The organism is Pelagimonas sp. (genome assembly GCF_050633425.1).
Classification (GTDB): Bacteria; Pseudomonadota; Alphaproteobacteria; order Rhodobacterales; family Rhodobacteraceae; genus Pelagimonas.
The window spans coordinates 1-56,885 of the sequence record NZ_JBOEGM010000022.1; the positions used below are offsets into that span (position 1 = coordinate 1).

The 56,885-nt window shown below is 55.9% G+C and carries 51 protein-coding genes (1 of these 51 running past the window's edge); 30 read left to right on the top strand and 21 right to left on the bottom strand.

Annotated elements, in window-relative coordinates; translation table 11 throughout:
• Window positions 1-406 precede the first annotated feature (406 nt).
• Genes ACRBB0_RS18560 through ACRBB0_RS18575 form a run of 4 tightly spaced genes read left to right on the top strand, consistent with a single transcriptional unit; the run spans window position 407 to window position 5,105 of the window.
• Complete coding sequence (locus ACRBB0_RS18560) at window positions 407-1,930, top strand: ABC transporter substrate-binding protein (RefSeq protein ID WP_431375954.1); 1,524 nt, start codon at window positions 407-409, stop codon at window positions 1,928-1,930.
• Between the two features lie 3 nt (window positions 1,931-1,933).
• Window positions 1,934-2,890, top strand: coding sequence for an ABC transporter permease (locus ACRBB0_RS18565; protein WP_431375955.1), 957 nt, complete (start codon window positions 1,934-1,936; stop codon window positions 2,888-2,890).
• Window positions 2,890-3,717, top strand: a complete 828-nt coding sequence (locus ACRBB0_RS18570; protein ID WP_431375956.1) for an ABC transporter permease — start codon at window positions 2,890-2,892, stop codon at window positions 3,715-3,717. Before ACRBB0_RS18565 ends, ACRBB0_RS18570 begins: the two co-directional genes overlap by 1 nt.
• On the top strand, window positions 3,714-5,105 hold the full coding sequence (locus tag ACRBB0_RS18575; RefSeq protein ID WP_431375957.1) for an ABC transporter ATP-binding protein: 1,392 nt from the start codon (window positions 3,714-3,716) through the stop codon (window positions 5,103-5,105). The genes ACRBB0_RS18570 and ACRBB0_RS18575 overlap by 4 nt, the downstream gene beginning before the upstream one ends.
• A gap of 125 nt (window positions 5,106-5,230) precedes the next feature.
• Here the strand turns inward: ACRBB0_RS18575 and ACRBB0_RS18580 are convergent, their stop codons facing one another.
• Together ACRBB0_RS18580 and ACRBB0_RS18585 are read right to left on the bottom strand one after the other, a co-directional pair.
• On the bottom strand, window positions 5,231-7,339 hold the full coding sequence (locus ACRBB0_RS18580) for a caspase family protein (RefSeq protein WP_431375958.1): 2,109 nt from the start codon (window positions 7,337-7,339) through the stop codon (window positions 5,231-5,233).
• A 12-nt stretch (window positions 7,340-7,351) separates the two neighbouring features.
• Window positions 7,352-7,978 carry a hypothetical protein gene (locus tag ACRBB0_RS18585; RefSeq protein ID WP_431375959.1) on the bottom strand — a complete coding sequence of 209 codons (627 nt, stop codon included), beginning with the start codon at window positions 7,976-7,978 and terminating at the stop codon, window positions 7,352-7,354.
• Between the two features lie 161 nt (window positions 7,979-8,139).
• Here ACRBB0_RS18585 and ACRBB0_RS18590 point away from each other — a divergent pair, with 161 nt between their 5' ends.
• The 5 genes from ACRBB0_RS18590 (at window position 8,140) to ACRBB0_RS18610 (ending at window position 14,684) form a co-directional block, all read left to right on the top strand.
• A complete protein-coding gene (locus tag ACRBB0_RS18590) occupies window positions 8,140-8,859 on the top strand; it encodes a response regulator transcription factor (protein ID WP_431375960.1) in 720 nt (239 codons plus the stop codon).
• Between the two features lie 2 nt (window positions 8,860-8,861).
• Window positions 8,862-10,199, top strand: a complete 1,338-nt coding sequence (locus tag ACRBB0_RS18595) for an ATP-binding protein (RefSeq protein ID WP_431375961.1) — start codon at window positions 8,862-8,864, stop codon at window positions 10,197-10,199.
• Between the two features lie 84 nt (window positions 10,200-10,283).
• Entirely contained in the window at window positions 10,284-11,690 is a 1,407-nt protein-coding gene (locus ACRBB0_RS18600) for a patatin-like phospholipase family protein (protein ID WP_431375962.1), read from the top strand.
• 139 nt (window positions 11,691-11,829) lie between these two features.
• Window positions 11,830-12,114 (top strand): hypothetical protein, encoded by a 285-nt coding sequence (locus tag ACRBB0_RS18605; RefSeq protein ID WP_431375963.1) that lies wholly within the window; start codon window positions 11,830-11,832, stop codon window positions 12,112-12,114.
• A complete protein-coding gene (locus ACRBB0_RS18610) occupies window positions 12,111-14,684 on the top strand; it encodes a hypothetical protein (RefSeq protein ID WP_431375964.1) in 2,574 nt (857 codons plus the stop codon). Before ACRBB0_RS18605 ends, ACRBB0_RS18610 begins: the two co-directional genes overlap by 4 nt.
• Before the next feature lie 7 nt (window positions 14,685-14,691).
• Here ACRBB0_RS18610 and ACRBB0_RS18615 read toward each other — a convergent pair whose 3' ends face one another.
• Together ACRBB0_RS18615 and ACRBB0_RS18620 are read right to left on the bottom strand one after the other, a co-directional pair.
• Window positions 14,692-16,320 carry a CHAT domain-containing protein gene (locus tag ACRBB0_RS18615; protein ID WP_431375965.1) on the bottom strand — a complete coding sequence of 543 codons (1,629 nt, stop codon included), beginning with the start codon at window positions 16,318-16,320 and terminating at the stop codon, window positions 14,692-14,694.
• A 63-nt stretch (window positions 16,321-16,383) separates the two neighbouring features.
• On the bottom strand, window positions 16,384-16,740 hold the full coding sequence (locus tag ACRBB0_RS18620; protein WP_431375966.1) for a hypothetical protein: 357 nt from the start codon (window positions 16,738-16,740) through the stop codon (window positions 16,384-16,386).
• A 396-nt stretch (window positions 16,741-17,136) separates the two neighbouring features.
• Between ACRBB0_RS18620 and ACRBB0_RS18625 the strand changes: the two genes are divergently transcribed.
• The 6 genes from ACRBB0_RS18625 to ACRBB0_RS18650 all read left to right on the top strand — a co-directional run bounded on the left by ACRBB0_RS18625 (window position 17,137) and on the right by ACRBB0_RS18650 (window position 23,240).
• A complete protein-coding gene (locus ACRBB0_RS18625; RefSeq protein ID WP_431375967.1) occupies window positions 17,137-18,066 on the top strand; it encodes a carbohydrate kinase family protein in 930 nt (309 codons plus the stop codon).
• Window positions 18,067-18,188: 122 nt separating this feature from the next.
• The gene (gpmI, locus tag ACRBB0_RS18630) at window positions 18,189-19,697 is read left to right on the top strand and encodes a 2,3-bisphosphoglycerate-independent phosphoglycerate mutase (protein WP_431375968.1); all 1,509 of its coding nucleotides are present in this window, start codon (window positions 18,189-18,191) and stop codon (window positions 19,695-19,697) included.
• On the top strand, window positions 19,694-20,812 hold the full coding sequence (locus ACRBB0_RS18635; RefSeq protein ID WP_431375969.1) for a murein hydrolase activator EnvC family protein: 1,119 nt from the start codon (window positions 19,694-19,696) through the stop codon (window positions 20,810-20,812). Before gpmI ends, ACRBB0_RS18635 begins: the two co-directional genes overlap by 4 nt.
• A 6-nt stretch (window positions 20,813-20,818) precedes the next feature.
• Window positions 20,819-22,156, top strand: a complete 1,338-nt coding sequence (locus ACRBB0_RS18640; protein WP_431375970.1) for a S41 family peptidase — start codon at window positions 20,819-20,821, stop codon at window positions 22,154-22,156.
• A 116-nt stretch (window positions 22,157-22,272) separates the two neighbouring features.
• Window positions 22,273-22,755, top strand: a complete 483-nt coding sequence (locus ACRBB0_RS18645) for an RNA pyrophosphohydrolase (RefSeq protein ID WP_431375971.1) — start codon at window positions 22,273-22,275, stop codon at window positions 22,753-22,755.
• On the top strand, window positions 22,755-23,240 hold the full coding sequence (locus tag ACRBB0_RS18650) for a hypothetical protein (RefSeq protein WP_431375972.1): 486 nt from the start codon (window positions 22,755-22,757) through the stop codon (window positions 23,238-23,240). Before ACRBB0_RS18645 ends, ACRBB0_RS18650 begins: the two co-directional genes overlap by 1 nt.
• A 3-nt stretch (window positions 23,241-23,243) precedes the next feature.
• Here ACRBB0_RS18650 and ACRBB0_RS18655 read toward each other — a convergent pair whose 3' ends face one another.
• The 5 genes from ACRBB0_RS18655 to dapE form a co-directional block, all read right to left on the bottom strand.
• Window positions 23,244-23,942, bottom strand: coding sequence for a helix-turn-helix transcriptional regulator (locus ACRBB0_RS18655; protein ID WP_431375973.1), 699 nt, complete (start codon window positions 23,940-23,942; stop codon window positions 23,244-23,246).
• A gap of 79 nt (window positions 23,943-24,021) precedes the next feature.
• Window positions 24,022-26,310, bottom strand: a complete 2,289-nt coding sequence (gene rnr, locus ACRBB0_RS18660) for a ribonuclease R (protein ID WP_431375974.1) — start codon at window positions 26,308-26,310, stop codon at window positions 24,022-24,024.
• A gap of 83 nt (window positions 26,311-26,393) precedes the next feature.
• Window positions 26,394-26,969 carry a TIGR04282 family arsenosugar biosynthesis glycosyltransferase gene (locus ACRBB0_RS18665; protein ID WP_431375975.1) on the bottom strand — a complete coding sequence of 192 codons (576 nt, stop codon included), beginning with the start codon at window positions 26,967-26,969 and terminating at the stop codon, window positions 26,394-26,396.
• The gene (locus ACRBB0_RS18670; RefSeq protein WP_431375976.1) at window positions 26,969-27,394 is read right to left on the bottom strand and encodes a GNAT family N-acetyltransferase; all 426 of its coding nucleotides are present in this window, start codon (window positions 27,392-27,394) and stop codon (window positions 26,969-26,971) included. The genes ACRBB0_RS18665 and ACRBB0_RS18670 overlap by 1 nt, the downstream gene beginning before the upstream one ends.
• Complete coding sequence (gene dapE / locus ACRBB0_RS18675) at window positions 27,391-28,536, bottom strand: succinyl-diaminopimelate desuccinylase (protein ID WP_431375977.1); 1,146 nt, start codon at window positions 28,534-28,536, stop codon at window positions 27,391-27,393. The genes ACRBB0_RS18670 and dapE overlap by 4 nt, the downstream gene beginning before the upstream one ends.
• A gap of 221 nt (window positions 28,537-28,757) precedes the next feature.
• Between dapE and ACRBB0_RS18680 the strand changes: the two genes are divergently transcribed.
• A complete protein-coding gene (locus tag ACRBB0_RS18680) occupies window positions 28,758-29,831 on the top strand; it encodes a Hint domain-containing protein (protein ID WP_431375978.1) in 1,074 nt (357 codons plus the stop codon).
• On the opposite strand, the gene ACRBB0_RS18685 is transcribed toward ACRBB0_RS18680, so the two are convergent.
• Genes ACRBB0_RS18685 through dapD form a run of 3 tightly spaced genes read right to left on the bottom strand, consistent with a single transcriptional unit; the run spans window position 29,828 to window position 31,370 of the window.
• Window positions 29,828-30,175, bottom strand: coding sequence for a hypothetical protein (locus tag ACRBB0_RS18685; protein ID WP_431375979.1), 348 nt, complete (start codon window positions 30,173-30,175; stop codon window positions 29,828-29,830). The two genes, ACRBB0_RS18680 and ACRBB0_RS18685, sit on opposite strands and share 4 nt — an antisense overlap.
• Complete coding sequence (locus tag ACRBB0_RS18690; RefSeq protein ID WP_431375980.1) at window positions 30,172-30,543, bottom strand: hypothetical protein; 372 nt, start codon at window positions 30,541-30,543, stop codon at window positions 30,172-30,174. Before ACRBB0_RS18690 ends, ACRBB0_RS18685 begins: the two co-directional genes overlap by 4 nt.
• Window positions 30,543-31,370 (bottom strand): 2,3,4,5-tetrahydropyridine-2,6-dicarboxylate N-succinyltransferase, encoded by an 828-nt coding sequence (dapD, locus tag ACRBB0_RS18695; RefSeq protein ID WP_431375981.1) that lies wholly within the window; start codon window positions 31,368-31,370, stop codon window positions 30,543-30,545. Before dapD ends, ACRBB0_RS18690 begins: the two co-directional genes overlap by 1 nt.
• 435 nt (window positions 31,371-31,805) lie before the next feature.
• On the opposite strand from dapD, the gene ACRBB0_RS18700 reads away from it, so the two are divergent.
• The gene (locus ACRBB0_RS18700; RefSeq protein WP_431375982.1) at window positions 31,806-32,648 is read left to right on the top strand and encodes a TIGR00730 family Rossman fold protein; all 843 of its coding nucleotides are present in this window, start codon (window positions 31,806-31,808) and stop codon (window positions 32,646-32,648) included.
• Between the two features lie 34 nt (window positions 32,649-32,682).
• On the opposite strand, the gene ACRBB0_RS18705 is transcribed toward ACRBB0_RS18700, so the two are convergent.
• On the bottom strand, window positions 32,683-34,557 hold the full coding sequence (locus ACRBB0_RS18705; protein WP_431375983.1) for a polysaccharide biosynthesis protein: 1,875 nt from the start codon (window positions 34,555-34,557) through the stop codon (window positions 32,683-32,685).
• A gap of 335 nt (window positions 34,558-34,892) precedes the next feature.
• Here ACRBB0_RS18705 and ACRBB0_RS18710 point away from each other — a divergent pair, with 335 nt between their 5' ends.
• The gene (locus ACRBB0_RS18710; protein WP_431375984.1) at window positions 34,893-35,915 is read left to right on the top strand and encodes an aspartate-semialdehyde dehydrogenase; all 1,023 of its coding nucleotides are present in this window, start codon (window positions 34,893-34,895) and stop codon (window positions 35,913-35,915) included.
• 595 nt (window positions 35,916-36,510) lie between these two features.
• Here the strand turns inward: ACRBB0_RS18710 and ACRBB0_RS18715 are convergent.
• On the bottom strand, window positions 36,511-37,038 hold the full coding sequence (locus ACRBB0_RS18715; RefSeq protein ID WP_431375985.1) for a hypothetical protein: 528 nt from the start codon (window positions 37,036-37,038) through the stop codon (window positions 36,511-36,513).
• Between the two features lie 65 nt (window positions 37,039-37,103).
• Here ACRBB0_RS18715 and ACRBB0_RS18720 point away from each other — a divergent pair, with 65 nt between their 5' ends.
• Entirely contained in the window at window positions 37,104-37,418 is a 315-nt protein-coding gene (locus ACRBB0_RS18720; RefSeq protein WP_431375986.1) for a hypothetical protein, read from the top strand.
• Window positions 37,419-37,429: 11 nt separating this feature from the next.
• Here the strand turns inward: ACRBB0_RS18720 and ACRBB0_RS18725 are convergent, their stop codons facing one another.
• Window positions 37,430-37,960 carry a hypothetical protein gene (locus ACRBB0_RS18725; RefSeq protein ID WP_431375987.1) on the bottom strand — a complete coding sequence of 177 codons (531 nt, stop codon included), beginning with the start codon at window positions 37,958-37,960 and terminating at the stop codon, window positions 37,430-37,432.
• A 327-nt stretch (window positions 37,961-38,287) separates the two neighbouring features.
• Window positions 38,288-38,935, bottom strand: a complete 648-nt coding sequence (locus tag ACRBB0_RS18730) for a carbonic anhydrase (protein ID WP_431375988.1) — start codon at window positions 38,933-38,935, stop codon at window positions 38,288-38,290.
• A gap of 158 nt (window positions 38,936-39,093) precedes the next feature.
• Between ACRBB0_RS18730 and ACRBB0_RS18735 the strand changes: the two genes are divergently transcribed.
• From ACRBB0_RS18735 to speB, 4 genes are all read left to right on the top strand, one after another.
• Entirely contained in the window at window positions 39,094-39,474 is a 381-nt protein-coding gene (locus ACRBB0_RS18735) for a hypothetical protein (RefSeq protein ID WP_431375989.1), read from the top strand.
• 85 nt (window positions 39,475-39,559) lie between these two features.
• Complete coding sequence (locus ACRBB0_RS18740) at window positions 39,560-40,945, top strand: leucyl aminopeptidase family protein (RefSeq protein ID WP_431375990.1); 1,386 nt, start codon at window positions 39,560-39,562, stop codon at window positions 40,943-40,945.
• The gene (locus ACRBB0_RS18745) at window positions 40,945-41,799 is read left to right on the top strand and encodes an NlpC/P60 family protein (protein WP_431375991.1); all 855 of its coding nucleotides are present in this window, start codon (window positions 40,945-40,947) and stop codon (window positions 41,797-41,799) included. The genes ACRBB0_RS18740 and ACRBB0_RS18745 overlap by 1 nt, the downstream gene beginning before the upstream one ends.
• A gap of 105 nt (window positions 41,800-41,904) precedes the next feature.
• Window positions 41,905-42,858 (top strand): agmatinase, encoded by a 954-nt coding sequence (gene speB / locus ACRBB0_RS18750; protein ID WP_431375992.1) that lies wholly within the window; start codon window positions 41,905-41,907, stop codon window positions 42,856-42,858.
• Between the two features lie 12 nt (window positions 42,859-42,870).
• Here speB and ACRBB0_RS18755 read toward each other — a convergent pair whose 3' ends face one another.
• The 3 genes from ACRBB0_RS18755 to paaZ are packed head-to-tail and all read right to left on the bottom strand — an operon-like array spanning window position 42,871 to window position 46,094.
• Window positions 42,871-43,212, bottom strand: coding sequence for a DUF2794 domain-containing protein (locus ACRBB0_RS18755; RefSeq protein WP_431375993.1), 342 nt, complete (start codon window positions 43,210-43,212; stop codon window positions 42,871-42,873).
• Window positions 43,213-43,252: 40 nt separating this feature from the next.
• Window positions 43,253-44,041, bottom strand: coding sequence for a PaaX family transcriptional regulator C-terminal domain-containing protein (locus tag ACRBB0_RS18760; RefSeq protein ID WP_431375994.1), 789 nt, complete (start codon window positions 44,039-44,041; stop codon window positions 43,253-43,255).
• Window positions 44,042-44,081: 40 nt separating this feature from the next.
• On the bottom strand, window positions 44,082-46,094 hold the full coding sequence (paaZ, locus tag ACRBB0_RS18765; protein ID WP_431375995.1) for a phenylacetic acid degradation bifunctional protein PaaZ: 2,013 nt from the start codon (window positions 46,092-46,094) through the stop codon (window positions 44,082-44,084).
• A gap of 129 nt (window positions 46,095-46,223) precedes the next feature.
• Here paaZ and paaI point away from each other — a divergent pair, with 129 nt between their 5' ends.
• From paaI to ACRBB0_RS18800, 7 genes are all read left to right on the top strand, one after another.
• Window positions 46,224-46,697, top strand: coding sequence for a hydroxyphenylacetyl-CoA thioesterase PaaI (paaI, locus tag ACRBB0_RS18770; RefSeq protein ID WP_431375996.1), 474 nt, complete (start codon window positions 46,224-46,226; stop codon window positions 46,695-46,697).
• Complete coding sequence (gene pcaF, locus ACRBB0_RS18775) at window positions 46,690-47,880, top strand: 3-oxoadipyl-CoA thiolase (protein WP_431375997.1); 1,191 nt, start codon at window positions 46,690-46,692, stop codon at window positions 47,878-47,880. Before paaI ends, pcaF begins: the two co-directional genes overlap by 8 nt.
• Window positions 47,881-47,912: 32 nt before the next feature.
• Window positions 47,913-49,217 carry a phenylacetate--CoA ligase PaaK gene (paaK, locus tag ACRBB0_RS18780; protein WP_431375998.1) on the top strand — a complete coding sequence of 435 codons (1,305 nt, stop codon included), beginning with the start codon at window positions 47,913-47,915 and terminating at the stop codon, window positions 49,215-49,217.
• A gap of 115 nt (window positions 49,218-49,332) precedes the next feature.
• Complete coding sequence (locus ACRBB0_RS18785) at window positions 49,333-49,902, top strand: TetR/AcrR family transcriptional regulator (protein ID WP_431375999.1); 570 nt, start codon at window positions 49,333-49,335, stop codon at window positions 49,900-49,902.
• A gap of 173 nt (window positions 49,903-50,075) precedes the next feature.
• Entirely contained in the window at window positions 50,076-51,221 is a 1,146-nt protein-coding gene (locus tag ACRBB0_RS18790; RefSeq protein WP_431376000.1) for a phosphoserine transaminase, read from the top strand.
• Between the two features lie 69 nt (window positions 51,222-51,290).
• Complete coding sequence (gene serA, locus ACRBB0_RS18795) at window positions 51,291-52,889, top strand: phosphoglycerate dehydrogenase (protein ID WP_431376001.1); 1,599 nt, start codon at window positions 51,291-51,293, stop codon at window positions 52,887-52,889.
• Between the two features lie 392 nt (window positions 52,890-53,281).
• Window positions 53,282-54,013 (top strand): metallophosphoesterase family protein, encoded by a 732-nt coding sequence (locus ACRBB0_RS18800; RefSeq protein ID WP_431376002.1) that lies wholly within the window; start codon window positions 53,282-53,284, stop codon window positions 54,011-54,013.
• Here the strand turns inward: ACRBB0_RS18800 and ACRBB0_RS18805 are convergent.
• Both ACRBB0_RS18805 and ACRBB0_RS18810 read right to left on the bottom strand, forming a co-directional pair.
• Window positions 53,948-55,711, bottom strand: coding sequence for a SulP family inorganic anion transporter (locus tag ACRBB0_RS18805; RefSeq protein WP_431376003.1), 1,764 nt, complete (start codon window positions 55,709-55,711; stop codon window positions 53,948-53,950). The two genes, ACRBB0_RS18800 and ACRBB0_RS18805, sit on opposite strands and share 66 nt — an antisense overlap.
• Window positions 55,712-55,837: 126 nt before the next feature.
• A protein-coding gene (locus tag ACRBB0_RS18810; RefSeq protein WP_431376004.1) for an aminotransferase class III-fold pyridoxal phosphate-dependent enzyme crosses the window boundary here: on the bottom strand, window positions 55,838-56,885 show its 3' portion. It continues 302 nt past the right edge of the window; only the last 1,048 of its 1,350 coding nucleotides appear in the window; the start codon falls outside the window, past its right edge — the gene reads right to left on this strand; it ends in the stop codon at window positions 55,838-55,840.

Here is a 56,885-nt window from a genome sequence, read left to right on the forward strand (position 1 = left end):
AATTTGCAGGATTGGGATTGCACATCAATTCTTGGCCGCCAAAGGCTGACCTATGACATCAGTACTCCACAATGCTCCGCTATGTCGTCAGAGCGGGAGCCAGTCAGATACTCAACAAGTAAGTAAAACCCGTATTATGGGCTGTTCATTGGATTGAGCGGAAACGATTTTCCAGCGTCACGAATATTTCCATTTTTGTAGGTTTCATAAGAAAGTCAAAGGGTTAGTAAAAATTGGCCATGAGAGAAATATGGCTTCTGTGGCGGTTCCGTAGGCCACAACTTTTCGCAGAACCGAAGCTGACATCCTTAGAGACTTCTTCATTTTCGCCACTATTTGGTATGTTATAACCTAACATCACATGTTACTTCGTCACCGAATCTTTCTAAGTTTTCGGAGATATCGAATGTTAAAATCCTTGAGCGCGGCAGTATCTATAGCTTTCCTCGTTTCCGCAGGGCACGCCGGGGCAGAAACCAAAACTAGCGTGACGCTCGCCTCTCCTTGGGAGGTGGCGAGCTATGATCCGGCGGTTGCTGGCTTTGCGATCCAGAAGCTCCAGATCATCGAAAATCTGGTTGATGCTGATGTTACAGGGACACTTCGTCCGGGTCTTGCCACATCATGGAACGCGTCTGAGGACGGGCTGATTTGGGAGTTTTCGTTGCGTGAAGGTGTCCTGTTTCATGATGGCACCTCATTTGACGCGAATGCGGCAGTTTTTGCGCTTAGCCGCGCGTGGGACCAACCCGGTGTTCTTAAAAAGGCTCCGATCTCAGACATCTCGGCGCACAATGGCAAGGTTGTAATAACGCTAGAAACGCCGTTTGCAGCTTTGCCTGCGTTTTTGGCTCATGCCACGACAATCATTCCGGCCGCTGCGGCCTTTGATGACGAGGGCATGCCTTCGGCGTTGATCGGCACTGGGCCCTTTAAAGTGAGCGCGTTCACGCCGCCGCAAAGTATTACGCTGGTCCGCAATGAAGCCTATTGGGGCGAAAAAGCGAAACTTGAGACAGCAACCTATTTGGCTGCAGGACGGGCTGAAACGCGCGCGCTGCTTGCAGAAAGTGGAGATGCAGACATTGTCTTTACGCTCGATGCTGCCGGGTATTCCCATCTGGAACATGTTGATACAATTGAAACGTCTGCTGTGCCAATCCCACGTGTTGTTGCGTTAAAGGTAAACGCGGGTCACCCGTTCTTTAATGACCCCAAAGCCCGCCAGGCCCTCAGCCTTGCTATTCCACGCGATGGCATTGCACGGGCAATTACGCGGTTCCCCGAAGCCGCAGCAAATCAGCTGTTCCCACCAGCATTGAGTGGCTGGCATTCTGCTGAGGTTGAACCGCTTCGGACAGATCTAGACGCCGCAAAAACCTTACTGGCTGATCTCGGTTGGGTTGCGGGTGACGATGGTATTCTGACACGCGACGGTGAACGGTTTTCCATCACTCTGAGGACGTTCCCAGATCGCCCTGAGTTGCCGCTTATCGCGACTGCCTTGCAAGACCAATGGCGTGACATCGGCATTGAGTTGGAGGTGAGTGTTGCCAGCTACTCTGAAATCCCTGCGGGGCATCAGGATGGCTCTTTGCATGTCGCCCTTTATGCGCGGAACTATGGCCTGACGCCTGATCCCATTGGCTCAGTTCTTCAGGACTTTGGCCAAGGCGGCGGAGATTGGGGCGCTATGGGGTGGGAAAACCAAGACGTTGCCGAGGCATTGCGCGTTATTGCGTCAACGTCTGATCAGGACCAGCGCCAAGCCAGCATCGCAACGGTGGCAAGCGTTTTGCAGCAAGAGCTGCCGGTTATCCCTGTTGTCTGGTATCAGCACACCGTTTCTATTGCGAAAGACCTTCAAGGTGTCGTGATTGATCCGCTACAGCGCAGCTATGGCCTCAGCAACATGTACTGGGCCGATTAATCTATGACCGATTTCTTTAAGTCGGTCTTTGCAGTCCTCGCCGCGCGGGGGCTGCAAGCCGTAATTGTCGCTATTATTGTTGGCATTGTCAGCTTTGCCATGATGCAGGCTTTGCCAGGTGACGCAGCCTATCGCATTGCGGCTGGTCGCTATGGTTATGATATGATGGATGCCGCCGCGGCTGAGGCTGTCCGTGTCGAGCTTGGGTTAAACAACCCGTGGTTTGTTCAGCTGGGGGATTGGCTTGGTCAATTGGTTCAGTTCGATCTGGGGAATTCGTTGGTTTACGGCACGCCTGTTGTCGACGAAATCGCAACGCAACTTGGTTACTCGTTGCTGTTGGCCGGAGGGGCAATTGTCACGTCGCTCGCGATTGCATTGCCGGTTGGGATTGTCACAGGGCTAAACCCAAATGGTGTATTGGATCGCGTGACCATGGGGCTTTCGGTTTTCCTGCGCGCAGTTCCAGCATTTGCGCTCGGGATTGTCTTGGTTCTGATTTTCGCTGTGAAACTCAAGCTGTTTCCCGTTGCTGGTTTTCGTGGGTTTGAAAATCTGATTTTGCCATCGTTTACCCTTGGCATCGGCTTGGCGGCTGTCTCTAATCGGGTTGTACGTGATGCAGTTGTTGATGCCATGACGTCAGATTGGCACATGTTCGCCCGCACAAAAGGACTGTCCGCCCGTTTTGCTCTCATTCGGCATGTGCTGCGCAACGCCTCGTTGCCAGTGGTGACCTATGTTGGCGTGCAGCTGGCTTATCTGATCGAGGGGGTTGTCATTGTTGAAACCGTCTTCGCCTGGCCCGGAATTGGCCATGCGCTTGTTCACGCAATCTTTGGGCGTGACATCGCGATGGTTCAGGGCACCGCTCTGACGCTTGGGCTGCTTTATGTTGCGCTCAATCTTTGCGTCGACCTCGCCTGTCGCGGCATCGATCCACGGGAAAGGGCCTTGTAATGGAGCAAGTCAACACACTCTCTGCCCCCATCACACCGATAAAACGACAATCAGCTCAGTTGCTGGGATATGCTTTGATGACATGTTTGGTCGTCGCAGCGATTGGAGGGCCTGATTTAATTGGTATTGACCCGGCCAAGCAATCGTTGTTGGCGACGCTGGAACGCCCAAGCTTTGCGCATCCACTTGGGACCGACCATTTGGGGCGGGATATGACAGCCCGCCTCTTGGCAGGGGCGCAACTTTCCCTCTCTTTGGCCTGTCTTTCTGTGATCACCGCCGGTCTTCCCGGCACTATCTTGGGCGTCCTTGCCGCATGGTTTGGCGGATGGACCGACCGAATTTTGGGCGCTTTTGCTGATGCCGTTCTAGCGCTGCCCGGACTGTTGCTTGTTCTGATGCTTGCAGCGATTTCCCCAGGATCTTGGTGGGCGCTTTATGCCGGTATTTCTTTGACACTGTGGGTTGAGTACTTTCGCTACACACGTCAGCGGGCGCGGATCGTTCTGGCGGAACCTTCGGTCGAAGCGTCACGCATGCTTGGCTTAGGGCCATGGCTTTTGCTGCGCCGACACTTGATTCCCGAAATCGGACCTGGCCTTTTGACAATTGCGGCGTTTGGCGCTGCGACCGCCGTCACGTCTGTCGCGGCACTTGGTTTTGTCAGCGTTGGCATTCGTCCACCGACCGCAGAGTGGGGCGTCATGATGACCGAACTCTTGCCATATTGGCGCGAGGCCCCGTTTCTTATCCTTCAGCCTGTTGTCTGCCTGGTCATCACCGTTCTTGCGCTACATCTATCCGTTGGAGGCTTGCGACGCCCATGAACTTTTCTATCGAAGTTAAGGCCCTGTCCGTTTTTGCCGGGTCAACCCGCCTGATGGGACCGGTCAGTTTTCATATTCGGCCGGGTGGTACGCTTGTTGTGATGGGCGAAACCGGTGCAGGCAAAAGTTTGATCGCGCAGGCCATTTTGGGCACATTGCCAAGTGCATTAAGGGCCGACGGCGAAATAATTGTCGACGGTCGTCGCGTCGATCAGCTCCCCATTGCCGAGCGGGCCAAGCTCTGGGGGCGCGAGATTGCGACCCTGCCACAAGAACCTTGGCGCGCATTGAACCCTTTGATGCGTTCCTTTCGGCAAGTCAAAGAGACCCATCTTTTTGTGGCTGGTCGCAATCCCCAAGAGGCTGCAAGTGAAACAGGGCAAGCATTTGAAACGCTTAGTTTAAAGGGCGCTGAAAACCGTCTGCCCGGAGCACTGTCGGGCGGTATGGCACAGCGTGTGGCCTTTGCCGCGGCAACCGCAGCCAATGCGCCAATCCTTTTGGCAGATGAGCCAACAAAGGGGCTTGATGCAGAACGTCACCGTAAGGTGGTCGATCTATTGGCGGAAGTCCCGCAAAATGGCGGCACACTCTTGGCTATCACACATGAGGTCTCTGTTGCCCGAAGATTGGGTGGCGAAATATTGGTTCTTCGGGATGGCGATTTGGTTGAGCAGGGGATGACGAAGTCCGTGCTCAATGCTCCCTCTGATCGCTACACCCAGTCACTTTTGGATGCCGATCCACAGAACTGGCCAGAAAACGCGCCAAGAGAGGTCGGAGAAACGGTCTTACGCGTCCAAGATCTTGCGGTTGCGCGAGGAAACAAACGCTTGTTCGAGGGTTTTAATCTTGACCTGCGCACAGGTGAAAAAGTTGCCCTGACAGGCCCAAGTGGCATCGGGAAAACAACCTTGCTGGATGCGATTGGGGGGCTTTTGAAACCTGAGTCAGGTCATGTGTCGCGCCAAGGAGCGCTTTCCAAGAATAGCATTCAAAAGCTCTATCAGGATCCCCCCGCCGCATTCCCTAACCGCGTACGCCTCATCCATACTCTTCAAGATGTCGCGCGGCTGAACAACACGGGTTGGCCTGACGTGCTCCAAACCCTTGAGCACCTTGGCATTCACCCGTCCCTGTTGGAGCGACGACCAGATGAGGTGTCGGGCGGCGAACTGCAAAGGATATCCATTGCGCGGGCGCTCACCGTAAAACCAAAAATCATCTTGGCGGATGAGCCGACGTCGCGTCTTGATCCGATCACGCAGCGCGAAACATTGGCAATGTTAGATCGCATAGCAAGTGATGAGCAGATCGCCATCATTCTTGTCACGCATGATCAGAACATTTCAACGAAATGGGCCGACCGGGTGATCTCATTGGTGTGAACAGTCGAGATGGCGGAGCAAAAGGCCGCCATCTCGACACAGCGATAGGTGGCTGTGGCTGTCCCTAAGTTACGTCAGGATCGCCTTTTCTGGAAAACTGCGGGCGCGGTCCGGTTTTGTAAACATCAATTCAATGGGCGTGTGTCAAAGCCGAATTGCAGCATTGATGGCCGTTTTTCAACATCTTGTGGGTCACCAAGTGGTACCGCCGCCCGCAACGTCGCCCTAAACCCTGCATCTTCCAAAACCTGCCCAAATGAGGAACTCTGGGTGCTCCGTAAGGCGGGCAATTCTGCTTGGGCTAGAAACCCAAAATCTTCTACAGCCGTATGTGTTTCAGCAGGTGTTAAAAACATGATCATTCGATCGCGCCCAAAGCTGTCATCGGTGATGCGCAAAAGCCCCTGCTTCAGCGTGTCACCCGGCTGCAGACGCCCGCTAAACATATGTGTGATGGAGTAATCGCTACCAACGTAAAGGACGTTCAAGTCAACAGGGCCAACCTCTCGATTATTTACTATAATATGCACTTCATCGCCAGGAATGAGGCGCGGGATTGGAACGGGGGGAAGGGCGGTAAGTTCAGGCTGCCCATTTACCCGGCTCTGTAATGAAACGGTCACGTCGAGGGACGTATTTGACACGCCTGAGCCGAGTTTCAGTAGGTTTTGCACTTTGGCGATCTGAGTAAAAGTGTCCGCCAAGTCCAGCGCGAGTTGATCAACCGATTTTCCGGAAACGGTGATTTTTGGACTGCGGGCAAGATCACTTGCAGCCATGAAATCACTGTCTTTCGAAACGACAATATTGCCGGTGTCAGGTTGGACCGTAAGGCGGAGATCGGCCGGATCGCTTGGGGGAACAAAGCTTATTCGATGAGGCAACAGGTCGATCTGCTTGGCATAGTCCAACGCTTCTTTTAAAACTGCGGCATCGCCCTTTGTTGGATCCGGCATCGCAATTGTCATCGCGAAACTGACCGCCTCATTCAGCCTGCGCGCATAGGCCCCTTTGGGCAGGTCCGCGTGTGTCAGCTTGGGCGCTGATCCGTCCAAGACAAGGGCGAGCTTGGCCTTGAAAGTGTCGACTTGATCCACTTGGGCATATGTCAGAGCATCGGCCAGTGCCTCCGCAGGAGACGCCAAAATCGCCACCCGCTCTCCTTGCTCTAACCTATGAAGGCGGCCTGCTGGCACGCTTAATGTGCCGTCTTCAGAGATTTCAATCGGCCATTGAAAAACGCTTTCGACCTCTCCGTAACCAAACACCGGCTGGTCAAGATCACCAACAAACATGGGGGTTGATTGCGCCCGCCGTTCGGTTGCGTATTTTCGCAAGACCTCTTGGCCGAGCTGGCGATAGGAAATGCCCGGCGACGTGGCCAGAGTTTCAAAAACTGTATATGTAAAAACCCCCTGCGAACGCCGACCGGGTTTCCCGCGCGGCAAACGTTTTTCGGGAGTGGTTTCATTCGACTGCGCCGCATAAAATGCGATGAAATCCCCCGGAGTCGATGTGTCGAATTCTGCAAGTTCAACTGGCGCGTCGTCTTGTTCGCGTGGGTTGACTGACCGTGTCAGACCACGCGCCATTGCGTCGTCGAGTGCGTCGTCTGGCACGCCCAAAGCCCGAGGTGCCAACTTGCGTAAACGAACATCATCTGTTGCCGAAGCGGCCCGCGTGACAGTCCCGGAATGACAGCTGTCAAACACCGCCCATACTGTCGCGCCGGTCGATCTTAAGCGGGCAATCATGGCACCGATTTCATCGTCGACAAGTGCGTTTTCAACCGTGCCGACGGTGTCGCTCCAAAGCCCAATGTCGGTTGGCAAAAACAGCTCGTCTAAACCGTCCAATTCGCTGGCTTGGTCAAAGGCCGGAGCCTGTGTCCCGTGGCCCGAAAAATGCAGATAGACGAAATCATCAGGTTGGAGCCGGGCCGCAAGCGCGGCCATTTCGGCGCGAATATTCGCCAAGGTCGGGTCATTCCCCCCGGCAACGCCATCCGCCAACACGGTGATGTTTTCCGGGTCAAATGGCACGGTCTCATTTAGCGTTAAGAAGGTGCGGACCAAATCAACGTCGTTCGCCGGGCCGACCAACCAATAGCGTTCATCCAGATTGGGATAGCTCGATGCGCCAATCAGCAAGGCGTGGTTTTCACGTGCAAAGACCGGGGGGGTAAAGCTGAGGGCAAGCGCAGCCAACCCGGCAAGAAAAGACAAGGGGCGCATGGCAAAAATCCCTTAATTGCTCATCATTGAATAACGTCCGCCGAGTGCTGCTTCATTGACCACGGTGATTGAATAGCTATCGTTTTGTTTGGGGTGCCAGCCGCAATAGGCCACGGCACTAATATCGGTGTCAGAACAAACAAGCCGCTTTTTGGCATCGTGAACCAGCAAATTTAGATCGGTACCAGAGGCTCCTTCGACATAGATTTCCGCGTATTGCCCGCCGGTAAAAATGATGCCCGGATAGGTATCGCGGCCTTTGGCTTTGATCTGAACGATGGAATAGACCGGCCCGCTTTTAACGCCCTTGGTCCGATATGCTTTGATGTCTTCCGCCAATCCTTCTAACGCCGGATCCCCCTGAATGAGAGGCTCTGCAGCGGCCAACATTGTCTTCGCGTCCAACAGAGGTTCGGACTGTTCGGTTTTGCCACCTTCGGGGGCGAGCGTGCCAGCAGACAACGGAATGGATTTTCGCAATTGCGCCGCCGCTAGAATATAAAGCGGATCGCTTTGTGCGACGCCCAATTCATAAAGCGCAAAGGAGGTTTGAATTCGTTTTAGCAACGGCTGGTCTGCGATCGCGACAGAAGACAGGCTCATCAATGCGCCTGACAGAAGAACACCAAATCGGTTCATACCACGCTCCTATTCAAAATGAATTATACGTTAATCTGAGACAGGTTCGCGTTTTTAGCAAGTCAACGCGCATTCATGACAGGATTTTTCATGCTTTCCCTCTGCCTGTTCATGCTACTCACAAGGGGATATTTCAAAACTTTCAGTGATTGATCCGAACCATGACACCTTCTGACCCAGCCCGTATTTTGATTGTTGAAGATGATGGCGAAACCGCTGCGGAGGTCGCAAGGTTATTGCGTCATGAAGGGTGGACGCCTGTGCACAAAGACAGGTTGGACACAGGCATCAAGGCGGCTTTGGACAGCGATTTTGACGTCATCATTCTTGATCGGATGCTACCAGGTGGTGACGGGGTTGATGCGATTGCTCAGATCCAGGCGGGCGGCTCGTCTGCCATGATTTTGATGCTCAGCGCGCTGGGATTGCCCGCGGATCGGACACGGGGGTTGGACCGTGGCGCGGATGATTATCTGGCAAAACCGTTTGATGCACCGGAGCTTATTGCGCGTGTTCGCGCCTTGTTGCGCCGCAAGGAGGGGCAGATTGCCGAGACAGAAATCATGACCTTTGGGGCTTTACAAATTCGGCTCAAGGCCCGCCAGGTTCATGTGGGGGATCGACATGTTTCCCTTAGCCCCCGTGAGTTTGACCTGCTGTGTTTCTTTGCCAAAAACCACGGGAATGTTTTGACCCGATTGCAGTTATTGGAAGCGGTTTGGAACCTTCATTTTGATCCGCAGACCAATGTTGTCGATGTCCATGTTGGCCGGTTACGGCGCAAATTGGATGCTGCATTGGTCCGGCCCGTGCTTCACACTCAGCGCGGGGAAGGGTATCTTTTTGACCCGGACTTAAGGCCCGTGGTGAAAGGCATGTGAGGATGCGTTTCACCACGACACAACGGACAATTGCGATCTTTGCTATCGCTCTTCTTATCGTCCAGCTTATTGGAATTTCAGTACAGTTTATCACGGTGAAACGGGTGTTGACCGAGCGTTTGGAACGGCTGGTTGCCGCGGATCTACAGGGGTTTTCCGCTCTATATGATCAGCGTAGAATAATCGCTGTTCGACAGGCTATCGAGTTCCGCTTGGCGACCGATCCCGAGGCAGATGTGCTGTTGTCGCTGCATGATCGTGGCAAGGGTGAATTGGCCGGGAATGTCGGTCTCTGGGGGCAAGGACTTGAGATGCCCGCCGAAAACCAAACCAGTCCGATACAAGTGTTTTCGCATCAAGGCGGCACTTATTTGGGTGTTGTTCGTGTTCTGCGCGGAAATTTCCCGCTTTTGGTTGCGCATAGCACGTCGGATTTGGATGCCGTCCTTGGCGTTTTGAAACAACGATCCGGTCTGCTTTTGGTGGTGGTTTTGGCCATTTCCGGGGCCGCAGCCATGATATCGAATGCTGTCGTGATGCGGCGGATAAAACGCATCAATGCCTTAGCGGATCGCGTCGCCGACGGCGATTTGAGCGCGAGGCTCGCCCCTTTGGCAGCCCATGATGAATACGCCCTGCTTGAGCGGCATATCCACAAAATGCTGGATAGGATCGAGGCGTTGACGCGTTCGACCCACCATCTGAGCGACACGATAGCCCATGAACTGCGCACTCCGCTGACGCGTATTCAAAACCGGCTGATGCAACTCGATGAGCAAGACGAAAACAGTCAAGAGGCGTTGGCCGAGATGCGTCGCACTGTTCAGGTCTTTGATAGCCTGTTGCAAATCGCCAAGGCGGAATCGGGGCGCGGGGAAACGCTTGATTTGGTGCCGCTTGATTTGTCGCAACTCTGTGTCGATTTGACCGAGCTGTATACGCCGCTGGCTCAGGAACATGGCATGATCGTGAATGCGGATATCGCCCAAAATCTCATGATCTTGGGCGACAGGAATCTGGTGGCACAGCTCTTGTCCAATTTGATCGACAACGCCATCAAATTTTGTGGGGAAGGTGCTGAAATAAAAGTGTCTTTGAGCGCTCAGACGCGGCACCATTGCCTGACGATTTCCGATAACGGGCCTGGCCTTCCAGACGGGTTCTCAGAGCAAATATTTGATCGTTTTTCGCGGGCTGCTCCCAATGCGTCGGGGCATGGTTTGGGCATGGCGTTGGTTCAGGCCATTGTTCTGCGCCATGGTGCCAAGCTGTTTCTCCCCCCCGCCGAAAAAGGTTTTGAGATTCAAATTCATTGGCCTACACTACCCGACAAACCTTGATTTCCCCGAGAGGTGTCTGTGGATTTGCGCCCTAAGATTCTGAAATTAATTACGTTTTCACTCCTTCTTTTGGCGGGGTGCGCGGTGACAAATGCCCCGATCAATAGGCCAAAACAAGACGGGCAAAACGCGCCGATTGTGCGGGTTGGAAACCGTGATTTGCCTCAGGACGATTTGTTCATTGGCTTGGCGTTTTCCGGCGGTGGTATGCGGGCTTCGGCCTTTGCTCATGGGATGTTGGAAGCGTTGCAAGACGTTGGGCAAACACCGCAAAATCCGCATGGGCTGTTGCCGCATGTACGGCTGGTCACCGGTGTTTCAGGCGGCTCAGTGACAGCGGCGCATTTTGGTTTGACTGGGCCCAAGGGTGTTCAGGGCTACCGCGAGCGGTTCCTGATCACAAACGCCGAAAAGTATATGGCCAACAAGGCCTATAACCCTCTCACGATTGCGCGTGGATTGTCAGGGGGGGCCAATGGCCGTGCCACCTTTGGCCGCTATCTGGATGAGACCCTGTTTCACAACGCGACATTTGGCGATTTGGCAAAGCGGTCTGACATTCTAACGTGGATCAATGCCGCGGATGTCGCCAGTGAAACCAGTTTTTTGTTCTCGCCGGAAACCTTTGACGCACTGTGCAGTGACCTCTCTGCGCTGCCCTTGTCCGAGGCGGTTTCGGCCTCGGCGGCTTTCCCGTTGGTGTTTAGCCCTATTGTTCTCAAGGCGCATGCCAAACAATGCAATTACCAAGAGCCCGACTGGCTGACTGCGGCGCGCTACAATCCAGAAGCCACCGCAACCATGAAGGCCCATGGCCAGGTCTTGGAAAGCTATGCAAACGCCGATGATGTGCAATATATCAAGCTTTTGGATGGTGGCATAACCGACAATTTCGGCACGATCGCGCTTTCTGTTGCGCGGGCAAAATCGCAAAACCAATACGGGCCTCTGACCGAAGAACAGGCCGTACGGGTGCGAAACTTCCTGTTTCTCGTGGCCAATGCCGGGGTTGAGAAAGACCCGGCTTGGGCCAATCGTCAAAAAGGGCCGGGGGGTGTCGGATTGGCGCGGGCGATTGTCCAGAGTGCGATGAAGTCCGCAACGCGAACGGCCTATGATGCCATGCGGCTCACGCTTGAAGATTGGCATGCAGATGTGATTGAGTTCCGGTGCAGCCTTCCCAGAGCGCGGGTCAAAAAGCTTCGGGGCACCTTGCAGGGTTGGGATTGCAAAGACGTGAAATTGTTTGTCGGCGTCGCGTCATTTGACGAGTTTCCAGATGACATGAGAGATGAACTCAACACCATCCCGACGCGTCTCAAATTGAAGGTTGATCAGGTGGATATGGCGATTGAAGCAGGGCGTAGGGCAACCCGTATGAACCCTGAATTTAATGGGCTTATCCGTGCGGCCGGTCTGGCAGGGCCAGTGCTCGCAGCCGATGGAGCCACGCAGATCACGCCGACGCGGATTTCTCCTATTCGCAACTGACATGTTGGAAACACCAGCTAGAAATACCAGTTAAAATAACAGGGGTTTGGCGCTTTGTGACAGCTTTGTTCATTTGCCCAACCTTGGTGCAGCTGGCTAAACTGGGGCAAAGAAACGCTTGAACCCAAGGCCGATATCCATGCGCCATCAGAAAGCTTTTTCAAACCTCCTGCACCGTGCCATTGGTGTGTTGCGCAAGCTGCTGCCCGGCGCGCTCGCTTTGCATTTTGGGTTTTGGCTGGTGTTTTTCTTGCACAGCTATGGTGGCCACCGCGGGGCCGGGGCGTTTCTAGATGTCGTAACAACCGCTTTGATTTTGACATGGTATTCGATCAAGGAATTTGGGGTTGAAACGTTGGTATGGGGCGGCGTTTTGATCGCGACTTGGCGTTTTTTCAATGCTGTAGGGAGGTCTTCAGAATGAACCGCATTGTCCGTAGCCTCGTCGTTTTGACTTCGTTACTATTGCCGATGGACGTGTCGGCCCAGCAAAAATTGACTGAATTTCAATCTTTGATCGGGGATCCGGGCAGGGGGTTCACCGCGTCACAAAACCTGTTGGATCGTAGCTTTGCCGCGCATTTGCATAGCGGTTCAAAGCCATTGCAATTGCAGGAACTGGATGCGCTGGGCGCGGCCTATGATCCGAGGTCCGACACTCCGTATTCTGCGGGAATGATGTATTACCACTTGGCCTATCCGGTTTCGTTGTTGCGAAAAACCGAGACAGGCGGCGATGAAATTATTGCCCGGATGATTGAGGCACGCATTCGCTGGCTTGCGGGGGACACAGAGGCGGCGCGCTTTCAGATCGAGGATTTGGTCACCCAGTTCGCAGCCATTGGCGGCACCGATGATCAGATGGTTTCGATCTTGGCGGATGCCGCCATTCTGGCATGGCGAGACGGTGACGTTAAGGTTGCGCAACAGTATTTGACCCGTGCTCAAACCTGTGGTCAGCCCAGGTGTCCAACTGATTTTGTATTCGACTGGCTTGGTCCAAATCGAAGGGCATTAAAGCGGCCATTTGAACAGTATGACCCGGATGGGATGCGCGCTGCGGCGCTGGCCGGAACTGCGATGCTGGTGAATGCGCCTGATCGGCTGCGAGAGGAGATTACGTTAGAAGCGAACTTTGTGACGGGTGATTGGTCGCGCGAGCTGTCTTGGGCGCTTGAGGTCTCGGGCAACGCCGACAAGGCAAGGGCCAATGACAAAAAACGCGTCCGCCTCATTGCGGACCGTATGTTGGATGCGCATCCGATGGCCGGGTTCTTGCTGGGACATGCAAGCGTGGCTGCGGAGGTTGATAACCTGCTGACACCACAAGGCAACCTGTCACATGACGCGCTGTTGGGCCGGGATGTGACCTATATCGGCACGTCGCTTTGGACCTCGGCGATCATCGGACGATGGCCGATTTTGCACGATCTTTATCTCGGTTCAGACAGGCCCCAAGATGTCATCTTTGCCCATGTTATTAAGGCGCGTCTTGTCATGTTTGACGGCGATATGGAACGAGCGCTTGGGCTTTTGACTGCAATATTGGCCGATGCCCGCGCCCAGGGGTTTTCCGATGCACAGCTTCATTCCATCCTGATGGATCAATGGGCAGCGGCCGTTCTCGCCAAGAATACCGACATTGCGACCCAAGCAAAGGCTGCGGTTCAAGCCTGTCTTCAAACGGAGTGCAAAGCCGATATCGTTCAGACCGTGGCCTCTCGTTACTTCAACCTGCCATCTACCGTTTACCCTCAGGGCGTCGCGGGCCTGACGCAGGCCTCTGCGGATCAGTTTTTCCGAGATGTCTTTCCCGGAGACCTTTTGAAACTCGCCGACCTCTATAGCCGTGGGTCAACCAGAAGCGCCGACCTGCCGCTTGATGATGCGCGCGATAGCGTCACCGGGTTTGAATTCGCCGAACAGGTTGCGGGTCTGCCGATGTCGGATTTGATTGATCGGGCCAGTAAAACGATGGATGCGCTTTTGACCGCAGGCCAATACCGTCAAGCGGTCAGCATTGGCGACAGGACTGAGACGCGCGCTCGCGATGTGTTGGCTGAGTCTGAGCTCACTGTTAGCTTTCAAGCCAAGCGGGCTCGGGCGGCATCGCGGTTGGGCGACGCGCGTGCGCAAGAGTTTTACCAAGCTGCGGTTCAGGGCATATTGGAAATGCAAGAGCTGGATTACAGCCACCAGAATTTGAGCGATGACCTGGCTCTGGATCTGCTTGATACGACGTTCGATACGGTTTTGTTGGCGCTGATTGAGGGGCTGTCTGACAAAGACGATATTCGCGCCCGTGTCGAATTTCGCCGCGGAAATATGGCGCAAGCTGCCGATTTATACCGCGCCTTTCGACACAGATATGAGCTGCAGGTCTCCGGCGAAGATTTACAATCCTACCAATTTGACAGCCCACAAACCTATGCCCGTGATCCAAAATTGCGGGCCATGGCTTTGCAAGAAGCGCATTACCGGAACGCGCTGGGCGAGACCCAAACCGCCGATCTGCTGCAGGCACTGGGAACCACGCCAGAATGGCCCGGTCAGTGGCCTGATCTTGATGCGCCTGTTCCGGCCCATGTCTTGGCACATTTTAAGAAGACCACAACAGGGTTTTCTGGAGCCATGAGCCACATTCGTCCGGCGTTTGAGTTTCGTGATCGCGGTAATTACCAAGGGGCCGCCGCGTGGATGCGCGATATGGCTTGGGTGGCGCAGGGGGCAGAGCAGCGCGGAACCTATGAAGATGCGCAGGTGTTGTGGCAAATGGCGTTTACCTTTGCCCGTGCCGGCGACACAGCCATTGCGTTTGATCTTATGGATCGCGCTGCGAATATTGCGGCCAGGCTGTCGTTTGAAGGCGCAGGCGAAGGGACGCTGCAATTGCTAGAGCGAGATCGCTGGAGGTATTTGCTGTTTGTTGACATTGCTTGGGGCGCAGTGAGCGGGACGGTTCCCGATCAGATGCTTGTTGTATCACGCTATTGATCTGTGGTTACTGCGTTGCGCCGCCATCACCGACCAAGACAAACGGGGCCCAAGCCGAAGGATGCGCCAGAGACGGACTGCGGCTTTGGGTGATCAGATCCAGCATCGAGAGTCGCAAGGCCTGCGATTTTCCCAGCGACGGATTTTGCTGCAAACGCGCCAGTGTCTCTTTGGTCAAGATGGCTGCGACGTCATCGCGCACGGGCCAATGCGACACCAAAATGGACCGCGCTCCGGCAAATAGGAACGCCCGTGCCAAACCTGACAGCCCTTCTGCTCCGGGTGTGCCATCACCCGAAGCCGTATTACACGCAGAGAGAATGACCCAATCGGCGTTTAGCTTAAGCTTGGCGGCCTCTGATGCCGTGAGCAGCCCATCATCAAGGATCGTTCCGTTGCGCGGAGGCGTTAAGGCCAAAGCAGGTTCGGCCAGCCCCGAAAAATCTCCGGTGATCAGCCCGTGTGTGGCAAAAGAAATAATAGCGGTTTGTTCAAGCGCGGCCGATTTGACGCGCGCTTCGGTCGCCTGATCGCCGGTGAAAACCTGTGCTCGGGTCGGGCCAAACAGTTCGGCGATGTCGCGCAGCTCGCGGGCGGTTCCGGGCAAGGGCGGTAGGCTGCGCACAGCATCGGTAAGCGTTCCCTCATCGCCGAAAAACGCTCCCATTGCGCGTGAGACAGGTTTCGCATGTGCCTGTGCGCCGCCAAAATCCGGGTCACCGAACCCAACAAAGCCAGAAACCTGCGCGCCCTCAGTAGGTTTTTCCGTTGAAGCTCGGATGCTGGGAAGGCTGGAAACCCCTGGCAACGTTGTGAACGCGAAGCGGTTGATCATCCACGCCGCATTTGAAAACGTCGTGGATGCATCGGGTTTGTCTGTCACCAAAACAGCAAGCGGGAGGCTGGATAGGGCTCCGTCTTTGACGACAAAGAGGTGGTCGACCTCATCCAAAGCCGGCAGCACCGGAGCAAGCAATTGCGTAAAAAGAGCATTGGCTTGCACGAGGTCGAAGGTCGGCCCGGCTATCGCAGATGGTGCCGAAAGTGGAACAGCCGCCCGCACGGGCGCCGTCGGATCGAGGTCCGCTCGCAAATTTCGGATGCGGTCGGTTAGATCAGCAGCCGAAATATCCGCCCGGTGCCACGCATGCCCCTTGTGGGAAACGGCCCAGACATAGGTGCCAAACGGGGCGCTCAGGAACAAGACAAGCCCCTCATTGGGCGCAAGATGTTTTCTGAGCTGTTGGTAGTTCAGGGGCTTTGGATTGGAAAATTCTGCGTAATGGGGGAATTTTTCGCGAATCTCAGCGTCTTTATCAAAGAGCTCCTGCTCTGACTTTTGAAGCGCTGCACGTGTGCCTGCCCCCGCGTTTCGAACAGCGTAAAGTGATTTGGCTTCGGCCACATCCGCTTCGATCTGTTGCCTGTCACGAATGAGTTGCGCCAATGGTCCGTCACCAACCGCGGCACGTGCCCCCATTTGCGCCACGGCACGTGCGGCCTTGGTGGCCATGATCCATTGTGCCCCTTCAAAGGCGCGCGCGCTCATCTGGGTGCCAAAGTCGTCTTGCTGGGCCTGCGCCGACGTGCATAGCAGAAAGGCGCAGGCCCCAAATAGGATGGATTTCAATGGCATGTCATCGCTCAAACCCCGGTGCGGGCATCAGAATACGCTGTCCAAGCCGTTGATTGTGAAAACTTAAAAACATGCGCCGTTGCGTGCATAGATGCACATCCGGCGTGAGCTTTGTGCCGCCACATCTTCAATGACCCCTGTCAGCGCGTCATCGCCTTCGGCAAGCTTTTTGGCCGCTGCGATCATGTCTTCTTGGGTGGTGAATTCGGCGCTGGGCGCAGCAGACGCGCCATCAAGTGTCGCGCGCAACCGTACCGCTGCGAGGATCAACACGGGCTCTCCCCGCGCTTGTCCCAAAGCCATCAATTGTTCTGACATTGTGATTTGCGCCATGGCCTCGGGTGTCAAATCGGCCTCTTCTGCGTGAACGGCCAGGACCGACGAAAGAGACAAAACCCCTGCAATCAAGAACGTTTTCATATGTTTTTCTCCAATAAATTAGATCGTACCGGGATGGTAAACGCTGCAATTTCACACAACAACAGTCTTTGAGGTCACCTGAGAATTCTAACAGCCATTGTCATCCAATCGGGGGGATCGGCGTCGCTCGGCATTTCTTTGGGGGGTGGATGCCTGCGCTTTGTGACGACCACCAACCAATCACAGAGCGACCTGATGCGCGTTTCGACGGGCTTGTTGCGAAAATGGCAGGCCAAAGGATTGGCCCAAGGCCTCGGTTCTTCACTTTGGGACCGTCGCATTTGAAACCGTCTGGTGGTGACCTGCGGCTTTTGGTGATCTATAGTTATTGACGTCCGGGCACCCCTGCACGTATTTGCTGTGTTAGCGGAAACATTCCTCCGAAAGGATCTGAAGATGATCTTGTGTTGCGGTGAAGCGTTGATCGATATGATCCCAACGCCCACAAAAGATGGACCAGACGGATTTGTCCCCCATACGGGCGGTGCGGTTTACAATACGGCCGTCGCGCTTGGGCGACTTGGGTGTCAGCCCGCAATGCTGACCGGGCTTTCGACCGATATGTTTGGCCAACAGCTCAAAGCAGGCCTTGAGGCAAGCAAAGTCGCGACGAACCTGGTGGTCGAGGCGGATCGTCCGACCACGCTGGCGTTTGTTCAACTGCGCAATGGTCACGCGACCTATAGTTTTTACGATGAAAACTCAGCCGGGCGGATGCTTGAACTGCAAGACATGCCTGATGTGCCGGACGACGCAGAGATGCTGTATTTCGGCGGCATCAGCTTGGCGTGCGAGCCGGGAGCAGACGCCTATGCGGACTTCTTGGCGCGAAACGGCGCGTCTCATGCGGTGATGATCGACCCCAACATTCGCCCTGGCTTTATCCAGGACGAAGCCCGCTACCGGGCCCGTTTGGACAAAATGCTGGGCTTGTCTGACATCATCAAGGTTTCGGACGAAGATCTGGATTGGATTGTGCAAGGCGAGGCTGGTTTGGATGAAAAGGCCGCTGCGCTTTTGCAAAGCGGGGCGTCTCTGATCATTGTGACCAAAGGCGGGGATGGCGCATCTGGCTATCTTGCCGATGGCAGCCAGGTTTCGGTTCCGGTCACCAAAGTGCAGGTCGTGGACACTGTCGGCGCAGGCGACACCTTCAATGCCGGCGTATTGGCCAAGCTGTCCGAACTGGAGCTGCTGTCCAAAGCCAGCTTGAAAAACATGTCTGCCGAACAGGCCGAAACGGCTTTGGCTTTTGGTGCAAAAGTTGCGGCGGTGACCGTATCCCGTGCCGGGGCCAATTCGCCTTGGGCCCATGAGCTAACGTAACGAACATCCTGACGCCGAGTGGCAAATTCAGGCCGGATTTGTTGTGATGCAACTGCCCCCTTCGCATCCGGGGCGGGGGCTGTTAAACAGCGCATAAATCCCCGCAAGCAAGGGCATATTTCATGACCAAACCCGTTATTTTGACCATTCTAGATGGTTGGGGCCTGTCAGATGACACCTCCGCCAACGCGCCCGTTCTGGCGAAAACGCCAACGATGGATCGGTTGATGGCGACGTGCCCCAATGCCACTTTGATCACCCATGGGCCGGATGTGGGCCTGCCGACCGGGCAAATGGGCAATTCCGAAGTTGGGCACACCAATATCGGCGCGGGTCGGGTGGTTGCGATGGATCTGGGGCAGATTGATCTGGCGATCGAAGATGGCTCGTTCTTCAAGAATGAGGAGCTTCTGGCCTTTGGGGCTGCGGTCAAAGCGGCCGGCGGGCGTGCGCACCTGATGGGGCTTGTGTCCGATGGCGGCGTTCACGGCCATATTGAGCATATCAAGGCTGCGATCAAAGCTTTGACGGATCAAGGAGTTGAGGTTGTTTTCCATGCGATCACCGATGGTCGTGATGTCGCCCCAAGTTCTGCCAAGTCCTTTATGGCTGAGCTTGTCCAAGGCCTGCCGATGAACGCGCTGATTGGGTCAGTGACCGGGCGGTATTACGCCATGGATCGCGACAATCGTTGGGAACGGGTTGAGACCGCGTACAACGCCATGATCTTGGGGCAGGGCGAGGCGGCTGCGGATGCCCAAGCGGCCGTGTCTCAGAATTATGCCAAGGAAATCACAGATGAGTTCCTACCTGCGACGGTTATCGGTGACTACGATGGGCTCAAATCCGGCGATGGGTTCTTTTGCCTGAATTTCCGCTCTGACCGGGCGCGCGAGATTTTGGCGGCGATTGGGGCACCTGACTTTGATGGGTTCGACCGAGATCAGGTTGAGCTGTCGGCCTTGTTGGGCATGGTTGAGTATTCCGACGCGCATAACGGCTATATGACCACGGCCTATCCGAAGCGTCAGATCACCAACACCTTGGGCCATTGGGTCGCAGAGCAGGGCAAAACCCAGTTCCGTTTGGCCGAGACTGAAAAATATCCGCATGTGACGTTCTTCTTGAACGGTGGGGTCGAAGTGCCCGAAGCCAATGAGGAACGGTTTATGCCCAAATCGCCCAAAGTGGCGACCTATGACATGCAACCCGAGATGAGCTCCGGTGAAGTAACCGAACAGTTCTTGGCGGCGATTGATCACGGCTATGACCTGATCGTCGTGAATTATGCCAACCCCGATATGGTGGGCCATACCGGTGATCTGGGCGCTGCGATCAAGGCCTGTGAAGCGGTGGATGCCGGTTTGGGGCAAGTCGTGGCCAAGTTGGAAGAGGTTGGTGGCGCGATGCTGGTGATTGCGGATCATGGCAATTGCGAAACCATGGTCGACCCGGAAACCGGCGGGCCGCATACTGCGCATACGACCAACTTGGTGCCGGTTGTTCTGTTTGGTGGGCCAGATGGCGCGCAATTGCGCTCTGGACGTTTGGCCGATGTGGCCCCAACTTTGCTACAAGTGATGGATCTTCCCAAACCCGCCGAAATGACGGGAGAAAGCCTGATTTCGTGAAGCGGTTTTGTCTGATACTGGCCCTTTGGGCCGCGCCTTTGGCGGCACAGGATGGCGGTGCGGCAGCGCGTGCCGCGGCCGACGCGCTTGAGGCGGCGGCGGTTGGATTGGATCAGGCAGACAGCGCACGAGACAGGGTTGCCGCGCTGACTGAAACGGTTCGTGCCTACGAAGACGGGCTGGCTGCGATGCGTGAAGGGTTACGTGCTGCGGCCATTCGTGAGACCGAGTTAAGCCGCAAGCTTGATGCCCAAGAGGCGGATGTTCAACAATTACTTGGTGTCTTGACCGCGATGGGTGGCCAAGCTGAGCCCAAAACATTGCTGCATCCGCAAGGCCCGCTTGGCATGGCTCGGTCTGGCATGTTGGTGGCGTCCGTGACGCCGGGATTGGCGCAACGGGCGGCGGAACTTGGGCAGGACTTGGAAGAGGTCAGTGCCCTGCGCCAGATTCAACAAGGCGCGGCGCAGACGTTGGAAAAGGGCCTGACGGGTGTCCAAGATGCGCGCACTGCTCTGTCCAAGGCCATTGCCGATCGCACGGATTTGCCTCGTCGCTTTACCCAAGACCCGATCAAAACCGCGATTTTGATCTCGGCGGCCGAGACGTTGCAAGGGTTTGCCTCAGGCCTGTCGCAGATTTCAGAAGACGATGACGCGCCGGTCACCACAACTCGCATTGATGATCGGATGGGGCTGTTGCAGCTGCCGGTGCGGGGGATCATTCTGCGCAAAGCTGGCGAATCCGATGCGGCGGGGGTGACACGCCCCGGCATTGTGATGGCGACACAGCCTCAGGCCCTGGTCACAACCCCGGTTGCCGCAACGATCCGATACAATGGTCCGCTCCTTGATTACGGATTAGTTACCATTCTTGAACCACAAGCCGACCTTTTACTTGTTTTGGCCGGGCTTGATGCCGTTTATGGTGATATCGGCCAGGTTTTGCCCGAAGGCAGCCCCGTTGGGACGATGGGGGGCGTGATGCAGATGAATAATTCGTCACCTTCGAGTGAAGGGGGTGGCGCTGAGCGTTCCGAAACGCTCTATATAGAGGTCAGAGAGGGCGAGACGCCCGTCGATCCACTTTTGTGGTTCGCATTCGACAAGGGATAATAAGGTATGAAGAAATTCGTCATGGCCGCGTTGGGCGGCACATTGGCCTCGGTGGTGGCAACCACACAGTTTGTCGGCCCACTGCTAGCCCAAGAGGCAGATCGCCCTGCCAGCGTCTATGAACAGCTTGACCTGTTTGGCGATATTTTCGAACGCATCCGGGCGCAATACGTCTCTGAAGTTGATGAGGCTGATCTGATCGAGGCGGCTATCAACGGTATGTTGACCTCGCTTGATCCGCATTCCAGCTATTTGCCGCCACAGGACGCAGAAGATATGCGCGTCCAAACCCGCGGTGAGTTTGGCGGTTTGGGCATTGAAGTCACCCAGGAAGAGGGCTTTGTCAAAGTCGTCTCGCCGATTGATGGCACCCCTGCAGATGCCGCCGGTATGGAATCGGGCGACTTCATCACCCATGTGGACGGCGAATCCGTTTTGGGCCTGAAGCTGGACGAAGCGGTTGATCTCATGCGCGGCCCGGTTGGGTCGGAAATCGTGATCACCGTTGTGCGTGAAGGCGAAGAAGAGCCATTTGACGTGTCGATCATCCGCGATACCATCAAACTGACTGCCGTGCGTTCGCGTCTCGAAGGGCAAACGGTTGTTTTGCGGGTCACCACATTCAATGACCAAACCTTCCCTAACCTTGCTGACGGCCTTGCCAAACAGGTCGAAGAAGCTGGCGGCATGGAGAATGTGAACGGCTTTGTTCTGGATCTGCGCAACAACCCCGGTGGTTTGCTGACCCAGGCGATCCGCGTGTCGGATGCTTTCCTTGACGCCGGTGAAATCGTGTCGACCCGTGGTCGCAACCCTGCCGACGGCGAACGCTTCAACGCCACGCCCGGTGATTTGGCAGAAGGAAAACCCTTGGTCGTTTTGATCAATGGCGGGTCTGCCTCGGCGTCTGAAATCGTTGCCGGTGCCTTGCAAGATCACCGTCGTGGTATTGTCGTTGGGACAAAATCTTTTGGCAAAGGGTCGGTCCAAACCGTGATGCCATTGCGCGGCGAAGGGGCCATGCGCCTGACCACAGCGCGGTATTACACGCCTTCGGGTCGTTCGATCCAAGCGCTGGGCGTTTCGCCTGACCTCGTGGTGGATCAACCCCGCCGCAGCCCAACGGATGAGGACGAGGATGAAACACCAAACCGTTTCTCCCGCTCCGAAGCGGATCTGCGCGGCAGTCTCGACAACGATTCTTTGACCGAAGACGAAATCCGTCACATCGAAGAAGATCGTGCCAAGGTCGAAGCGGCGGCCAAGCTGCGCGAAGAGGACTATCAGCTGGCCTATGCCATCGACATCCTGCGTGGCTTGTCGGTGCTCGGCGAGAAAAAGTAAGACAACGGGGCGGGGAAATTCCCCGCCCTTTTGCATTGTGGTAACTGTTTTGGTGTCCTATCTGGCCTGCGATGCTGGAACGGTATAGCTCTGGTTTAGCTAGAGAAGAGGGCCCTATGACACCTGAAGAGATTGCCAAACTCCCCTATCGCCAAAACGTCGGCGTGATGCTTGTCAACGCAGATGGACACGCCTGGGTCGGTCAGCGTTTGGATAGTGACGTGCCCGCGTGGCAGATGCCCCAAGGTGGCATCGACAAAGGTGAAGATGCCCAAGCCGCCGCCCTGCGCGAGCTTGAGGAAGAAACAGGCGTTTCCGCCGATTTGGTGACTGTTGAGGCGCAGACAGAGGGCTGGATCGCCTATGATCTGCCTCATGACATTGTCCCGAAAATCTGGAAAGGCCGCTATAAGGGGCAGGAACAAAAATGGTTCTTGCTGCGGTTTCACGGTTCGGACGACAACATCAATATCGACCTCCCTCATCCCGAATTCTCGAAATGGCGCTGGCTTGCCGCGGATGATGTTGTCGAACAGATCGTGCCGTTTAAGCGCGGCGTTTATGAGCAAGTCGTAACAGCGTTTCGTGGGTACTTGTGATGCGTGCAATTGTTGCTCTTGCTCTTGGATTGCTGATCATGGCGCAGCCTGCCTTGGCGCTTAGCTGTCTCAAACCCAATCCAGTGCGCAGCTACCTCGAAGCGGATGCTTCGGAAGAGCGCTGGGGCGCTGTGCTTGGACGGCTGGATTTTGACGAAGGTCGTTTGCCACCGACTGTCTCTGGCGGCGGGCATTCGGATGTCGATCTGCACGCGCAATTGGTGGGGCATTCGCTGGATGCTGACGGTTTCACCAACCCGTTTCAAGGGGCCATAACCCTCAGGATCGTGTGCACGGGGTCATGGTGTGGGCGCGCCCGATCAGGTGGCCATTACCTGATGTTTATCAAACGGGAAAAGGGCAAGCACGTTGCCTTCGCAAATCCATGTGAGGCCTGGATGTTTGAGAACCCGCGCAAAAAAGCCCTTCGCGATGTGCAGCGCTGTTATACGGGCGGCTACTGTCAGCCCGATGATGACGATTAAGCACTAAGGGTGGTTATCACCCTCATCGGCAAAGCGTTTTAGCGCCTCACGCAAAAGGCCAACACGATGGGGGCGAAACGAGCGCCCCGTTGTTTCGAGATTGGCCATGCGATCAAGGCGAAAGGTCCGAAACGCCTGTCGCAATTGGCATTCGGCCACAAGACAGTGGCTTTGCTCAAAAAAGATGATGGATAGGGGTTTGACCTCGCGCTGGCTCGGGGCTCCGTTGCGATCCGTATAATCAAAGATGACCTGTTTCTCTTCCCAACACGCTTTGCGCAGCGCGCTTGCGTCGATTCCTGGAACCGGCGTTTGGGTGAAGCGATGGGCGGTCAGGACTGCGTGTTTCAACCGATGCGCCTGTTTTTCCGGAAGGCGCGCTTTCAGGCGGGCCATCGCGCGGGATGCGGCCTGAGCCAGAGCCGGATCACCAACAGCCCGGACTTCGCGTAACCCCACGACCAGCGCTTCGATCTCTTCATCATCAAAGCTTAGCGGTGGAAGATGCGCGTCTTCTATCAAGGTGTAGCCAAAGCCGGCGGCACCATCGATCACGGCCCCCAATCCGCGCAAAGAGTCGATGTCTCGATAAAGTGTGCGTTCAGAAACCCCGGTTTCCATCGCCAATTGCCCCGCCGTCACAGGGGGCGGCAGGCGGCGCAGAGTATCCATCAATTGAAACAGGCGTTCGGTACGAGACATGGCAAACCCATACTGCCCAATGGTGACAGAAATTGACAGTGGGAGGGCAGGTGACCCCGCCCCAGCCCCAAAAGTTTGGTTATTTACGTTTGCGCGTCACTTTGCGTTTGGTTTTTGAGCTTTTGATCTTTGATTTGGTGGCTTTGCGGCGCGGTGATGCCCCGGTCTTGCGTCGACCCCGGCCATACCCGCGGCCCATGCGGCCACCGGTGCCGCGCTCCATCTCATCGCCGTCAAGCTCAAGCATTTCAAAGGCAATGCCGCCAGTGACAGGGGCCGCTTCGATCAGCTTGACCTTGGCGCGCATACCCAAGGCGATAATCCGCCCAGAATTAGAGCCCATCAAGGTACCAGCATCGCGGTCAAAATCGAAATATTCGTTGCCGAGGGTTGAGATCGGGACAAGCCCATCGGCCCCGGTTTCATCCAGTTTCACAAACACTCCAAATTTGGCGATCCCGGAAATACGGCCGGTAAACTCAGCCCCCATCCGGTCGCTCAAAAAGGCAGCCAGATAGCGATCGGTGGTATCACGCTCAGCCATCATTGAGCGGCGTTCTGTGTCAGAGATATGCTGGGATGTGGCCTCAAGCGTTTCAAGATCAATTGGCGATAGACCGTCATCGCCCCAGCCATGTGACGTAATCAGGGCGCGGTGAACGATCAGGTCAGAATAGCGGCGAATGGGCGATGTGAAATGCGCGTAGTTCATCAGCGCGAGGCCAAAATGCCCAAAGTTCTTGGGGCTGTAATAGGCTTGGGTCATTGACCGCAAAGTTGATAAGTTTATCAGTTCCGCGTCTTCTGTTCCCGCCGCATCGCGCAGCAATTTGTTCAGATGTTGCGTTTTGAGAACCTGACCTTTGGCCAGGACCAACCCGGCGCTTTGGGCCGTTTCACGCAGGCTATCGAGCTTATCAACCGGTGGCTCTTCGTGCACCCGGAACAACAGCGGCGTATCCTTGGCAATCAAGGTTTCGGCAGCCGCGACATTCGCGAGCACCATGAACTCTTCGATCATTTTATGCGCGTCAAGCCGTTCGGTGAAATCGACTGATGTGACTTTGCCATCATCCCCCAAAACAATTTTGCGCTCTGGCAGATCAAGCTCAAGCGGCTGGCGACGTTCCCGTGCAGATCGAAGCGCAGAATAGGCGGCATAAAGCGGGCGGATCACCGGGACGATCAACTGTTCGGTCCGCTCATTGGGCGCGCCATCCATAGCGGCCTGCACTTCCTGATAGTTCAGCGAGGCAGGAGAGCGCATAAGCCCGCGCAAGAAGTGATGTGACAGCTTGTTGCCCTCGGCATCCAAGACCATGCGCACAGCCACACAGGCGCGCGGTACGCCTTCATGCAAACTGCACAGATCCCCCGAGAGGCGGTCAGGCAACATTGGAACAACCCGGTCTGGGAAGTAGCTGGAATTGCCGCGTTTTCGGGCTTCTCGATCCAAAGCAGAACCGGGGCGCACATAATGTGACACATCTGCAATCGCCACCCAAACGATATGGCCACCGGCATTCTTGGGGTCGTCGTCGGCCTCCGCAAAAACGGCATCGTCGTGGTCGCGTGCATCTGACGGGTCAATCGTGACCAAGGGCATATCGCGCAAATCAGTGCGCCCGGCGAGACCAGCGGGTTTCATGGAATCGGCTTCGATGAGAACCTCTTCGGGGAAATCATCGGGAATGCCATGTTGATGGATCGCGATCAAAGACACAGCACGCGGCGCGGTGGGGTCGCCCAAACGCAGGGTGATACGTGCCTTTGGCAGTCCCATCCGTCCCTTGGGTCCGGCCTGTTCAGCCTCGACCAATTCGCCATCTTTGGCACCGCCAGTTGCATCATTGGCGACCAGCCATTCTTTGTCGCTGCCTTTTTCGATAGGCATGATGCGGCCGCCTTCAGCCCCTTTGCGAAAGATACCAACAACTTTGCTTGGGCTGGTGCCGATGCGGCGGATCAGCCGCGCTTCGTAGTTGTGGTCTTCGCTATGCACGACCTGAAGGCGTGCCAGAATACGGTCACCTTCGCCAAGCGCCGGGTCCGAGGGGCGTGGAATAAACAAAACCACCGGCTCCACACCTTCGCCATGCCATTCCAAAGGCCGGGCAAACAGATCGCCGTCATTGTTCGGGGCCAGCACCTGCAACACACTTACTGGCGGCAGGCGGTCGGGGTCTTGATAGGTCTTTTTGCGCTTTTGCAAATGACCTTCTGCCTCCAACTCTCTCAATAGGCGCTTGAGATCAATGCGGGCGGCCCCTTTGATCCCAAAGGCTTTGGAGATGTCGCGCTTAGAGGTCAGGGTCGGGTTTTCGCTGATCCAATCAAGGATCTCGGGTTTTGTAGGCAGCTTGGTCATGTCCCCCCGTAACACGCGGAGCAAACAGCGTCATGGCCTATTCGGCCTGTCGTCTTCTATAGGCGGATAATTCCGCATTTGGGCTATAACTTCGAGAGATCATCGACGGTGTCCACATCGCGCAAGGTCTCAACCAAAGCGACACGCGCGCCAGCAAGGCTTGCAATACTATCGCTCAGTGTGTGTTCAGACGACCAACGGACATTGTCAAAAAGCCGGTGTGGGACATGACCACCATTGTGCAGGCCAACCAACCAATAGCCGCCATCTTCAGCCGGCCCAAAAACCGCATCATGATTGCCAAGCGCCTCGAAGGCTTTCCATATATTCGGCCGATCAATACCAGGAATGTCGGCTCCGATCACACAGGCCGGGCCGCTCGGGGCATAAGACAACATCCGCGCCATCCTGTCTCCCAAGTTGCCGCGCCCTTGCGGCCAGCGGGGCAGATGCGCGGGCCAAACCCGGCTTTGCAGCCCGTCGCGGTCCGGGGCAACCGCCAAAACCACCTGCCAGCGCGGGTCTTGGATACGGCGCAGCAAGGCGGCGGATTGGTGGCGAAACCACCACGCGGATCGTGTCAATCCAATGTCACGCCCGAGCCGTGTCTTCACCCGACCAGGGCGGGGTTCCTTGACCATGACAATGACCGTACGCATCAGAGCAATGCCAATTCCATATCGCGATGCTCAATGCCTGCGTCCATGACAATGCCGCCATGAGCCACAAATCCGAGAGCTTCATAAAACCCCAACGCAGGGACTTGCGCTTGCAGGATCACCTTGCCAATTCCAGCGCGGTGTTGGGCCTGATCAATGGCCGCGCGCATCAACGCCTTGCCAAGCCCCGTTCCGCGTGCGGATGCCAACACACACACGCGGCCGACTTTGGCGTAGTCGTCACCGAATACCACGCGGGCCGTTCCCATAGGCGTTCCGTCGACCTCTCCAATCAGGTGCAGTGCCGTGTCATCGAATTCATCAAGCTCCAACTCTTCGGGAACGTTTTGTTCGTCGATAAAAACCGTTCGGCGCAGGTCAAAGCAGATGTCTTTATCCGCATCCTCCGCCACGCGAACCATCATGCGAAATAATCCGCCAAAATACGGGTGTAGATCGACTTGAGCTGATGGATTTGCGCAACCTCAACCCGTTCGTCGACAGCATGCATCGTCTTGCCAACCAACCCAAATTCAACCACCGGGCAATGGCTTTTGACAAACCGAGCGTCCGATGTGCCTCCGGTCGTTGAGAGTTCAGGCGTGTTGCCGGTTTCCGCCTCAACCGCCTTGGCGATCAAATCGGACAGCGGGCCGGGAGGTGTGAGAAAGCTTTCGCCCGAGATTTTGATTTTGACGCTGGTCTTTGTTCCAAATTCGACATCCACTGTGGCGGCTTGGTCCCGAAGCCATTGGCTGAGCGATGCTCCGGTATGGTCGTCATTGAAGCGGATGTTCACACAGGCCGAGGTCTTGGCCGGGATGACGTTTGTCGCCGGGTTGCCGGTATCTAGTGTGACAACAGCCAAGGTTGAGGCATCAAAATGGCTCGTGCCTTGGTCAAGCTCGTGACTTGCCAGACGATCCATCAAACGCACCATCGCAGGCAGTGGGTTGAGCGCGCGGTGAGGATAAGCGGAGTGCCCCTGTTTTCCTTCCACGTCAAACCAAGCGGACAAAGACCCGCGGCGCCCGATTTTCATCATCTGACCCATGTGATCGGGGCAAGTCGGTTCGCCGACAAGACACACGCTCATGGCCTCCTTTTCGGCGTCCATCCAGTCAAGCAGCGCCGTGGTGCCATCGGTGGCGTCGCCTTCTTCGTCGCCGGTGATCGCCAAAATGATGGCACCATCGGGGGGGGTGTCACGCACAAAGTCAATTGCGGCGGCGGCAAAGGCTGCGACGCCTGATTTCATATCTGTTGTGCCGCGCCCATACATAAAACCGTCAACGATTTCGGCACCAAACGGGGCCTTGGTCCAATCGGATTCCTCGCCAATCGGAACAACGTCTGTGTGACCGTTGAAACCGAAGCTCTGTGGGTGTGCCTTGTCGCCCCAGCGCGCATATAGGTTCGGCGTGCCATTACGGTCAACGCGCCAACACGAAAACCCGGCATCCGTCAGCAGCTCTTGAAGCAAGGTGAGCGCCCCGCCCTCGACAGGCGTCACAGAGGCGCATTGCACCAACTTGGCGGTCAATTCGGCGGGATCGGTGCGGGTCATGGGCGGTCTCCTTGATCTGTGGGGAACTGGCTAGCGCAGACCACGCGGATGCGCAAATGTTGCGTAAATACATCGGCATGTTTTAGGGAAAAGGCCCTATTTCGGCCAAAACCGATTGCGCTTGGTCAATCTGGACTTTGATGCGCGATCCGTTTACCGTTTGGCAGGCGTTGCATTTTTGCAAAGACACGAAGCAATGCCTCCGAGCAGGAGTACAGCAGATGAGTTGGATTGCGTTGTCAGGCCAGGGGAAATCCTGGGTCTGCCCCCGGGTTTTCGGGGGGGGAATAGAGCAGCGCGACAGGTTGATGGCACGTGGGTCGATTATGATCGAAACGCGGTTGTCTCCCGAGGGGCGGCCACAAACGCTTTTGTCCTATGAACGCGCCCATCCGTGGATCGGTGCCATTTCATTTCGCGCGGTTCCAGGCGGAGGGATCGTCCTTGTCATGACCCAAGGCGATGAAGTGTTCCATACGGTTTTGCAAAATCAACAGGACGCGCGCACCGATGTTATTCGGGTGACATTTAGCTGGGACAGCGAGGCGCGCTTTGGTCAGATTTCCGTAGAACGCCCCGAAAGCGATACTGTGATCGTTGAGACCACCCCAGCGCCGCCACCGCTTTTGGTCGAAGACATCTTTACGTTGGCGCGGCGACCTCAATTGGTTGAGTTGGATCCAGATGTGATCTTTTTCGCTGTGTCAGACGAAATCGAAGCCGTGGGGCCAATGCCATCGCTGGCGGCACAGGTGCCAGTGATGACATCCACCGGATACCGCCCAGTATCGGAATTGCGGTGCGGTGACACGGTCCACACCTATCAAAGTGGCCTTGTGCCCGTGCTGCACCGTGTATCGCGTGTCGTTCCGGCGTTAGGGTCTTTTCAGCCGGTTCGCTTGTGTGCCCCCTACCTCGGGTTGACCCGCGATTTGGTTGTGGCACCACATCAGCGTTTGGTGATTGGCGGCTCTGAAGTCGAATATATTTTTGGCCGCGAGGCGGTTTTGGTGCCGGCGCTTAGCCTCGTGAACGGTTTCACCGCCGTCTACGAAGAAGGGCTGCAAATGGTGGAATATCACCAATTGCTTTTGCCGGGGCACGAGCCATTGATCGCCTCAGGTGCGGAAATGGAAAGCCTTTATGTCGGTCGATTGCGGCGGCAGGCCAAGCAGCTGAGCCAAACCTTACTTGCAGATGTGCCGCGCAATTTGATGCCGGAACATGCTCGGTGCGGCCTCAAGGTTTTGGGGCCATTTGAAGCCATCACCCTGGCAGAAGCGCGCGCCGCCTAGTCGTCTTTGTCAAAAAAGGGCGACACCTGCGCGACAATGACCGCGTTTTCGGCCAAAGCCCGATCCATCAACTCGATCTCTTCGTCAGGAATGTCATGTCCTTGCTCGCGCCGCTCTTCGAGCGTGCCATAGCCGGTCACATCCAGTGGCGCCGTATCGGCCTGTTTCAGGATCGCAACCGTTTCACGAACGGCCTCGGCCTCGTCCACCCCGGAGGCATAGCACATCAGCGCCGCGCCCGTGCTGTCCTTGGGCAACCCGTCACCGTCCTTGCGACCGATTTCAACCAGCAGGGTGAAAACCTTGTGTTTGCGCTTTTTGGCGGTCTTTTTTTCTGTGGTCATTGCTCAGGGCACCGTTCAAAATAAGAGGCATAGCCATCGCGGATAATGGTCAAGCCTGGAGGGCTCGACAAAAGCATCATCCGGTGTTCATAGGTCATGCCTTCGCCATTGCACTTTGCGTCATAAAGCGTGGCATTCATCCCGCGCACGGCCACTGGCTCGGTCAGAGTGCAGCGGTTCTCAACGCCTTCAAAGCTGTTGTCTTGCACCGAAATCGCACCGCCATCGGCACCAACGCGCTGGCAATCCCAGTTCTCGGCTTGGCCTTCAGGATAGTATAAACCATCGTAAGGGCCAGCAGAGGCGGCGGGGGCCAGCCCAATGGCAAGCCCCACAGTCACGCAGAATGATAGACTGCGCGCCAACATCAGTCGCGCAACAGTTCGTTGATGCCGGTCTTGGAACGGGTCCGTTCGTCAACACGTTTCACGATAACAGCACAATAGAGATTGATACCGTTTTTTGATGGCATGGAGCCTGCAACAACCACCGAATAGGGCGGCACTTCGCCATACATCACTTCGCCGGTTTCGCGATCAACGATCTTGGTGGACTGGCCGATAAACACACCCATCCCCAAAACTGACCCTTCGCGCACGATGCAGCCTTCGACAACTTCAGAGCGGGCACCGATGAAGCAGTTGTCTTCGATGATGGTCGGGCCAGCCTGCATTGGCTCGAGCACGCCGCCGATGCCAACGCCGCCCGAGAGGTGGACGTTTTTACCAATTTGGGCACAGCTGCCGACGGTTGCCCATGTGTCAACCATGGTGCCTTCGTCAACATGCGCGCCGAGGTTCACAAAAGAGGGCATCAGCACAACACCGGGTGCGATATAGGCGGATTTGCGAACGATGGCGTTGGGAACGGCGCGGAAGCCAGCAGCTTTCCACTGGTTGTCGCCCCAGCCTTTGAATTTGCTGTCGACCTTGTCCCACCAGCCAGAGCCTTGTGGGCCACCGTCTTGCTGTTCCATGTCCTTGATCCGGAAGCCCAGCAGAACCGCTTTTTTGGCCCACTGGTTTACGTGCCAACTGCCATCGGCCTGCTTTTCAGCGACGCGTAGCTTACCGCTATCGAGCGCATTCAGCGTATCTTCAATAGCCTCGCGGGTTTCGCCGGTTGTGGCCGGTGTGATGGTGTCGCGCGCGTCCCACGCGGCTTCGATGGCTGTTTCAAGCTGGGCATTGGACATGGGGAAAGCTCCGGTCTCTTAGATTCCGAAGGTTGATAGCCAAAGCGCGGCCCCGCGTCACCCCAGCAGAGAAGATTAAAAGCTGAGATCGGGTTTTATTCCGAGATTCAGTACCCGCCACACCTTCCCAAGAGGGCGATGTTGCCGGACCGCCACCCTTTTGGCCCGCTCGGGGGACCAGTCGGGCTTGCGCACAAGCTAGGTATCGGCCAGCATCGAGAACCTTCGATGCCTTGGCATCTGAAAGACATTGATCCCGTGGTGTATCGGTCTCTGCACGGTTGGACAGGTAGCCACGCTCCGATCAAAAACTATCGGCGACTGCAGGGGAAATGTGGGAAAGGCTTATGTTTGTCTGGGCCGGTCGCATTTCATTTACTGGTGTAACGGAAACCAACAGGCTACTCCTTAAGGTCTGAGTTTAAGGAGTTGTTCATGAAAGACGATCGCCGCAGCAGGTTTCGCGACGCCCATACCGATTTAGATACAGCAGAGCATATCCCAGATACCGCGCAGACGCGGTCGCCCTCGTATAGTTTGGCATTTGCCGACGAAGGTTTTTTGTGCCGAGATGAGCTGCGCCCGGTGCGGCTTCAACTTGAACTGCTCAAACCGGAACTGTTGTTGGATGAGCAGGGCATTGAATCAACGATTGTTTTGTTTGGAGGCGCTCGGATTCCGGCACCTGCTGACAAAGACAAGGCCCGGACAAAAACCTTGGCGGATCTTTCGCGGTTTTATGAGGAAGCTCGTAGTTTTGCCCGGCTGATGACACGCAAGGCAATCGCAACCGGGAACCGTGATTTCGTGGTTGTGACCGGCGGTGGTCCCGGTGTGATGGAAGCTGGGAACCGGGGCGCTGAAGAGGAAGGCGGAGTTTCAATCGGCCTCAACATTGTATTGCCCCATGAGCAGGCCCCCAATCCCTATGTCACGCCAAAACTTGCGTTCAATTTCCACTATTTTGCGATCCGAAAAATGCACTTTTTGATGCGCGCACGGGCGGTTTGCGTGTTCCCGGGCGGGTTCGGTACGCTTGATGAGCTGTTTGAATCGCTCACGCTCATTCAAACTGGGCGGATGCAACGTGTGCCGATTTTGCTGTTTGGCCGTGAGTTTTGGGAAAAGATTGTCAACTGGGACGCATTGAAAGATGCCGGAACCATCAGCCCAGAAGACCTTGATCTGTTTCGGTTTGTTGAAACAGGAGAAGAGGCTGCTGAGATCATTGAAAATTGGGAGCCAGCCCCCGCAAGAAGCGATATTCCTGGGCGCTAAAGTTTTTCTGGGGCGCTAAACTTTGAAAGCAGGTTCAAGCCGATCCGTCTTGGACCTGCTCTGTTTCCAACCGGCGTTCGACCCAACGCGCGATGACTTTGCGGGCGGCGTCTTCGTCACGGTTCTCAATCGCGCTGCGCAATTCGCGAAGCGCCGTGGCAATTTCAAATTCTGACAACAACGTCTCCTGCGCACGCAGAATTTTCGGATGCGGTGTCGTGAGCATGTCAGGAGAAATGAGCAACTCTTCGTGGAGTTTCTCGCCTTTGCGAAGCCCGGTGATCGCAATTTCGATATCGCCCTGAGGGTTTTCGTCAGACCGAACGGAATACCCAGCGGCTTCGATCATCTGACGGGCCAGTTTGCGGATCGGAACCGGCTTGCCCATGTCCAACACAAAAACGTCACCGCCGCGCGCAAACGACCCGGCCAACAAGACCAGTCGTGCTGCTTCAGAGATGGTCATGAAATAGCGGGTGACCGCAGGATCGGTTAGGGTAACGGGGCCGCCGCGTGCGATCTGTTCTTCAAACAGCGGAATCACAGAGCCACTGGACCCCAGAACATTCCCAAACCGCACCATTGAAAACTGTGTGCCATCGTTGCGGGTGGCCAGATCTTGGATCACCAGTTCAGCAAGACGTTTTGAGGCACCCATGACATTGGTCGGCCGAACAGCCTTGTCAGAAGACACCAGAATAAACCGGTCAACACCTGCTTCACGCGCTGCATCGGCGATGATTTTTGTGCCAAGAACGTTGTTTGTCAAACCTGCGATGGGATTGCATTCGACCAAGGGCAGATGTTTGTAGGCCGCCGCATGGAGCACAACTTCTATGCCGTGTTCGCTCAAGACTTCGCTCAGCAGACCGGCGTTTTGAACCGATCCCAAAATTGGAACGACCTTTAAACCGTCGCTGAGTTCCCGAAGTTCTTTGTCGATGTTGTAGAGGGCTAACTCTGAGTGATCGAGCAACACAACACAGGCGGGTTTACAGGCGATCAGCTGACGGCACAGTTCAGACCCGATAGATCCTCCGGCACCGGTCACAAGAATGCGACGGTTACTATAGGCTTCGCTGACACTGGGGAGCTCATTTTCAAGCCGGTTCCGGCCAAGCAGATCGTCCATGGACACCGCAGTAACGCTTTTCTTGAGCGCGCCATCGCCGACAAGCGACGCAAACGAAGGCAAGGCATGCACTTCGCTGCCAAGGTGGCGCAACCCATGTGCGATACGGGCCAAAGCGGGTTGATTCAGGGAAGGCATCGCTAGGACGATGCGATCAACAGGGTTCTTTTCGGTAAGCTCGGCTATATGTGACGGGGCATGTACACGCAGGCCTGCAATCACGCTGCTTTGAAGCGTCGGATTGTCGTCGATAAAGGCAATGGGGTTGATGGAGTTGTCTTGACGCAACGCGGCAACCAATTGTTGCCCGGTTTTGCCGGCACCATATACGAGAATCCGCATGCGATCGGAGCCGCGGCGATAGATTTCAAGCGTGATCTGTCGGAGTACAATCCGCCATGATGCTGAAAAAACCAGAACGAGAAGGCTAAACACCACGCAAACAGCAGCGGGGACCGGGAGGCCAAAAATCTTGCCCATCCCAAAACAAGCGACACCGAGTGTAACAGCCAACGGAACGGTGCGGATGATGCCGCGCATTTCATAGGCGTTTAGTTTGGTCTGTGGCAAACCAAGGCGCCATCCCGCGGCCGACCCCAACAGGACCAAGCCAAGAACGACCGGGGCAAATTGTGCCGTGGTTGCGGCGGCCAGAGTGATGGGAGCTGTTAAAATATAGGCAGTGAGCAATGCGATTGGGATGACCAAAGCGTCGACCACGGCGAAAACCAGCGATTTCTGCTGGCGCGACATGCTGGTCACGAGCTCAAAAAACATCGTCTCTGTCCTTAGGGCTTAGCCCGGTATTGTTATTTTTATCTGCAGGTTACCCTAAAACGACGGTGTAATGCAACCAGTGGGTGTCTCTGCGCTAGGTTAAGCCCTGAATAAGTTAAGGAACGGTTAGAGGGCAAGGAGCCAATATTGATAGGCGCGAAAATAGGCGATATGTCGCGACATTTCTGCTGAATTTAGTGGCACTTTTGCTGCTTGTGCTCGTGGCGTCAGAATTTCGGCACAATCAGGCCTTTCACACAAAGCTATGCTGAGATATTGAGCGCCAGCCGCACGGGGCTCCTCCCGGCGCGCAAATGTACCTTAAGGAGGGCCAAATGGGCTATAGGGTCGTCGTCGTTGGTGCCACAGGCAATGTGGGCCGCGAAATGCTGAACATCCTCGCCGAACGGGAATTCCCCGTCGACGAAATCGCAGTACTGGCATCGCGCCGGTCGCTGGGGACAGAGGTGACATTTGGCGAGACGACGTTGAAAACCAAGGACCTGGCCACGTTTGACTTTACCGGATGGGACATAGCTTTGTTTGCTGTGGGCTCAGAAGCCACCAAAGAATTTGCGCCCATCGCGGCGTCTCAGGGCTGTGTCGTGATCGATAACAGCTCGCTTTATCGCTATGATCCCGACGTGCCGTTGATTGTACCTGAGTGCAATGCGGACGCCGTTATGGGCTATACCAAGAAAAACATCATCGCGAATCCCAACTGTTCGACGGCGCAGATGGTCGTGGCGCTCAAGCCGCTTCATGATCGGGCCAAGATCAAACGTGTTATTGTGTCGACATACCAATCTGTGTCCGGCTCGGGCAAGGAAGCGATGGAAGAACTTTGGGAACAGACCAAGGCCGTTTACAACCCCGTAAACGAAGTCCCAGCCAAGGTTTACCCCAAAGAGATCGCCTTTAACGTCATTCCTCATATCGACGTTTTCATGGAAGACGGCTCGACCAAAGAAGAATGGAAAATGGTCGCCGAAACCAAGAAGATCATCGATACGTCGATCAAAGTCACCGCAACTTGCGTGCGGGTGCCTGTCTTTGTTGGGCATTCGGAATCGATCAATATCGAATTCGAAGAGTTTTTGGACGAAGACGAAGCGCGCGACATTCTGCGCGAAGCGCCTGGCATTATGGTCATCGATAAGCGTGAAGATGGCGGTTATGTTACACCCAAAGAGTGCGTCGGCGATTTTGCCACATTTATCAGCCGGGTGCGTCAGGACAGCACCATTGATAACGGTTTGAATTTGTGGTGCGTTTCGGACAACCTGCGCAAAGGGGCCGCATTGAATGCAGTCCAGATCGCAGAAGTTTTGGGGCAGAAAGCCTTGAAAAAAGGCTGATAACAGAACGTTTTCAGCTCGGGGCCGGTGGATGCATTCTACCGGCCTTTTTTGTGACCTATTCCAACGGATAGGGCGGACTGTCCCAAAGGGATCTGTTTATATGCTCCGAGACACTGTGACAAAATCAAGGCGTAGGTTATAACAGTTTTACGGATTATGTGGCGCAAACGTGACCTAGGTCTCTCTCAACGGGTTGCGTCACCCACCGCGAAAGCGGAAACAAGCGGTTTTACGCGTCAGGCGGTTTTGGATGCTCTGATGTAGTTACAACGACTGCGGCCCACTCTCTCCACTCTCTCCGAATTGGGCCGCAGTCGTTCTAGTCACCAGCCCCTCTCGACTGACCTTCAGTGTTTGGCGAACCGACCAAAACCCACAAAAATTCAATTCAAAGTCTCTTTTTCGCCCAGAAGCGGGCGTAGCTTTTTCTGCAGATGACGTGAGATCATTGGTCGGGGCTGGCCCGGCAGAGGCAGAAAAGGAATGCAACAAGATGAAAAATTTGACGCATACAGCCCGTATTCGTAGGCTTCGGGCACTATGTTCGCTGGTTGGGCCGCGCAGTCACCGCCCCCAAAGACCTTTGCTTTTCTCAGCCACCACGCGTTGCAGATCGAAAGGCCTGTTCGCGAGTTAAAACTCCAACGTTGCCTTTGGCGGCCCCATCTAACATCGCATCATGTTGCCAGCGTTGAATTGCACGTGGAAACGGGCGGCCAAATTTGGCCGACAAGCCGAGCTCGGTCTGACCCAATCGGGACAGGCCGCATACGCGTTGGCGAGTCGCCGTTTCAAAAAGGTAAATTTCGCCATGTGCGTCACGAAGTGTGAACCCCAAGAGTTTCAACCGCCCCTGGAGTTCTGGCCAGGTTCTGGCATCTTCGAAATGTGTCGCGAGCTTTTCCTTAAGGTCAGATATTGAAACAGGATCAATCCCCTGCGGTTCACAGGAGTGATGCGCTTGCAAAGTTTGGGCGATGGCTTGCTCCAAAGGGAGATCCCGATGCAGCAGAGCATCCCATACCTGTTGTGGCAGCGAGAGGGTGATTGAACGCTCTTCCATATCCTGATCGTGCCGTGTGGAAGTTAACATCGCGTTATTGATGATGTGACTTGCCATCTGGCCAGCCCTATTTTTGCCAAACTCTCTTGCCAGTCTGAGAAGGTAGGCAAGGAGCATTCAGCATGACTTATCAAAAAGACACACCAAAAAGCTGGGCTCAGGCGACCAATGGTTTGCCGGGGCCAATTGATTGTGAAACTCAAGCGTTGTTGCGTTTGTTTTTGGGGCCAATACTTGAAACGGCTTCGGATTGGGATGAAATGTCATCCCGTTTGACGGATAAGGGGTATGGGTTGACCATCCGCGAAGGCCGTTTGGTAATATTAAACGAGCAAGGCACAGCAATTTGCACGGGCCGCGGACTTGGTGTCCCATTGGCTGACATTACCAATCGTATCGGACGCCCAACTCTTTCAGAGCATCCCGGAGCCCAATAGGTCGATCTGCGCTATTTGCGGTTTTCACCGTCCGGCGCAAAAGACCTTGCCCGCTCCATGAGCGACTGAGCCAATAAAAACGTTGGTATGACGTGGCGGCTTCCGTGGTCTTGCGCGAGAGCATAGCCTGCGTATTCAACCATTTCCGATGCCGCTTCGAATGCGACTGACGCTCTTGATGATCCGATAGTGTGGTCAAAAAGAGATTTTAAAACAAGAACCTGGTTCGAAATTTCGTCGTTACGGCACGGATATTCGGATGGCTGCGGCTGCGTTGGCGACAAGGGCGCGTACAGATCGTTCGCGTCACGCAATTGCCCCGATCCATCTGGGGCATGTTGATCTTCACAAACATCGTGACGCCAAGTTTCGATATGGTCAACGAGCTCTGCGACCTCGGCAGACGTGTTTTCAGCCTCCAAAGCTTTCAATGCCAAAAGTGTCACTTCCGTCATCCGCAGGCACAAAGCCATATGCGATTTGGATGTTGAGCTGCCCACCGCATTTGGTTGGCCAGTTTGATATACCCTTTCCAGTTTCATAGAACTCACTCTCTCTGCAACAAAAATACGCGCAATTTTCCGCCGGTGCGGGAAGGAGAAAGTACTTTAACATCGTTGGGTTGTTTTGTTGTTACGTTTTCTTAGGTGACGTGGAGTGAAGTAGATTGCAAAGGGCGTTCGCCTTGAACGCCGCTCTATCCAAGTCACCAGAAAAGAATGCAAATTTGCCGAGCTAAATCGATTTGGAAAGGTGTTAACCTTTTTCACAATTTGATCTAACGCCGGTCGAACCTAGAAAAATTGGTCTGTAGAGGCAAAAATCGTAGGCCAATGACGTGCAATGGCCAACTGATTCGCAGGTTTCAATTATAGGGTGATGAATTTCCCCGTTTTCGGGTCAAATCCTTCTAGGCCACCTTCGCCAATGTCGGTCCATAGCCCATGTAGTGACAATTGTTTGCTTTCGACAGCGGATTGCACAAATGGAAATGTCATCAGATTTCTGAGGGAGACGATCACAGATTCCTTCTCCAAGGCGCGTGCTTGATCTTCAGCGGACACGTCTTTGATCTGTTCATAACCGGGGCGTAGAATGTCCATCCAGCGACCAACAAATGACGTGGTCTCTTCGAGCTCAGGTGCCCGACCGCTACACATGTCCAAACAGCCCTGAACGCCACCGCATTGTGAATGTCCTAAAACAATGACATGCGCGACTTTTAGAGCCGTGACAGCATATTCAACCGCTGCCGAGGTCCCGTGCTGGCTTCCATCTGGCTCATAAGGGGGGACAAGGTTGGCGATGTTGCGGTGGATAAAGAATTCGCCCTGATCTGCTCCAAAAATCGAGGTCACATGCACACGGGAATCACAGCAGCTGATCACCATGGCCCGAGGGCGCTGGCCTTCGGTGGCAAGGCGTCGATACCAAGCGCTGTTCTCTTCATACTTGGTGGCCTTCCAGCCCTTGTAACGCTGAACCAGATACTCTGGCAAAAGGTGTACATGTTCCATCCGAACCTCCGCTAAAGAAAGTGTTCCGCCGTAACTAAAGAGGATTCGCGGGAAATTCGAGAGAAAAGACGCAGAAATAGACTTTTGCGTATAACCTTTTGAGAACCCCGTTCTGTCAGATTGTCCAAGCCGTGGGGGCAACAAGAATGGGGTGAGATGTGAAAGAGGTAATGTACCTCGCGCCGGTGGAACGGCCGAGCATGGATGCTGATCAAATCGAAACGCTTTGCGCCGATTTGGGGCCACATGCGGCCGAAGACGTCATTTGTCGCGCGATGGAAGAGCTGGCACAAAGATTGTGTGCCTTACAGGAAATGGCCGTGCATGGTCCGCGTGAGGATTTGCACAAGGGCCTAAGGGCGCTGAGCGCTATTGCCGATCAGATCGGTATGGTCGGGTTGTCCGATGTGGCACGCGATGTGATCAATTGCCTTGAGCTGGGCGATGTGGTTGCTGAGGCGGCGACGTTGGCCCGGCTTGCACGGATCGGAGAGCGGTCCTTGACGGCAATGTGGGATCATAATGACCTGCTCGGGTAAGGACTTGGCCACTCTATTGGGCTGACCCCTTGCGGTTGGCCCTAGGAAAGTTAGGCTGGGGCGTGCTTTGATCAAGGGACGCCCTATGCCACTTACTTTCGCTGCCGCTGACACAACGGCTTTACCGCTTTTTGTCGTCTCTTCTGACAACTTGGAAAACTGGCTGTCTGAACAGACAGACCCGATTCAGGCATGGATCCGGGCCAGTGGATTTTCGGCCGCGATTGGGTCCGCGATCATGCTGCCCGGTCCCGACGGTTTGCCGGTGGCCGCCGTTGCCGGATATGGCACCGAAGCTTCGCGCAAGCGGAGCCGATTTGTATTGGCCGGTGCTGTGTCAAAATTGGCTCCGGGGGCCTATCGTTTGCAAGACGGCGTCCCTGAGGATGAACTGCAAACCGAAACGCTAGGCTGGTTGCTCGAGAGCTATCGGTTTGAAAAGTATCGCACACAATCGGCAAAACCGCGCGATCTTATTGCCCCAGAGGGCATTGATTCGGCACAAATCGAAGCCTTGGCCAAGGCCGAAGCCCTGACCCGCGATCTGATCAATACAACCGCTGCCGATATGGGCCCCGAGGCACTAGAAGCTGCCGCCCGCGATTTGGCCGCCGAGTTCCAAGCCAAGATCGACGTGACTGTTGGCGATGATTTATTGTCTAAAAATCTGCCAATGATCCACGCGGTTGGACGCGCTGCGGACCAAGAACCGCGTCTGATCGACATGCATTGGGGCACGTCCGGCCCGCGATTGACCTTGGTGGGCAAGGGGGTTTGTTTTGATACCGGGGGTCTTAATTTGAAGCCCGGTGCCTCTATGGGGCTGATGAAAAAGGATATGGGGGGCGCAGCAAACGTGCTTGGCCTTGCTCATATGATTATGCAGGCCAGTTTGCCGATTCAGTTGCGCGTCTTGATCCCGGCGGTCGAAAACGCTGTTGCCGGCAACAGTTTCCGACCCGGCGACATTCTGACATCGCGCAAGGGGCTGACGGTCGAAATCAACAACACCGATGCCGAAGGGCGCCTTGTTTTGGCTGATGCTTTGGCACTGGCGGACGAGGAAACACCGGACTTGATCGTGTCGATGGCGACCCTCACAGGGGCCGCACGTGTGGCTGTTGGCCCGGATTTGGCCCCGTTCTATTGTGACGATGATACGCTGTCCGCCACCTTGTCGGCTCAGGGTGCGACGATGGCTGATCCGCTTTGGCGCATGCCGTTTTGGGACCCCTATGAGGCGATGATTGAGCCAGGCATTGCCGATCTCGACAATGCACCTGCCGGTGGATTTGCAGGGAGCATCACCGCGGCCTTATTCCTGCGTCGGTTTGTCGATCAAGCCCCAAGATACGCTCATTTTGACATTTACGGCTGGCAACCCAAGCCCGCGCCGGGCCGGAGCAAGGGTGGTTTGGGGCAAGGAAGCCGCGCGATTTTCGCGGCCCTTCCAACGGCATTGGGGCTGTGATGGATCGTCGTCTAACCGCCAGCAACGGTCGTGTTGCGCATATGTCGCTGCACGGGCAGGTGACGGCCGACACCTTTTCCGAAGGTGAGCCGCACCGGATTCAGGCTGTGGTTTCCGACTTGATGGCCGAAAATGGTTCGCGCGAGCGTCAATTGTTGCGCGGCGAAGTGTTCGTGGTTTTGGACCGCGTTGGTGAAAAAGTCTTCGGATATTCCGAAAAAGACGGCTATGTCGGTTGGCTGGCCGCTACCGATTTTATCGGTGCGCCCAAGACAGCGCTGACCCACAAAGTGACCGCCGTGCGGAGCTATAGCAAAACGACGCCGGGCCTCAAAACCATGGGCAAAGTTGAGCATTTGCCCTTTGGGGCGGCGGTCACGGTTCTTGATGAAACGGATGGGTGGGCAAAAATCGACTGTAGCAGGGGGTTGGCCCCGAAGGATGCCTTTGTACCTGCGGGACATCTTTCACCGATTGGAACCCGTGAACACGATCCTGTTGCAGTCGCCGAGAAGTTTATTGGCACGCCGTATCTCTGGGGGGGGAACTCTGCCTTTGGGATAGACTGTTCTGGTCTCGTGCAAACGGCGCTGCTTGCCTGCGGTATTCCCTGCCCCGGTGATAGCGATATGCAAGAAGCTGACCTTGGCGAAACGCTTGTTCCCGGCAGTGAGGTCAAGCGCGGTGATTTGTTCTTTTGGAAAGGGCATGTTGCAATGGCTGTGGACAGTGCCAGGCTGATCCATGCGAATGCGTACAATATGGCAGTGGCCTATGAACCGATCCAGGATGCCATCGCGCGTATTCAATCTCAAGGCGACGGGCCGGTCACACGACACGCACGCTTGACCTAAAGCCGTTTCCCAGTTTCTTCTGGCCCGAGCGACACCGGAGTGACGCCTTTGGTGGCGGGGCAGCGCCCCAACTCTGCACCCCCAACTCAGCATAAGGAAATCATCATGTCCGATCCGTTTTTCCATCCCATTTCAGGCTTTGATCTGCCGCGTTTTGCTGGGGTGCCAACCTTTATGCGTTTGCCTCACACCGCGCCAGATCACCCACGTTTTGCGGATGTCGAGATCGGGATTGTCGGTGTGCCTTGGGATAGCGGCACGACGAACCGCCCCGGCCCTCGCCATGGCCCGAGGCAATTACGTGATGCCTCAACCATGATCCGGGCCGAGCATCCCGTGTCAGGTTTGCGCCCGTTTGAAACGGTCAATTGTGCTGATCTGGGCGATGTGGGCCCAAATCCGGCGGATATTCAGGATAGTATGGCGCGGATCACGGCGTTCTATGACCAACTGAAGGTGCAAAACATTCGCCCTTTGACGGCTGGCGGGGATCACCTGACGTCGCTGCCAATCCTGCGGGCTTTGGCCAAGGATGCTCCGCTTGGGATGGTGCACTTTGATAGCCATACCGACCTGTTTCATTCGTATTTTGGTGGGACGATGTACACGCATGGCACCCCGTTTCGACGCGCGGTGGAAGAGGGGCTGCTTGATCCCAAACGTGTGGTTCAGATTGGGATACGGGGCACGATGTATGATCGCGAAGATCGCGATTTTGCTGCTGCCAACGGAATTCGCATCATTCCGATTGAAGAGTTTTTTGCACGCGGTATTCCCGACGTGATGGCCGAAGCACGCGATATTGTCGGGCAAAATCAAACCTATGTCAGCTATGATATTGATTTTGTTGACCCGACATTTGCCCCAGGAACGGGAACCCCCGAAGTCGGCGGGCCCAACAGCTATCAGGCGTTGCAAGTCTGTCGCGAGCTTTATGGCCTGAACATTGTCGGGGCCGATATGGTCGAGGTCTCTCCGCCCTTTGACGAATCCGGGGGCACCGCCTTTTTGGGTGTGTCGATCATGTTCGAGCTGCTCTGCGCGATGTTGTCGCGCTGAGCCCGTGGATGATCATTTGACCGCGCGGATCAGTTTGCGTTCCAACACGCGTAGCACCGTGCGCAGATCGTGACCACGTTTCAAAACCTGCCCATCTTGGCCGAAAACGGCGTATTCCCCTTGCTTGTTGCGAAGCTTGGGGCGTTTTTCGATCCGGTACAGCGGGTTTTCCGCAGTGCGTTGAAACACGGCGAATACTGAAACGTCACGCAGGTTTGAAATGCCATAGTCGCGCCATTCACCCGCCGCGACCATCCGGCCGTAAAGTGACATGATCACCCCAAGTTCGAGGCGTTGAAACGCGACGACCTCGTGTGATTTCGGGCCGCCGGGAAAAGGAGTTAGACTGTTCATAACTCTAAGGTTGCGCCGTTTTCTCTTAGGATCAAGTGAATTACGCGCAGATAAACCGTTTTGCCAAATCTGCTGTGGCTTGGGGCATTGCCGGCATGTCGCCTTCGGAGTGGTCAAGCCATTGCTCTGCCATGGGGCATAAGCGGGTATAGTTTTGGGCAACCGATTGGTGCAAATTCTGGGGTGTGAACTCTGGTGGGAATAGCTCGGCTGGGACGTTGGGGTAGCGCAAAACCAACCTGCGCCAGCGGTGTATGAGCAGTGTTCGTGCTGCCGCTGCGTCTAGCGGGCCAAGCTCTAGCCCAGATAACGCACGCAGATCATCGGCCAATCTGTGCAAGGCCGACACGTGTTCTGAGGTCAGGGCCTTCCAAACCTCGGGGGCGCTAGGCCCTGACAGCTTGCCGGTTATGCCAAACCCTGAGCCATTGGCGGGACCGGGCCGCAACCAACCGCCCGATAGCCGAATGGCACCGGGGCTTTCTTGGCTACCAAAGCTCCATTCTGATACGGCGGATTGGCGGGGGGGCGCGTAAATCTGGGCTGTTGCGGGCCCAAATTGCGCGCTGCCTGAGGGGGTCAGTGCATAGCTGCTGGTGCGCCCGGCTTTGCGACCCTCGACCCAACCATCCCGCGACAGGCGCGACAAGGCCGTCCGCAACGCGCCAGATTCAACGCCAATGCGCCCCAACAGCCGATTGAGCCGAACCGCTGCGACCCGGCCACCACGATGTTGCACGCTGTCACCAAAGACAGTGATGACCAGCGACCAAACACGGGGTCGACCATCCGCCGACAGGGACGAAATCAGGGGCGCAAGTGGATCCATGCCCCTGACTCTAAAGCCTGATTGCCGGAGCGCAAGCCGACTATCGTGTGTAAGACACCATGGTCAGCAGCTCATATTGCGCGACTTGCTCGGCGTCCTGATTGTAGAGGGTCACGTTCCACGCGACCTCGCCGTAGGCGTCAGTGCGCGGCGTTTTGCGCTTGGCAGTCAGGCGCACATTCACACGATCCCCCGGACTGACGGGTTTTTGGAAACTCAAATTATTGAGACCGGTATTGGCCAAAACCGGACCGGGATCGGGTTGCACAAACAGGCCTGCGGCAAAACTCAGCAACAGATAGCCATGGGCAACGCGGCCGGGAAAAAACGGGTTCGCCTTGGCGGCATCGTCGTCCATATGGGCATAAAACGTGTCGCCAGTGAAATGCGCAAAATGCTCGATATCGTCCAAAGTGACATCGCGAGGGTCGGTGACAATGGTTTCGCCGATCCCAATTTCGTGGAACGTACGTTGGAACGGATGTGCAGGCGCTTGCTTTTCTGCGGCACCGGGCACCCACTGGCCTGTGATCGCCGTCAAAATGTCGGGGCTGCCCTGGATCGCTGTGCGCTGCATGTAATGCAAAACACCCCGCACCCCGCCCAATTCTTCACCGCCACCAGCCCGGCCTGGCCCACCATGGACCAGATGGGGGAGGGGGGAGCCGTGGCCGGTGCCTTCACCCATGCTATCGCGATCGCTAATATAAAGGCGACCATGCCACGCGGCGCTGGACAATGTGACTTCGCGTGCAACGGCGGGATCGTGCGTGATCAACGATGCGACAAGCGAGCCTTGACCGCGATTGGCGAGAGCCGCCGCGTGGGCTGTGTCTCGATAGGGAAGCAGGGTCGAAACTGGGCCAAACGCCTCAATGGCATGGATATTTTGCGCGGCATCTGGATCGGCGCAGCGAAACAGCATGGGGGCAATGAAGCCGGGCCCTTGTGGCAAATCAAACGCTGATTGATCAAGGATTTGATCTGCCTCGGTCCCGATCATCGCCGCCTTTTCCAGCACATCGGCCTTTTGACCACCCGATACCAAGGCCCCCATCCGAACATCCCCGGCCGGATCACCAATGGTGGTTTTCTTAAGCCGTTCTGTCAGGGCCTCAGAGACCGCATCCATCTGCTCTTCAGGGACAATCATGCGCCGAATAGCGGTACATTTTTGACCGGCTTTGGTGGTCATTTCCGCAGTTGCCTGTTTGATAAACAGCTCAAATTCCGGGGTGCCGGGCACAGCGTCGGGGCCCAGGATCGACGCATTTAGGCTGTCTTGCTCAGCCGTGAACCGGGTCGAGTTGCGCATGATCTTCGGATTGGACCGCAGCTTGAAAGCCGTGTCAGCAGAACCGGTAAAGGCGACGACATCCTGCGCGCCAAGTCGATCCAAAAGTTCACCTGTACCGCCAACAATCAGTTGCAATGCCCCATCGGGCAAAATGCCGGACTCGATGATCAAACGCACGCAGGCTTCTGTTAGAAAACAGGTTTGTGTCGCGGGTTTGACGATGGCGGGAACCCCGGCCAAAAGCGTCGGAGCCAGTTTCTCAAGCATGCCCCAAACCGGGAAGTTGAAGGCGTTGATGTGTACCGCAACCCCTTGCAAGGGCGTGGCAATATGTTGGGCTTGAAACGTCCCCTTGCGGCTAATTTGTTCAATGTCGCCATCAAGATAAACATGCCCATCCGGCATCTCGCGCCGCCCCTTGGAGGCGATAACCATCATCGTGATGATGCCGCCATCAATGTCGATCCCACCATCCTTGCGCGTTGCGCCAGTAAGCGGGTTGATCGCATATAGGTCTTCTTTGCGGCCATCGAGATAAACCGTCAGCGCCTTGAGCATTTTGGCGCGTTGGTGAAATGTCATGGCGCGCAGTGCCGGTCCACCAACCTGTGTGGCGTGGGCAATCATCTTACCGAAATCCAGCTCGCTGCCACCGGCGCGGGCGATTGCTGCACCAGTGACTGGGCTGATGATGTTTTTGGCACCTGATCCGGGGGTGATCCAGCGCCCATAGGCAAAGCTATTTGGTTCCAGCATGGTGTGTCCTCCGGGGTTTAGGGCCGTATCGGCCCGCGTTGGCGCGCACCATGGAGCAGAACAAATCAAAAATCAACATACTTGACCGGACGGTCGGCTTTGTGCATCGTAAGCGCAGGAGGACCAGCCATGACACCAGACGAGCGCGCGCGCCGGTCGGCGCACGCTATGTGGGCCAAAGACACCGCCAGCCAGAAAATGGGCATGCGGATTGAGTCCGTCGGCCCGGGCCAAGCGGTGCTGTCGATGGAAGTGATGCCGCATCACCTCAACGGCAATGGTACCTGTCATGGAGGGTTCATTTTTACGCTGGCCGATAGCGCCTTTGCTTTTGCCTGCAACAGCTACAATGCCGTGACGGTTGGGCAGGAATGTCAGATCACCTATCTAACGCCCGGTCAGGCAGGTGAGCGCCTGACAGCCACGGCCATTGAACAAGCCAAGCCGGGTCGATCGGGCGTTTATGATGTGACGGTGACAGGCGAAGATGGGCGCAAAGTTGCCTTGATGCGCGGCTTGTCCCGCACCATCAAAGGCCAGCATTTTGACGAGCACGCCAGCCGCGATGAGGTCGTGCCATCCAAGGAGAACAACGATGCGTGAGGCATGGCTTTGCCAAGGTAGCAGAACACCGATTGGCCGCTATGGTGGGGCTTTGTCTTCGGTGCGCCCGGACGATTTACTGGCTGGTGTGATGCGCGCCGTGGTGCCCGAAGGTCTGCCGGTTGATGAGGTCATCATGGGTTGCGCCAACCAAGCGGGCGAAGACAATCGCAATGTGGCGCGGATGTCTGCATTGCTGGCTGGTTTTGGCGAGGACGTGCCGGGCGTGACGGTCAATCGGCTTTGCGGATCGGGTCTGGACGCGGTGATGATGGCCGCACGGGCGATCAAATGCGGTGAAGCTGAGATCGTTGTCGCGGGCGGTGTCGAAAGCATGTCGCGCGCGCCATTTGTTCAGGGCAAAGCCACCAGCGCTTTTTCCCGCCAGGCGGACATCTATGACACCACCATTGGGTGGCGGTTCGTCAACCGGCAGATGAAGGCGCAATACGGTGTCGATTCCATGCCGGAAACCGCCGAGAATGTCGCCGAAGAGTTCAACATTTCTCGTCAAGATCAGGACGCCTTTGCTTTGCGGTCCCAAGAGCGCGCCGCAGCGGCGATTGCCTCGGGGCGTTTGGCGCGGGAAATCACTGCCGTAAGCATTCCCCAGCGCAAGGGAGAATCTATTGTCGTTGATACGGATGAGCACCCGCGCCTGACGACGTTGGAAAAACTGGCAAGCTTGCGCGCTCCGTTTCGCGACGGGGGGAGTGTGACCGCGGGCAATGCCTCGGGTGTGAATGATGGTGCTGCGGCGCTAATCATGGCCTCTCCAGAGGCGGCCGAAAAACACGGGCTAACCCCGGTTGCACGGATTTTGGGTGGAGCGACGGCGGGTTTAGCCCCTCGGATCATGGGGTTTGGCCCAGCCCCAGCCTCGAAAAAGCTGTTGGATCGCTTGGGTTTGAATATCGGCCAGATGGACACGATTGAGCTCAACGAAGCCTTTGCATCGCAAGGTCTCGCGGTCATGCGTGACCTTGGGTTAGCGGATGATGCGGCACATGTGAACCCCAATGGCGGCGCGATTGCGCTGGGCCACCCCTTGGGGATGTCGGGTGCGCGCTTGGCGCTGACGGCGGGCCATATGTTGCAAGAAACCGGCGGGAAATATGCACTTTGCACCATGTGCATTGGTGTCGGGCAGGGGATTGCTTTGGTGATGGAACGTCTGAGCTAAAGAAATATCGGCAAGTCGGAGGAGGACGCGCCATGGAGGATCTGACACCTCGCAAAGAGGATCTGGACCCAATTGAAATCGCTTCACGCGATGAGATTTCTGCGTTGCAGTTAGAGCGGATGAAGTGGTCGCTGCGGCATGCTTATGAAAATGTGCCGCATTATAAGACAGCCTTTAAAGAGGCCGGGGTGCATCCCGACGATCTCAAAACGCTGTCCGATTTGGCCAAGTTTCCGTTCACTGTGAAAGGCGATCTGCGGGCGAATTACCCATTCGGAATGTTCGCCGTCCCGCGCGAACAGGTGATCCGCGTGCATGCCTCGTCCGGCACCACGGGCCAGCCAACGGTTGTGGGGTACACCCGCGATGATCTTGATATGTGGTCTACGGTGGTGGCGCGGTGTTTGCGGGCCTCCGGGTTGCGGCCCGGTGATGTGCTGCACAATGCCTATGGGTACGGGTTGTTTACGGGCGGTTTGGGGGTGCATGGCGGGTCAGAAAAGCTTGGCCTGACCACGGTGCCGATCTCTGGCGGCATGACCCAACGCCAAGTGCGTTTGATCGAGGATTTTGGTGCAACTGGCATGACGGTAACGCCATCCTATGCGCTTTCGATCATTGATGAATACGCTGCACAGGGCTTGGATCCTCGCAAAAGCCCGCTGAAAGTCGGGATTTTTGGCGCAGAGCCATGGACCAATGCCATGCGTCGGGAGATCGAAGAGGCCTTTGATATGCATGCGGTCGATATCTATGGCTTGTCCGAAGTCATCGGCCCCGGTGTCGCCAATGAATGTGTGGAAACCAAAGATGGGCTGCATATTTGGGAGGATCATTTTTATCCTGAAATCATCAATCCCGAAACCGGTGAGGTGGTTGAAGATGGTGAAATGGGCGAGCTGGTCTTTACCTCACTGACCAAACAAGCGTTTCCAATCATCCGCTATCGGACCCGCGATTTGACACGACTTTTGCCGGGAACGGCGCGGTCAATGCGGCGCATGGAAAAGGTAACGGGACGCAGTGATGACATGATCATTTTGCGCGGCGTCAACGTCTTCCCGACCCAGATCGAAGAGCAGCTGATGCAGGTGGCGTCGCTTGCTCCGCACTTCCAGCTTGAGCTGAACCGGGTTGGTCATAAGGATGAAATGCGGGTCAAGGTCGAGACGTTGCCAGACACTATTGAGCTTGGCGATATGGCGGGTAAGGAACTGGCGGCCAAGGTAAAACAGGTGGTCGGTATTTCGATCAAAGTGGATGTGGGTGCCCCTGGAGGCGTGGCCCGCAGCCAAGGCAAGGCGGTTCGCATTGTCGACAATCGGCCCAAGGATTGATGGGAGGGGGTGACGCTTGCTCGCTTGCGAGCGTCGCCCCACCCACCGTCCCATCGGGCGCTTTTCAATTTGTGATGTGCTGGTTAGACACCGGCCCGCCAATAGGGGAAACAAAATGCCGCGCGGAATTGCCCGGAACCATGACGAAAAACGAGAGGCCCTGCGCAAAGGCGCGGCGGCCTATTTTGCGCGCCATGGGTTTGATCGGGCGTCGATGAATGGGGCCGCGCGGGAAATCGGCGTCTCTAAGGCGCTGATTTACCATTATCACGACAGTAAAGAGGCGCTGTTGTTCGACATTCTTGAGGCGCATTTGACCGATTTGGTGCGCGTTGTCGAAGCCAGTGCGCCCAAGGGCCTGCGTGCCCTCATTGCCGCGATTTTGGATTCCTATGAAGATGCAGACGCGGAACACAAGCTGCAGCTCGAATCACTTTCTGCGCTTCCATCCGATATGCAGGCCCCTCTTTTGGCGGCGCAGCGCTATCTTGTTGAGGCGATGAGTGTCGCAATTGAAGCGGTTAAGCCGGGGATGGACCCCGAGCGATTGAGGGCCGCGACCATGACGGTTTATGGCATCCTCAATTGGTTTTACATGTGGCACCGGCCGGGAAAAGGCCTTTCACGTCAAGAGTATGCAGAACTAGCAGCCGATTTTGTCGAAGGTGGATTGGCGCGGCTTTGATCCGTGTTAACGGCGGCTTCATGTTTCCGATCCGCTCCAACAGATTTCCTCCATAAGTCGAAAACGGCCATTTTCCGCAATTTTCCGACTTGCGTGACCGCAAGGCGACGGATAGGTCCGGCAGTGGGACACCCTTCCCCAACGAAGGGCGATTATCTGTAAGGATAGCATCAATGGCTATGACTAAACCTGCCGCGCGGCCGGCTAACCCGCGTTTTTCTTCCGGCCCCTGCGCCAAAATCCCCACATTCTCGCTGGATAAACTTGCTGACGCGCCTTTGGGTCGCTCGCATCGTGCCGCAATTGGCAAATCCAAGCTGAAAGCCGCGATCGAAGAGACGCGCGAGCTTCTGGGCATCCCCGCTGATTATAAAATCGGTATCGTTCCTGCGTCCGACACTGGCGCGATGGAAATGGCGATGTGGTCGATGCTCGGTGCACGCAAGGCCGAGATGGTTGCTTGGGAAAGCTTTGGCGCTGGCTGGGTCACCGATGTTGTCAAACAGCTGAAAATCGACGCAGACGTCAAAACCGCCGATTACGGCGAGATCGTCGATTTCGCGACAATCGACTTTAACAATGACGTTGTCTTTACATGGAACGGCACCACCTCGGGTGTGCGGGTTCCAAATGGCGACGCGATCCCGGCAGACCGCGACGGTCTGACCATCTGCGACGCCACATCGGCGGCCTTCGCGATGGACCTGCCTTGGGACAAACTGGATGTAACCACCTTCTCTTGGCAGAAGGTTCTGGGCGGCGAAGCGGCACACGGCGTGCTGATCCTGTCCCCACGCGCTGTTGAGCGTCTCGAAAGCTACACACCCGCTTGGCCGCTGCCAAAAATCTTCCGCCTGACCAAAGGTGGCAAGCTGATCGACGGTATCTTTACCGGTGCGACGATCAACACACCTTCGATGCTTTGCGTCGAAGATTACCTGGTTGCGCTGGATTGGGCGCGGTCTGTTGGCGGCCTCAAGGGTCTGATCAATCGTGCCGAAGCCAATGCCAAAGCCGTTTGGGATTTCTGTGAAGCGCGTGATTGGATCGCCAACCTTGCGGTTGATCCGGCGACACGGTCGAACACATCGGTCTGCCTGAAATTCACAGATGCGCGTATCAAAGACGGTGCCGCCTTTGCCAAGGCGATCGCTAAGCGGCTTGAAGCCGAAGGTGTTGCGTTGGACGTGGGTGCCTATCGCGATGCGCCTGCCGGTCTGCGGATCTGGTGTGGTGGCACAATCGAGACCGCCGACATCGAGGCGATGTTGCCTTGGCTCGAATACGCCTTTGCCGCCGAAATCGACGCGCAAGCCTAAGACATTCTGGTGAAAACGCGGGGCCCCATGCGCGGCCCCGTTCCCTCCCTATATTCAAGGACCACTATCATGGCCCCCAAAGTTCTCGTCTCCGACAAACTCTCCGAAACCGCCGTTCAGATTTTCCGCGATCGCGGCATCGACGTTGATTTCATGCCCGAACTGGGCAAAGACAAAGAAAAGTTGGCAGAAATCATCGGTCAGTACGACGGTCTTGCTATCCGTTCGGCGACCAAGGCCACGGCTGCTCTGCTTGAAAAAGCCGACAACCTGAAAGTCATCGGTCGCGCCGGTATCGGCACCGACAACGTCGACAAAGAAGCCTCGTCCAAAAAGGGCGTGATCGTGATGAACACGCCGTTTGGCAACATGATCACCACCGCCGAGCACGCCATCGCGATGATGTTCGCCGTGGCGCGTCAGATCCCTGAGGCCAGCGAATCCACCCATGCCGGTAAATGGGAAAAGTCCAAGTTCATGGGTGTTGAGCTGACCAACAAAACCTTGGGCGTTATTGGTGCGGGCAACATTGGTGGCATCGTTTGTGACCGCGCGCGCGGACTCAAGATGAAGGTTGTCGCCTATGATCCCTTCCTTTCGGACGAAAAAGCCGAAAAAATGCACGTTGAAAAGGTTGAGCTGGATGACCTGTTGGCCCGGGCTGACTTTATCACCCTGCACGTTCCCTTCATCGCCGGTGTGACTGAAAACATCCTGAGCGCCGAAAACCTCGCCAAAACCAAAAAGGGTGTGCGCATCATCAACTGTGCCCGTGGTGGTCTGGTTGACGAAGAAGCGCTGGCCGAGTTGCTGAAATCCGGTCACGTTGCTGGCGCGGCCTTTGACGTCTTCAAAGAAGAGCCCGCCAAAGAGAACGCCTTGTTCAACCTACCCAACGTTGTTTGCACGCCCCACCTTGGCGCGGCGACAACCGAAGCTCAGGAAAACGTGGCCCTTCAGGTTGCTGACCAGATGTCGAACTACCTGCTGACCGGTGCGGTTGAAAACGCGCTGAACATGCCATCTGTGACCGCCGAAGAAGCCAAAGTCATGGGCCCATGGATCAAACTGGCCGAGCATCTTGGCGCATTCGCCGGTCAGATGACTGACGAGCCGATCAAAGCCATCAACATCCTCTATGACGGTGTTGCCGCTGAAATGAACCTCGAAGCGCTGAACTGTAGCGCCATCGCCGGGATCATGAAAAAGGCCAACCCTGATGTGAACATGGTGTCGGCGCCTGTTGTCGCCAAAGAGCGCGGCATTCAGATCAGCACCACCAATCAGGACAAAGCAGGCACTTTTGACGGGTACATCAAGATCACCGTTGTCACCGACGCTCAGGAACGTTCGGTTGCGGGGACAGTGTTCAGCGATGGCAAGCCACGTTTCATCCAGATCAAAGGCATCAATATCGACGCTGAAGTCGGTACCCATATGCTCTACACCACCAACAAAGACGTGCCGGGCATCATCGGTACTCTGGGTCAAACCCTAGGTGAAAATGGTGTGAACATCGCCAACTTTACACTGGGCCGCTCCGAAGTTGGTGGCGGTGCGATTGCTCTTCTTTATGTCGATGCACCGGTGCCTGCAGACGTGATTGCCAAGCTGAGCGAGACCGGCATTTTCAAACAGGTCAAGCCGCTGCAGTTTGATGTTGCTTAACTAAAACACTGAAAACGCCGCCCTAATAGGGGCGGCGTTTTTGCAGGACACTAATCGGGACGCGCAAAACCAAAGTGCGGTCTCTGTGCCGGTGCCCGTTACTGAACCTTTGCAAAGGGTTCCTGTGAATGCCTCTGATATTATTCTGTTTGGCAGCCCCCATGCGTACCGTTTGATTTTGCAATTTTGGTGACCTGCCGCTTTGAATAGATGTGGGCCAGAGCTGCGGTCCTTACAGGCACCGACGGCGCCCCGACGATTTTTTAGGTCTGATCGTCCTGTGGATTTCAGACCGATTTCAATCGGACCCTTGGCATTGACGCCACAGCCCGACCCTGTAACCAGAGCTGAAACGCAATGGGCCGCAGCCGAACCTCTCGAAAGGAATTTTTATGATTTCGCCGGTTTTTGTCATCGGGGACGTCCATGGTCAGATCGACCAATTAGAGGCGGCCTTAGAGCGGATCGAACGTGATGATTGTGCCGGTGCCCCGGTGGTTTATGTTGGTGATTACATTGATCGCGGACCGGATAGCCGTGCGGTCATAGAAACCCTGATGCGTGGTCAAGCGGCGGGCAAACCTTGGACCTGTTTGCTTGGCAATCACGATGATTACATGGTTCGGTTTTTGGGTCCAAACCCTGATTTGCCGAGCGATGGAAGTCGAACCCGCTGGTTTCTTCCCAAGATCGGCGGGTTGGAAACCTTAGCGTCATATGGCGTAGACGTGCGGGCGAGCGAAAGCAACACAGCCATTCGCGAAAAGGCACTTCGTAACATCCCGCAGGATCATGTTGATTGGCTTGCTGGGCTGCCGCGTGTCTATGAAACTCCGGACTATATTTTTGCGCATGCTGGTATTCGCCCCGGCATTCCGCTTGACCACCAAGACCCCGAGGATCTGATTTGGATTCGGGGTGATTTCCTTGATGACCCGCGCGATCATGGCCGCCTTGTCGTGCATGGGCATACCGCCATTGATATGCCCGAGCATTGTGGAAACCGCGTCAATGTTGATGGTGGCGCGGGCTTTGGTCGCCCGCTCTATCCCGTTCTGCTATTGGGCCGCGACGCCTTCCTGCTTGATCCCCTTGGCCGGGTTAGATTGCTGCCCCGGACCTAGTTTTTGCCAGGCATCAAACTGGCTTAGGAACACGTCGCCGGTTAGCTCATCCAAGAAATGCGATCGTTTCAGGCGGTCCATGACCGGGCCTTTGACCTCGGTCAGGTGCATGGCAATACCCATCTCAGACAATCGCGTGTTTAGCTCCTCCAGAGTTTCAAGCGCACTCATATCGACTTCGCTCACGGCGGGGAACATCAGCACGACATGATGCAGGTCATGATCTCGCGCCACGCGGTTCAACACGTAATCTTCCAGGAAACGCGCATTGGCGAAATACAGGCTTTCATCCACCCGCAAGGTCACCATGTGAGGGCAGGTGTCGACCCGGTGACGGTGAATGTTGCGGAAATGTTGGGTGCCGGGAACCAGACCAACTTCGGCAACATGGGGCCGCGATGTTTTGTAAAGATGCAAGGCAATGGACAAGATCACGCCCGCCGATACGCCGGTTTCAACGCCAAACCCCAAGGTCAGCACAATCGTTGCGGCGACAGCGGAAAAGTCGACCCGCGAATACCCCCAAGCCTTCTTTAAAATGCTGAAGTCAACGAGGCTTAGAACGGCAACGATGATGGTCGCAGCCAAGGTTGCGTTGGGCAGGAAGTACAAAAGCGGGGTCAAAAACAGGGCCGCGAATGCAATGCCGATGGCCGTATAGGCACCCGCCGCTGGGGTTTCCGCCCCGGCGTCAAAATTGACCACAGACCGCGCAAACCCACCGGTGACCGGATAACCACCGCTGACCGTCGCCGCGACGTTGGAGGCCCCAAGGCCGATCAACTCCTGATCAGGGTCAATGCGCTGGCGCTTCTTGGCGGCGAGTGTCTGCGCCACCGATACGGATTCGACAAAACCAATGACCGAAATGAGCAAAGCCGACAAGAAAAGCTGGTTCCAAAGGCTGAGGTCAAAACTTGGGGTGCTCAGCGGTGGCAATCCCATCGGCACCTCGCCAACAATTTTGACGCCCTGGGTGTTTAAACCAAATGCCCAAGTGACCAGAACAGTCGCCACAACAGCGGCCACCGGCCCGGCTTTGGTCAGGACGTCGGCCATGCGTGGGGTCAGGCCCTTTGACAACAGCAAGGGCTTCAACCCCTTGCGAACCCAAAACAAAAAAGCGACTGCAGCTGTGCCCAGAGCAAGCGTAAAACCGTTGGTCTGACCCAAATGCGCCCACAAATCCCCGATCACTTGGGGCAGGGTGTGGCCATGAACCTCGACCCCAAAGATGTGTTTGAGCTGTGACGCAGCAATTAGCAAACCTGAAGCGGTGATAAAGCCCGCGATCACAGGGTGGCTCAGGAAATTGGCCAAAAAGCCGAGCCTCAGAATCCCCATGGCCAACAGGATCATCCCGGACAGGAAGGCCAGCGTGATGGCGGCCAGAGCGATTTGCGCCGGGTCAGTCAGACCCAAATTGCCAATCGCGGCCACCGTCATCAGTGACACAACCGCGACTGGCCCAACCGACAGCGCGCGGCTGGTGCCGAAAATCGCATAGGCCACCAACGGCAAAATCGACGCATAGAGGCCCATTTCAGCAGGCAACCCCGCAAGCAGAGCATAAGCCAAAGACTGCGGGATCAACATGATCGTCACAATCACCGCCGCAACAATATCTGATGTGGCGGTGTCACGATTGTAGGTTCTGGCCCAACTGAGAATGGGCAAATATTGGGTGATCTTATGCATAACGCAATCCTGTTAGGGCCAGGGGCCGCGGGTTGCGTTATATATATTCTGAATTTTGAATTTGTGAAGAGGCTTTATCGAGATGGTTCAAATTGGCCCGAAATTTAATCTCGGGCCAACCGATTTTTAGACTGCAGAAAAGCCTGCGTCCAAGGCTGCCAAGATCACGTTGATCTCTGCCTCGGTGATGGTCAGAGGCGGCGACATCAGGATGTTATGGGCCCCAAGCCGTACCATGGCACCGGCTTCGTAAGCGGTCTGGTGAAGCCGCGCCATCGTGGTGGCATCCATCGGTTCCTTGCTCGCTTGGTCCGAGACAAGCTCAATCCCTGTCATCAAGCCATGGCCACCGCGAACGTCGCCGATAAAATCATGCTTCTTTGCAAGGGCTTGAACACCTTCAAACAACTGCGCCCCTCTGGCCGCCGCGTTGGTTTTGGTATCGAGCCGCACCGTTTCTTCGAGGCAGGCCGTGACGGCCGCAGCCCCCACAGGATGCGCCGAATAAGTATAGCCGTGGTAGATGGCACCATCGGCGCCTGAGTTTTCAAAAACCTCTGCAACCTTGCCCGAAATCAGCGCGGCACCCACTGGGAAATAGCCGGATGTGATGCCTTTTGCCGTGCTCATCATGTCGGGCTTGACCCCCCAATGACGCGCACCAGACCAATCACCCGTCCGTCCAAAGCCAGTGATCACCTCATCGGAAATCAACAAAATGCCATGTCGATCACAGATATCACGCATCAGGGGCATAAAGCTTGGATCAGGGACAATAACCCCACCGGCCCCAAGTATCGGCTCCATAATCAGTGCGGCAATACTGCCCGCGCCTTGGAAGGCGATCTCGTCCTCAAAGGCCTGTGCGATAAGTTGGGCGAGCTTGGCCGGATCGGTTTCGTTAAACGGATTGCGATAGGGGTACGGCGCAGGCAGGTGGAAACACCCTGGCAACAGCGGTTCATAATTGATCCGAAAGCGGTTGTTGCCATTGACCGACGCCCCGCCAAAATGGGTGCCGTGATAGCCCTTTTTCAAGCTTATGTATTTGGTGCGGTTGGGCTCACCGCGCAAACGGTGGTATTGCCGCGCCAGACGCAGACAGGTCTCAACTGAATCGGATCCGCCTGAGGTAAAGAACACCCGCTCGATTCCGTCTTCGGCAAAGAACTCT

Coding starts and splice junctions, on each gene's coding strand:
- ACRBB0_RS18605 (WP_431375963.1), top strand. CDS start 11,830: ATGCGCCATCAGAAAGCTTTTTCAAACCTCCTGCACCGTGCCATTGGT.
- ACRBB0_RS18715 (WP_431375985.1), bottom strand. CDS start 37,038: ATGGCAAGTCACATCATCAATAACGCGATGTTAACTTCCACACGGCAC.
- ACRBB0_RS18690 (WP_431375980.1), bottom strand. CDS start 30,543: ATGTTGGCGCGCAGTCTATCATTCTGCGTGACTGTGGGGCTTGCCATT.
- ACRBB0_RS18800 (WP_431376002.1), top strand. CDS start 53,282: ATGATTTCGCCGGTTTTTGTCATCGGGGACGTCCATGGTCAGATCGAC.
- ACRBB0_RS18725 (WP_431375987.1), bottom strand. CDS start 37,960: ATGAAACTGGAAAGGGTATATCAAACTGGCCAACCAAATGCGGTGGGC.
- ACRBB0_RS18705 (WP_431375983.1), bottom strand. CDS start 34,557: ATGTTTTTTGAGCTCGTGACCAGCATGTCGCGCCAGCAGAAATCGCTG.
- ACRBB0_RS18710 (WP_431375984.1), top strand. CDS start 34,893: ATGGGCTATAGGGTCGTCGTCGTTGGTGCCACAGGCAATGTGGGCCGC.
- ACRBB0_RS18720 (WP_431375986.1), top strand. CDS start 37,104: ATGACTTATCAAAAAGACACACCAAAAAGCTGGGCTCAGGCGACCAAT.
- ACRBB0_RS18655 (WP_431375973.1), bottom strand. CDS start 23,942: ATGTCTCGTACCGAACGCCTGTTTCAATTGATGGATACTCTGCGCCGC.
- ACRBB0_RS18560 (WP_431375954.1), top strand. CDS start 407: ATGTTAAAATCCTTGAGCGCGGCAGTATCTATAGCTTTCCTCGTTTCC.
- ACRBB0_RS18680 (WP_431375978.1), top strand. CDS start 28,758: ATGAGTTGGATTGCGTTGTCAGGCCAGGGGAAATCCTGGGTCTGCCCC.
- ACRBB0_RS18755 (WP_431375993.1), bottom strand. CDS start 43,212: ATGAACAGTCTAACTCCTTTTCCCGGCGGCCCGAAATCACACGAGGTC.
- ACRBB0_RS18645 (WP_431375971.1), top strand. CDS start 22,273: ATGACACCTGAAGAGATTGCCAAACTCCCCTATCGCCAAAACGTCGGC.
- paaZ (WP_431375995.1), bottom strand. CDS start 46,094: ATGCTGGAACCAAATAGCTTTGCCTATGGGCGCTGGATCACCCCCGGA.
- gpmI (WP_431375968.1), top strand. CDS start 18,189: ATGACCAAACCCGTTATTTTGACCATTCTAGATGGTTGGGGCCTGTCA.
- ACRBB0_RS18610 (WP_431375964.1), top strand. CDS start 12,111: ATGAACCGCATTGTCCGTAGCCTCGTCGTTTTGACTTCGTTACTATTG.
- rnr (WP_431375974.1), bottom strand. CDS start 26,310: ATGACCAAGCTGCCTACAAAACCCGAGATCCTTGATTGGATCAGCGAA.
- dapE (WP_431375977.1), bottom strand. CDS start 28,536: ATGACCCGCACCGATCCCGCCGAATTGACCGCCAAGTTGGTGCAATGC.
- ACRBB0_RS18700 (WP_431375982.1), top strand. CDS start 31,806: ATGAAAGACGATCGCCGCAGCAGGTTTCGCGACGCCCATACCGATTTA.
- ACRBB0_RS18685 (WP_431375979.1), bottom strand. CDS start 30,175: ATGACCACAGAAAAAAAGACCGCCAAAAAGCGCAAACACAAGGTTTTC.
- ACRBB0_RS18665 (WP_431375975.1), bottom strand. CDS start 26,969: ATGCGTACGGTCATTGTCATGGTCAAGGAACCCCGCCCTGGTCGGGTG.
- serA (WP_431376001.1), top strand. CDS start 51,291: ATGGCCCCCAAAGTTCTCGTCTCCGACAAACTCTCCGAAACCGCCGTT.
- ACRBB0_RS18640 (WP_431375970.1), top strand. CDS start 20,819: ATGAAGAAATTCGTCATGGCCGCGTTGGGCGGCACATTGGCCTCGGTG.
- dapD (WP_431375981.1), bottom strand. CDS start 31,370: ATGTCCAATGCCCAGCTTGAAACAGCCATCGAAGCCGCGTGGGACGCG.
- ACRBB0_RS18585 (WP_431375959.1), bottom strand. CDS start 7,978: ATGAACCGATTTGGTGTTCTTCTGTCAGGCGCATTGATGAGCCTGTCT.
- paaK (WP_431375998.1), top strand. CDS start 47,913: ATGGAGGATCTGACACCTCGCAAAGAGGATCTGGACCCAATTGAAATC.
- ACRBB0_RS18670 (WP_431375976.1), bottom strand. CDS start 27,394: ATGATGGTTCGCGTGGCGGAGGATGCGGATAAAGACATCTGCTTTGAC.
- ACRBB0_RS18650 (WP_431375972.1), top strand. CDS start 22,755: ATGCGTGCAATTGTTGCTCTTGCTCTTGGATTGCTGATCATGGCGCAG.
- ACRBB0_RS18590 (WP_431375960.1), top strand. CDS start 8,140: ATGACACCTTCTGACCCAGCCCGTATTTTGATTGTTGAAGATGATGGC.
- ACRBB0_RS18595 (WP_431375961.1), top strand. CDS start 8,862: ATGCGTTTCACCACGACACAACGGACAATTGCGATCTTTGCTATCGCT.
- ACRBB0_RS18570 (WP_431375956.1), top strand. CDS start 2,890: ATGGAGCAAGTCAACACACTCTCTGCCCCCATCACACCGATAAAACGA.
- pcaF (WP_431375997.1), top strand. CDS start 46,690: ATGCGTGAGGCATGGCTTTGCCAAGGTAGCAGAACACCGATTGGCCGC.
- ACRBB0_RS18615 (WP_431375965.1), bottom strand. CDS start 16,320: ATGCCATTGAAATCCATCCTATTTGGGGCCTGCGCCTTTCTGCTATGC.
- ACRBB0_RS18760 (WP_431375994.1), bottom strand. CDS start 44,041: ATGGATCCACTTGCGCCCCTGATTTCGTCCCTGTCGGCGGATGGTCGA.
- ACRBB0_RS18730 (WP_431375988.1), bottom strand. CDS start 38,935: ATGGAACATGTACACCTTTTGCCAGAGTATCTGGTTCAGCGTTACAAG.
- paaI (WP_431375996.1), top strand. CDS start 46,224: ATGACACCAGACGAGCGCGCGCGCCGGTCGGCGCACGCTATGTGGGCC.
- ACRBB0_RS18785 (WP_431375999.1), top strand. CDS start 49,333: ATGCCGCGCGGAATTGCCCGGAACCATGACGAAAAACGAGAGGCCCTG.
- ACRBB0_RS18790 (WP_431376000.1), top strand. CDS start 50,076: ATGGCTATGACTAAACCTGCCGCGCGGCCGGCTAACCCGCGTTTTTCT.
- ACRBB0_RS18625 (WP_431375967.1), top strand. CDS start 17,137: ATGATCTTGTGTTGCGGTGAAGCGTTGATCGATATGATCCCAACGCCC.
- ACRBB0_RS18580 (WP_431375958.1), bottom strand. CDS start 7,339: ATGCGCCCCTTGTCTTTTCTTGCCGGGTTGGCTGCGCTTGCCCTCAGC.
- ACRBB0_RS18620 (WP_431375966.1), bottom strand. CDS start 16,740: ATGAAAACGTTCTTGATTGCAGGGGTTTTGTCTCTTTCGTCGGTCCTG.
- ACRBB0_RS18740 (WP_431375990.1), top strand. CDS start 39,560: ATGCCACTTACTTTCGCTGCCGCTGACACAACGGCTTTACCGCTTTTT.
- ACRBB0_RS18565 (WP_431375955.1), top strand. CDS start 1,934: ATGACCGATTTCTTTAAGTCGGTCTTTGCAGTCCTCGCCGCGCGGGGG.
- ACRBB0_RS18745 (WP_431375991.1), top strand. CDS start 40,945: ATGGATCGTCGTCTAACCGCCAGCAACGGTCGTGTTGCGCATATGTCG.
- speB (WP_431375992.1), top strand. CDS start 41,905: ATGTCCGATCCGTTTTTCCATCCCATTTCAGGCTTTGATCTGCCGCGT.
- ACRBB0_RS18575 (WP_431375957.1), top strand. CDS start 3,714: ATGAACTTTTCTATCGAAGTTAAGGCCCTGTCCGTTTTTGCCGGGTCA.
- ACRBB0_RS18805 (WP_431376003.1), bottom strand. CDS start 55,711: ATGCATAAGATCACCCAATATTTGCCCATTCTCAGTTGGGCCAGAACC.